The following is a 57,671-nucleotide window of genomic DNA, read 5'->3' as shown; positions in this document are numbered from 1 at the left end:
TTCTGTAACGGCTAAAGATTTCGAATATGCATGGAAACGCGTACTTGATCCGAACTTTACGCCGGCATCGCCTTATGCATATCAGCTGTATTACGTGAAAAACGCTGAAGCGTACAACCTTGGCGAAATTAAAGACGCAAATGAAGTTGGCGTAAAAGCAACTGATGATTACACGCTGGAAGTAACGCTGGAGAACCCGACGCCATACTTCCTCAGTTTGATGTCATTCCAAACCTACTTCCCGGTTCACAGCTCCGTTGAAGGTAATGCTTCTTGGGCAACGAAACCGGATACGTTGATCGGCAATGGTCCGTTCAAAGTTTCACAAATGACGAAGGGTCAAAAGATCGAGCTTGTTAAGAACGACCAATATTGGGACAAGGCTTCCATCAAACTTGAAAAAGTTCAAATGAGCATCGTCAACAGCTCTGCGACTGAGCTTTCAAGCTATCGTAACGATGAATTGGATTATGCAGGACATCCAACGGGCAACATCCCGACCGATCAACTTACGGCGATCAAGAAGGAACTGGGCGATGAATTGATGATCAAAGGCATTTCATCGACTTATTTCTATATCTTTAACACAACGGAAGAACCATTTGACAATGTAAACATCCGTAAAGCCTTCTCGATGGCGATTGACCGTCAGGCAATCGTAGAGAAAATTACGCAGGGCGGACAACTTCCTGCACACGGGTTTGTTCCTCCGGGTATCAAAGGTGAGTCCGATGAGTACCGTAAAGAGGTGCCGGATACTTACTTCGAAGAAAATCTTGAAGAAGCTAAGAAACTGCTCGAGCAAGGTATGAAGGAAAAAGGCTATACCACGTTGCCTGAAGTTACTCTGATCCATAACTCCGATGACAACCACAAGAAAATTGCGCTTGCCATCGCGGATATGTGGAAGAACAACCTCGGCGTTACTGTTAAGGTTCAAAACCAAGAGTGGGGCGTATTCCTGAAGAACCGTACGGACCTCAACTATCAAGTTGCACGTTCCGGCTGGGGAGCAGACTATAACGACCCGATGACTTATATCGACATGTGGACATCCAATGGCGGAAACAACGACACTGGATTCAAGAACGAAGAATATGACAAACTTGTGAAGGATGCCTATGCGACTAGCGATAACGCCAAGCGTATGGAGCTGATGTCCCAAGCAGAGAAAATTCTTGTTCAGGACAATCAAGTTGTGATGCCGATCTACTACTATTCCAGTGTATCCCTGGTTAAACCATGGGTGAAGAACCTTCATCTGGATTATAAAGGTGATATCGATTTCACACGTGCATATATCGAGTAGTCTTTTATAAGCATTTATGAAAGGTTGCGGTTCGGGATATATATGTGGGGCATTTTTAAACCTCATATATATCCCGATTTTTTTGTATGAACGCAAGGTTTCCAAATCTTGTGTCCGTTGGTGAAAGTTAAGGGATGCTCAATCCGCCCTGGAATTATACAATTATAGGGACGGCTTGGTTTAGAACAACTGATCAGGAGGCTAGCGAAATGCTGAGGTATGTGGCGAGTAAGTTTTTTTATATGCTTGTATCGTTGTTCATACTGATCTCAGCCACTTTTTTTCTTATGAAAGCCATACCGGGCGATCCGTTTATGGGAGAGAAAAAGCCATCGCCTGAAATTCTGGCGAGGCTGATGGAGCAGTATGATTTGGATAAACCGGTATTTCAGCAGTATACGAAATACTTGGGCAATATCATCCAGGGTGACTTTGGCTTGTCCATGAAGAAACAGGGACAATCCGTAACAGATATTATTGTTGACACGTTCGGCCCGTCACTGCGTCTGGGTCTTATCGCGATTGTGGTATCCGTCATCGTGGGCGTCCTGCTGGGGATGCTTGCGGCTTTGTATCACCGCAAGCTGATTGACAACATCGCCATGATTATCTCGGTTCTGGGCATCGCGGTACCGAGTTTTGTACTCGCGTCCTTGTTGCAATTCGTTCTCGCGGAGAAAGCAGGCATATTCAACGTCATGGGCTTTGAGGGACCGCTGGACTACGTGCTTCCGGTCATGGCGCTGTCTGCACAACCGATTGCATTTATCGCTCGTTTGACAAGATCCAGCATGCTGGAAGTTTTGCATTCGGATTATATCAAGACGGCGAAGGCCAAAGGCCTTAACTGGTTCGCGATTATGTTCCGTCATGTGATCCGTAACGGTATTCTGCCGGTCGTGACTTATGTCGGTCCAATGACAGCGAATATTATCACGGGTTCGGTCGTCATTGAACAGATTTTCGGTATCGGCGGCATAGGCAAGCAGTTTGTTGAAAGTATCACGAACCGTGATTATACCGTCATCATGGGAATTACGATTTTCTACGGCATCCTGCTGATGCTGGCTCGTTTTGTCACGGACATCGTGTATGTATTTGTGGATCCACGCATTAAATTGACCGGCGGGAAGGAGAGGTAGACATGGAGAAAGAACAGCGTATGCCTCATCCTGCGGCACTAAACTTGAAGCCTGAAGATTTTCAGAAGATTGGTCCTGATGAGAAGCAATCCGAGGTAATACAGCGTGAAAGCTTATCTTCCTGGAGAGATTCCTGGGAGAGATTGCGCAAGAACAAGCTGGCAATGACAGGCTTGATTATTATGATCCTGATTGTCATCATGGCCATCATCGGCCCGATGATCTCTAAATATGATTATGAAACGAATGATTTGATGAATACGAATATGCCGCCTTCATCAGAACATTGGTTTGGAACCGACGATCTGGGCCGCGACGTCTTTGTTCGTACCTGGATGGGAGCTCGGATATCCTTGACCGTTGGTCTTGCAGCAGCTGCGATTGACTTGATGATTGGCGTAATATATGGCGGCATCATGGGTTATTTCGGTGGCCGCGTCGATGAGTTCATGAATAAGTTTGCGGAAATTTTGTATTCCATTCCGTACCTGCTCGTTACGATCTTGCTGTTGGTTGTATTCGAACCAAGTTTAGGCACGATCATACTCGCCTTAACCATCACGGGGTGGATTAACATGTCCTGGATCGTGCGGGGCGAGATCATGCAGCTGAAGAGCAGAGAGTATGTGCTCGCTTCACGCTCGATGGGTGCGGGAACTGCCCGCCTGCTGTTCCGGCATTTGATTCCGAATGCGATGGGCCCGATCATCGTTACCTTGACCTTGTCGGTTCCAAGCGCAATCTTTGCCGAGGCTTTCCTGAGTTTCCTTGGTCTTGGCGTTCAAGCACCGGTTGCATCATGGGGCTCCATGATTAATGATGCCTTGTCCGGATGGATGTATTATCCATGGCGGATGTTGTTCCCTGCTCTATTTATCAGCTTGACGATGTTGGCATTTAACATTTTCGGTGATGGATTGCGTGACGCGCTGGATCCGAAATTGAAAAAATAGGAGGTGGGAAGGTATGGAACCGATCTTGCAGGTGAAGGACCTCAACGTATCGTTTCGTGTTCGCGGCGGTGAAGTAAAGGCAGTCCGCGGCATGAATTTTGAAGTCGGCAAGGGGGAGACGGTTGCCATCGTCGGTGAGTCCGGAAGCGGTAAAAGTGTTACCGCCCAGACCATTATGCGATTGATTCCGTCCCCGCCCTCAGAAATAAAAAAAGGAGAGGTCATTTTCCAAGGACAAGACCTTCTCAAAAAAACGAACAAACAGATGGAAGCGATTCGCGGCAAGGATATCGGGATGATCTTCCAGGATCCGATGACTTCGCTCAATCCAACCATTAAAATAGGAAAACAAATCACGGAAGTGCTGGTCAAGCACCAAGGGATGTCATTCTCGGAAGCCAAAAAACATGCCATCGAAATGCTGAAGCTGGTGGGCATCAAAAACGCGGAAGAGCGCTTCAACCAGTATCCGCATGAATTCTCCGGCGGTATGCGCCAACGCGCGATGATCGCGATCGCCCTTGCATGTAAGCCGACCCTGCTGATCGCGGATGAACCGACGACTGCCCTTGACGTTACCATTCAGGCGCAGATTATGGACGTGATGAAGGAGATGCAGGAGCGTTTGGGCACATCCATCATTCTGATCACCCATGATCTCGGCGTTGTTGCCGGCATGTGCGACCGCGTGATCGTCATGTATGCGGGCGAAGTGGTGGAAACGGGAACGAAATGGGAGATTTTCAAAAATCCGCAGCATCCTTATACCAAAGGCTTGCTTCGTTCCATGCCGCGCCTGGATCAGAAGAAGGACGAACCTCTGATTCCGATTATCGGAACACCGCCGGATCTGATTAAACCACCGTTAGGCTGCCCGTTCGCCGCCCGCTGCGACGAAGCTATGCGAATTTGTGAACGGGTGGATCCGGGCGCAACGGAATTCAGCGACACGCACATCGCGCGCTGCTGGAATCTGCACCCGATGGCGAAGGAGGCGCAGGGCTCATGAAGGATAACCATTTGATTGAGGTAAAAGGCCTGAAGAAGTATTTCAACGTTGGCAAAGGTCAAGTGCTTAAGGCGGTTGACGACCTGAATTTCTTCATTCGCGAAGGCGAAACGCTTGGTATGGTGGGTGAGTCCGGCTGCGGCAAGTCAACCGCAGGACGGACGATTCTTCGCCTCTATGAACCTACGGCCGGGAGCGTTAATTTTAACGGAACGGACATTTACAAGCTGTCCCCTGGCAAGATGAAGGCGATGCGCCGCGATATGCAGATGATTTTCCAGGATCCGTATGCCTCGCTGAATCCAAGATTCACGGTGTCGGACATTATCGGCGAAGCCTTGGATATTCACGGAATGGCAGGCAGCCGCGCCGAACGCAAGAAGCGGATTGAGGAGCTGCTGGATATGGTCGGCTTGAACAGCGACCACGCGACGCGTTACCCTCACGAATTCTCGGGCGGTCAGCGTCAACGGATCGGGATTGCCCGCGCCCTTGCGGTAAACCCTAAATTCATCATTTGTGACGAGCCGATCTCGGCGCTTGACGTTTCGATTCAGGCGCAGGTTGTCAATTTGTTGAAAGATCTGCAGGATCGGCTTGGTTTGACTTATCTCTTCATTGCGCATGACCTGTCCATGGTTAAGCATATCAGCGACCGGGTAGCGGTGATGTATTTGGGCAAAATGGTGGAGCTGGCAGACAGCGAGGAACTGTATGCGAACCCGATCCATCCGTACACGAAAACCCTGCTGTCCGCGATTCCGATTCCGGATCCTGAAATTGAGGCAAACAAAAAGCGCCTCAAGCTGGAAGACGATTCGCAGGGGCCGATTTCGGCAGCCAAAGGCGAAGACGGAACGGTTCAGCTGGACGTGAAGGATTCGGAGCTGGTCGAAGTGTCCAAAGGACACTGGGTTGCCAAAGCCTACGCTTAAGTCATCCATACCTGCTAATAGGAAGCTGCTTCAAGAATAGCCGCTGGCATCGTGCCGGCGGCTATTCTTTTCCTTTGACGCACAATGCCAACATTCGGTACAATCAAGAAAGGCAAAAAATAAAGAAACAAATTTACCTGCATGCACAATCTAGATTTGGTTGCGACGTAGAATAGGAGGCATACCTCATGAATATCGTTCCGGAACCATTATCCCTCGCTTCGCGTCTCGCCCATGATTATATTCACCATTTCGACCGGGTAAGCGGGTTCTACGGTGAAGATCACCGCGGCGAGCACGGCTATGCCGAGCGGGTACAATGGCTGGATCTTTCGGAAGACAAACGAATTCAGCGCAAGTCGCTGGCAGCATGTCTTCGGACGTATAACCAGAAACACAATGATCACCCCGCCGTACATAAATCACTTCAACTGCTGGAACAGCCCGGAACTGTTACCATGGTTGGTGGACAGCAAAGCGGTTTGTTTACCGGCCCCCTGCTTGTCATATATAAAGCCATCACCGTGATTCAGGCTGCCCGCGAAGCGGAGGAACGCTTGAATCGTCCCGTTGTGCCTGTATTTTGGATCGCCGGAGAGGACCATGACTGGGATGAAGTCAATCACACGTATTTCCTGACTCCGGATCAGCAGCTGTCCAAAATCAAGCTGGATGCCAAGGACGGGCTCAGGACATCGGTGAGTTATACCGATGTTCCTGAAGAGGACTGGTCGATGATGCTGGCAGAGCTTCAGACGCAGCTGGCGGACAGCGAATACAAGGCAGACCTGCTGAAGCTTGCGTCTCAATCGTTTGACGGCTCGGCCGGATTAAGCGAGGCATTCGCTAAACTCATCGGCTGCATGTTCGGCAAATATGGACTGATCCTCCTGGATTCCGCAGACCCGGGACTTCGGGCGCTGGAAGTACCCATATTCGAATCGCTGATTACCCGCAACGAGACACTGGGACTTTCGTACCAGCAGGCTGCAAGGGATATCGACGGACTGGGCTACGAGGTCCAGGCCGACGTATCCGAGAACGGGGCCAATCTGTTCTACTTGCATGAAGGCAGACGCCTGCTGCTGTACCGGGAAGGAGGCGTGTTCTCCGACCGCAAGGGCATCGTTTCTCTCACGGAGGAAGAATTGCTTCGGGATTTGCATCAGTTTCCTGAGCGCTTCAGCAATAACGTGCTGACCCGGCCGATCATGCAGGACTCGCTGCTCCCCGTGCTGGGGACGATACTCGGTCCCGGCGAAATCTCTTACTGGGCGATTACGCGCTATGCATTTGCCGATATGGGCTTGCAGATGCCGCTAATCATCCCGAGAATGTCTTTCTCCATTGTGGACGGCGCCGTCCACAAGCTGATGGAGAAATACGGATTGTCCTTCGAGGATGTTCAGCTTCGCTTGTCCGAGAAGCGCGAGGCTTGGCTGGCAAGCAAGGACGAACTGAATCTGGAGGAACGCTTCAGCGAAACCCGGAAACAATTCGAAGCATTATATCAACCTTTAATAGAAGATCTTGGCAAAATGCAGAGCGGACTGTTAAAATTAGGTCTAACCAATAAGGATAAAATTTTGGAGCAAATGGATTACCTGTTAAGTAAATCCCGGAATGCCCTGGAACAGCAGCATGAGGCCGCCTTGGCGCAGTGGAAGCGCATCGAGCAGACGCTGCTCCCGGATGGGAAGCCTCAGGAGCGGGTATACAACATACTGGAATACATGAATCGTTACGGATTGAATCTGGTGGATCGCCTGATGGAAATCCCATACGATGCTTCGGGCATGCACCGCGTCGTTTACGTATAATGATCAGGAATTCAAACATCAGATCCTAGGAGGCTGTTAAATGAGCTCATCATCAATACAAACCAGCAATATTGCCGACCTGAAACTGGCGCCGGAAGGTCATCTCAAAATTGATTGGGTGCAGGCGCACATGCCGGTATTGAACCGGGTACGCGAACAATTCGAGAAAGAACAACCGTTCAAAGGCTTGAAAGTGGCCATCTCGCTGCATCTGGAAGCGAAGACCGCGTATCTGGCGAAGGTCATCCAAGCCGGCGGAGCCGAAGTGACGATTACCGGCAGCAATCCGCTGTCTACGCAGGATGATGTATGCGCGGCGTTGGTGGAAGACGGAATTACGGTGTTTGCCAAGTACAACCCGGATCCGGAGGAATACAAGCAGCACCTCATCTCGACGCTGGAAACGAGACCGGATCTGATCATCGATGATGGCGGAGATCTCGTAACGATCCTTCACTCCGAGCGCACGGATCTGCTAGAAGGAGTGCGAGGCGGCGCCGAAGAGACAACGACGGGCATTCTGCGCCTGAAATCGCTGGAGAAAGAGGGCGCTCTGAAATTCCCGATGGTTGCCGTGAATGACGCGTACTGCAAATACTTATTCGATAACCGTTACGGTACGGGGCAATCGGTCTGGGACGGAATTAACCGAACGACCAACCTGGTGGTTGCAGGCAAAACGGTCGTTGTCGTCGGCTATGGCTGGTGCGGCAAAGGCGTGGCGATGCGCGCCAAGGGTCTCGGCGCCAACGTCATCGTGACCGAGATTGATCCGATCAAGGCGGTTGAGGCTTACATGGACGGCTTCCACGTTATGCCGATGCGCGAAGCGGCTAAACGGGGAGACTTTTTCGTAACCGTCACGGGCAACCGCGACGTCATTAGCGGAGAAGACTTTGATGTCATGAAGGATGGCGCCATTTTGTCCAATGCCGGGCACTTCGATGTGGAAGTCAACAAACCGGATCTGTCGGAGCGATCCCAATCGGTTCGGACGGTTCGCCGCAATATCGAAGAATACCATTTGAAGGACGGCCGTAAGATCTACTTGCTTGCAGAAGGCCGTTTGGTGAATCTGGCGGCAGGGGACGGACATCCGGCAGAAATCATGGATATGACGTTTGCGCTTCAGGCCTTGTCGCTCAAACACGTGAATGATCAGTACAAGAGCATCGGCAACCGCGTCGTGAATGTTCCGTACGAGCTGGATCAACAGGTTGCATTATATAAACTGGAAAGTCTAGGTATCCATATCGACAGCCTGAGCGCTGAGCAGAAATCCTACTTGGACAGCTGGGCCCAGCATTAAACCGCAGCAGCTTCAGATCATTTGCAGACCTCCTTTCCATCCCCCGACGGGATGAAAGGAGGTTTTTTGCGCGGTTGTTCTGAGAGAAAGTTCCAAAAAAACAAATGCAGCTCAGAAGGGATTTGATTCTTGACGCCGAATCTATTATCCTAAAGTGGTGGAAAGTGGTGCAAAGTGGGGAATCGGGGTTAAGGAGTGGAATGCCTGATGTTTATGGGGGAGTTTCAGCATAGCATCGACGATAAGGGGAGAATCATCATCCCCGCTAAATTTCGCGACCTCCTGGGCACCTCGTTTATCGTAACCCGCGGATTGGACAATTGCCTCTTTGTATACCCCAAAGAAGAATGGGCCATCATGGAGCAGAAGCTCAAATCCCTACCGCTCATGAAGTCGGATGCACGCGCATTCACCCGGTTTTTTTTCTCCGGAGCGACGGAATGTGAATGGGATAAACAGGGAAGGGTAAATTTGCCGGGCAATTTGCGCGAGTTCGCCAAGCTCGAGAAGGAATGCGTCGTCATCGGCGTATCGAGCCGCGTGGAGATCTGGAGCAAGGAGCAATGGCAGAATTACTATCAGCAGTCGGAGGAAGCGTTCAACGACATTGCTGAGAAGCTGGTAGACTTTGATTTTGACTTATGACCAGCTATGAAAATCCCGTAATCGAAATGGACAAGTTACACTAAAAATCATGTAAGAGACACAATGGAGGGCTGCAGCTTTGTTCCATCACATCACAGTGCTTAAGCAAGAAGCGACAGAAGGGCTGCGCATCAAACCAGACGGTATATATGTTGACTGTACGCTCGGGGGGGCGGGGCACAGCTCGCTCATTGCTTCCCAACTAAGTTCGGAAGGCCGGTTGATCGCTTTGGATCAAGACGACTGGGCATTGAATAACGCCCGGGAGGCCATGAAGCCTTATGCGGACCGGATCACCCTCGTTAAGACCAATTTTCGCGATTTGGAGGAGGTGCTCCGACGCGAAGTGGGGGCTGGCGAGAACGGGCAGCCGCAAGTTGACGGTATACTGTTCGATTTGGGCGTATCTTCTCCGCAATTTGATGAAGGGGAGAGAGGGTTTAGCTACAATCATGATGCCCCGCTGGATATGCGGATGGATCAATCCGCCGAGCTTACAGCAGCCAAGATTGTAAACGAATGGCCGGAACAGGAAATCGCGCGGATATTGTACCAATACGGCGAAGAGAAGTTTTCAAGGCGGATTGCCAAGGTCATCGTTGAAAGAAGGGCACAGAGTCCTATTCAGACAACCGGAGAGCTTGTCGAAATGATTAAGGAAGGGATACCGGCCGCGGCTCGAAGAACGGGCGGCCACCCGGCGAAGCGAAGCTTTCAAGCATTTCGCATCGCGGTAAACGATGAGCTGGGCGCTTTCGAGGATGCGCTTCATCAAGCCGTAAGATGTCTAGCACCGGGAGGAAGGGTCTCTGTTATTACCTTCCACTCGCTCGAAGACCGGATATGCAAGCAGATTTTTAACAGTTACATTCCCAAGTGCACGTGCCCTCCAGACTTTCCGATGTGCGTATGCGGAGGCGGCCAAGGCGATCTGAAGCTGGTAAACCGTAAACCGCTTATCCCGTCGGCGGAAGAAATTGAGAGTAATCCAAGGGCGCGTTCGGCGAAGCTGCGGATTGCGGAGAAACTGTAGAAACATCAAATCCCTGAAGAAGGAGAATCAGCCATGGCTTACACGCGCGGCAATTTAGCCGTACAGGAGAGACAGAAGGAAACGCAGCAGTCCGCTTATCTCGAGAAGACCAAAGTCGTTAAACGTCGTTCCCAGCTTCCGCAAAAAGAAAAGCTGCTGTATTTGTTGTCCGTGGTGTTCGTGGTTGCCGTCATGGGCGTCATCGGCATGAGTCATGTTCATTCCTATGACTTGAACCGGCAGATCCAGGCGACGGAGAATGAGATACTTAAAGCTAAACGAAACATCAGTCAACTTCAGGTAGAGAAGCAGACGCTGGAGATGCAGGTATTGGACAAGGCGAAAGAGCTCGGTTATGTGCCGATTGAGGACGATAACATGATCCATCTATCACCTGTCTCGGGAGCAACCGGGACACAGGATTCAGACTCGGGACAAAATGATTGAAGTGTGAGGTTTTGACCGATGATTAAAAAAATCAAACTGCGTACCGTGCTAATAGGGGGATGTATAACCCTCTTTTTTGCTTTATTGATTGGTCGGGTATTTTGGCTGCAGGTGATCGATAACGACTTCTGGAAGGAACAAGCCTTAGCGAAATGGTCCAGAACCCAGGACTTGCCGGCATCCCGCGGTACGATCATGGACCGGGACGGCGACATCCTGGCCATGGACGCCCCCGCCTTCACGGTCATAGTAAACCCTGCGGTCATCCAGGCTAACGGCCTGGAGGATGAGGTCGTTAAAGGGCTGCACGAAACCCTCGGCAAGGATGAGGATAAGCTTCGCGAAATGGTACAAGCCAAAGGCAAGGACGGGGAATACCTCAAGGGCGTGGAAGTCCGCAACGAAGGATGGAAGATCAGCCAAGAGAAGATGGAAGAGGTTAAAGCGTTCAGCCAAAGCTTGAATGATAAATTGAAGGCCGCAGGCAAAGTCCCCGATTCGGGCATCGGCTTTCAACGCGAGCAGAAACGCTTCTATCCCAAAGAGACATTGGCCGCGCATATGCTGGGTTATACCGATCGTCAAGGACAGGGGATCGGAGGCATTGAGCAGTTTTATGACGAGATGTTGAAGGGGACCGACGGATTCGCTTCTTACAAGAGCGACAAGAAGGGAGTCAAGCTGCCCAGCGAGGATGATTTATACCAGCCTGCAATAAATGGGAAAAATTTAGTACTGACGACCGACGATACAATCCAGTATTATATCGAGGAAGCGATGCGCGACACGTATAACCAATATAAACCAATCAGCATGACGGTGATCGCGGCGGATCCGAACACGATGGAAATACTGGGGATGGCCAACATGCCGACTTTTGATCCCAATACATATTCGAAGTGGAATCAAAAGAATTTTATCAACCATGCCGTGCGGTCCATCTATGAGCCGGGATCGACCTTCAAAATTGTAACCCTGGCCAGCGCAGTGCAGGAAAAGCTGTTTAACCCTGGTGATATCTATCAATCCGGATCCATCAGAGCGGGGGGAAGAACCCACCGGGACATTAACAGCGTAGGGTGGGGCCCGATCACCTACCTGGACGGCGTGAAAAAGTCGAGTAACGTTGCTTTTGTTAAACTCGGATACGAGATGCTCGGCAAGGAGCGGTTTACCAATTATATTCGGGAATTCGGTTTTACCGAGAAAACGAATATTGACCTGCCGGGGGAAATTCTCGGTACCTTGAACATGACCTATGATTCCGATATTTCAACCATGACCTACGGTTACGCCGTATCCGTAACGCCTATACAACAGATTGCGGCCATTTCCGCCGTTGCCAACGGCGGCAAGCTCATGGAGCCGCATATGGTGAAGGAGATCGAGGACCCCAACACGGGCGAGGTTCAGAAAATCGAGCCGAAAGTCGTGCGCCAGGTCATATCTCCCGAAGCCGCAAGAGAAACAGGGACTTACCTTGAGCAGGTCGTAGCCGACCAATTAAACGGCACAGGCAAGCTTGCGTATATCGACGGATACCGCGTTGCGGGCAAAACCGGTACCGCCATTAAATCCGGCGGCGGATATAAAGACCGTTCGAAACAGGTGGTTTCGTTCATCGGGTACGCACCCGTCGAAAACCCGAAGATTGCCGTGCTGGTTATTATCGACGAACCTAACGTGGAGAAGGGCGGCGGAACGCTGGCGGCACCGATTTTCAAAGAAATCGTCTCCAAGACATTGAATTATTGGGGCGTTCCCAAATCGACTGAAACTCAGGACAAAGAAAAATCGAATACGGGAACGGCGCCGAAGGATTCCCTTAAAGCACCGGACTTTACGGGAATGAAGCTCAGCGAAGTAAAGGCGAAGCTGTTGAAGGACGGAGTTGCGTTTGAGACATTGGGCAATGGAAGCACCGTGAAGGAGCAGTATCCGCCCGCAAATGCGACCATCAGCGTTGGACAGCGCATCTATCTTCTTACAGAGGACAGCCCATCGATGAAAATCCCGAATTTAGAAGGAGAATCGCTTAGGGACGCCATGGAGGTGCTCACCTTGATGAAAGTAAAGGTGAACGTTCAGGGCGAGGGTTTCGTTTCATCGCAATTGGAAGCCAAAGAGAATGGCCAGCGGATCGTGCAATTAACGCTGAAATCGGCTCAAGAGCTGATAACGGGGAGCAGCAGTACCGATGAAACCTCCTCCGATGGCAACGAAAATGCGAACGGGGAAGAAACCGGCGACAAAGAGACGGAAGGAACCCCCGATAACGAAGCAGATGCAAACGACCCTGGACAAGGCGATACAGAAGGGGAATAGCTTGTTCTAACCCGGGTTTGTCCCGAATACTCATGTGAAGAACGCATATCATGAGCTTTCGGGTTCAAACAGGGAGGGAAGCTTAGGTGAAAGTATCCAAGGTATCGCAGCGGAGAAGGCTGCTCTGGAGCCTGCTGCTGCTGCTCCTGCTGTTCTCTGCGCTGATCGTCAGACTGGCCTATGTGCAGATCGGGAAAGGCGCGGAGCTGTCGGCGAAGGCGGAGGACCTCTGGCGCCGCGACATTCCGTTCGCGGCACAACGTGGCGAAATTCTGGACCGTAACGGAACCGCATTGGTTACGAATATAACGACACCGACCATTTGGGCGATTCCTGTACAAATCAAAGATCCGGACCATACAGCCGAGACGTTGGCCGGGCTGATCAGCATGGACAAGGCCGATATCAAGAAGATCATTACGAAACGTTCGAGGTTGGAACGGATAAATCCCGGTGGACGAAAAATTACGATGGAGCTGGCTCAGGAAATTCGTGATTTGAAGCTGCCGGGTATCGTTGTTGCTGAGGATAACAAACGGTATTATCCCTACGGCGATCTCGCGGCCCATATTTTGGGGTTTACGGGAGCCTACAGCCAGGGACTCACCGGCCTGGAAGCCATGCATGACGACAAGCTGAAGGGCTTCGAAGGCGGAATATCCTATTTGTCCGATGCCGGCGGAAGAATCATGCCGGGCTCCTCGGAGAAATACGTAGAGCCCCGCGACGGTCTGAATCTGGAGCTGACGATCGATAAATCGATCCAGTCCATCATGGAGAGGGAGCTTGACCAGGCCATGGTGAAGTACCAGGCGAATGGAGCATGGTCGATTGCCATGAATCCGAAGACGGGCGAGATTTTGGCGATGGCCAGCAGGCCGGGGTACTCCCCTGCCAACTATCAGGAATTTTCAGCGGAGACATACAATCGCAACTTGCCGATCTGGATGACCTATGAGCCGGGCTCGACGTTCAAGATTATTACGCTTGCCGCTGCCCTCGAAGAGGACAAGGTCGATCTGAAGAACGACCATTTCTTCGACAGCGGGGCGGTAGAGGTCGGCGGAGCCAGGCTGCGCTGCTGGAAGAAAGGCGGCCATGGCAGTCAAACCTTCATGGAGGTTGTGCAGAACTCCTGCAACCCGGGCTTTGTGGCATTGGGCCAGAAGCTGGGCAAGGAAAGCCTGTTCCAGTATATCCGGGATTTCGGCTTTGGAGCGAAGACGGGCATCGATTTGAACGGGGAAGAGAACGGCATTCTGTTCAAGCCCGATAACGTTGGCCCTGTGGAGCTGGCCACAACGGCGTTTGGCCAAGGCGTATCGGTTACGCCGATCCAGCAGGTTGCGGCCGTGTCCGCCGCCATTAACGGCGGTAAGCTGTTCAAGCCGCACGTCGCCAAGGCTTGGGTCAATCCGGAGACGGGCGAGACGGTTGAGGAGATCAAACCGGAGCTCGTCAGACAAGTAATCTCGGAGGAAACCTCCAAGCAAGTGCGCGAGGCACTCGAAAGCGTCGTCGCCAAAGGAACCGGACGTCCGGCCTTCATCGACGGTTATCGTGTGGGAGGGAAGACCGGTACCGCCCAGAAGGTGATTAACGGCCGCTACTCGTCAACCGAGCATATCGTCTCCTTCATCGGATTCGCGCCAGCCGATGATCCGGAAATCGTGGTGTACACGGCGGTGGATAACCCGAAAGGCATACAGTTCGGCGGCGTCGTGGCAGCCCCGATCGTGCAGAATATCCTGGAGGATGCGCTGCACTATATGAACGTTCCGCCGCGCAAAGACCAGCTTGCCCGCGAATACAAGTACGGCGAGACGCCGACCGTGACCGTACCGAACCTGGTCGGTGCAACCGTTCAGGATCTGTATGAGGACTTGAATATGAACTTCATGCTGGCCAAGTCCGGAACCGGCAATACGGTGATTTCCCAGGCGCCGAAGCCGGGAAGCCGGGTGGAGCGAGGGTCCACCATTCGGATTTACATGGGTGAAGACCCGGGGGAATCCAAGCACGAACACTAAGGCATCATCCGGTCGGCAAGCGAAGGGCGGATGATGCAGATATATAGAGAGAGGGATAACAATGAACTTAAAGCAATTATCATCCGTATTGGCCGCTGCTGTTATCGAGGGATCCGGAGATGTTGAAATTACGGGGATAGAAACAGACTCCAGACAAGTAAAACCGGGGGATTTGTTCATTTGCCTGCCGGGCCATACGGTGGATGGACACCAGTTTGCAGCCCAGGCCGCCGACAAAGGCGCCGCGGCGCTGGTCGTTGAACGCAAGCTGGAGGTTGACCTCCCGCAGGTCATCGTGAAAGACAGCCGCTTCGCGATGGCGGGTTTGGCGAATGCCTTTTATCATCAGCCGAGCTCCCGCATGAAGATGATCGGCGTAACCGGTACGAACGGCAAGACAACGACAACGTATTTGATCGAGACGATCATGAACGATTTCGGGTTGAAAACCGGATTGATCGGCACGATTCAGATGAAATACGGCGGCCAGTCCTTCCCGATGCCGAGAACGACGCCCGAGGCGCTGGAGCTTCAGCGTTACTTGAACGATATGGCCAATGCAGGCACCGAGTGCTGCGTGATGGAGGTATCCTCGCATGCGCTCGAACAGGGGCGCGTGAAGGGAACGGATTTCCGGACGGCCATCTTCACGAATCTGACCCAGGACCATTTGGACTATCATCACACGATGGAAGAATACCGCGGCGCAAAAGGGTTATTTTTCTCCCGGCTGGGCAACGCTTTTGCCAAGGATGAATCCGCGCGCAAATATGCCGTCCTGAATGCGGATGACGATGCTTCGGCATATTTCGCCAAGCAGACCGCGGCGGAAGTGATTACCTACGGTTTGGGTGAAGATGCGGATGTGCGGGCGAGCAATATATCGATCACCGCGCAAGGCACCTCGTTCCATGTGGATACGTTCCGCGGCAGTGCGGACATTTCGATTCGAATGGTAGGGAAATTCAACGTATATAACGCCATGGCTGCGATCGCGGCAGCGCTCCTGGAAGGTGTGCCGCTCGAAGATATCAAGAACAGCCTGGAGTCCGTGCCCGGAGTCGATGGCCGCGTAGAGGTCGTGGATGAAGGCCAGCCGTATGCCGTGATCGTGGATTATGCCCATACGCCGGACGGACTTGAAAATGTGCTCCGCACCGTCAATGAATTCGCGGAAGGCCGGGTGCTCACCGTTTTCGGCTGCGGGGGCGACCGGGACCGGACCAAACGGCCGATCATGGGTAAAATCGCTGCGAAATACAGCGATGTTGTATTGGTAACTTCCGATAATCCCCGTACCGAGGATCCGGAGTTGATATTGAAGGATATCGAGGCCGGATTGGTTGAGGACGGTGTGGCAACCGAAAGCTACAAGCTCATCGTCGATCGCCGGAAAGCGATCGAAAAGGCTATTGAAATGGCAAGCCCGGGCGATGTAGTATTGATTGCGGGGAAAGGTCATGAGACCTATCAGCTGATTGCGGGCGAAGTGCTTGATTTTGACGACCGCATCGTAGCCAAAGACGCGATAAGGGGCAGACAATAGTGATCCATAAATCATTAAAGAGCATCGCCGACATGTGCGGCGGAACGCTCTCACGTAACCAAGATGACAACATCATCATTCAAGGAGTCGGTACCGACTCCCGAACCATACAGCCGGGCAACCTGTTTGTTCCGATTGTCGGCGAGAAGTTTGACGGGCATGAATTCGTGGAGAGCGTGCTCGCCGGCGGAGCCGGCGCGGCATTCTGGCAGAGGGATCATCAGCCGGTTCCCGCCGACCTTCCGCTCATTTTCGTGGAGGATACATTAAAGGCGCTCCAGTCGCTTGCGGCGGCCTATTTGTCCGAGAGCAGAGCCAAGGTGGTGGGCATAACCGGCAGCAACGGCAAAACCACCGTGAAGGACATGGTGTCGGCACTGCTTGAAACCACGTATAACGTTCACAAAACGCAAGGCAATTATAATAATCATATCGGGCTTCCGTTAACCGTACTGGCAATGAAGGAAGGCACCGACATTATCGTGCTTGAGATGGGTATGAGCGGACGACATGAGATCGAGCTGCTCTCGAATATAGCCCGTCCGGATTTAACCGTGATCACCAATGTCGGGGAAGCGCATTTGCTGCAGCTCGGTTCCCGGGAAGAAATCGCACGGGCCAAGCTTGAAATTATCAGCGGCATGAAGCCCGGCGGTTTGCTGATCTATCATGGGGACGAACCGCTGATCCGTCAGGTGCTTGCTGAAGAGGCAACGGTGAAGCCGGAGGGGCTGCGTACGTTTACGTTCGGAAATCAAGATACCAATGACGATTATCCGACGGGACTTATGTTCCATGCCAGAGGAATCATTTTTACTTCGAGCCGGCATGCAGGCGAAGGCTTCAGCCTGCCGCTCCTCGGCCGCCACAATGTGGTAAACGCCCTGGCAGCCATGGCCGTGGCGACCCATCTGGGCATCGGCGATGAAGCCATTCGCAGCGGGTTCGCCCGTCTGAAGCTGTCGAGCATGCGGATCGAAGCCGTAGAGACCGCGTTCGGGGTAACCGTGCTGAACGATGCCTACAATTCCAGCCCGACGGCGGTGAAGGCGGCTGTAGACGTGCTTGGCGATATGAAGGGTTACCGCCGCCGGATCGCCGTGCTCGGGGACATGCTGGAACTTGGTCAGCGGGAAGAGTCATTCCATGCCGAAATCGGAGAGTATTTATCTCCGGACAATGCGGATCTGGTATTCACCTACGGTCCGTTGTCTCTTCATACGGCGAATAAAGCGAAAGCCCGCTTCCCGGAAGGGGCCGTGCTTTCTTTTACGGATAAAGAAAAGCTGATCGAAGCCCTGCTGGAGCAGGTTACGGAGAAGGATATCGTATTGGTGAAAGCCTCGCGCGGCATGAGGCTGGAGCACGTGGTTGATGCCTTGAAGGCACTGCCGGGCAGCAACAACGGAGTGAGGGGGTGAGCTGATGGACTTTCAATTGCTGTTATTGACAATCGGTGTAGCGTTTGTGCTTGCGGTGATATCGGCTCCGCTGCTCATTCCGCTGCTGCGGCGTATGAAGTTCGGCCAGCAGGTCAGGAACGACGGTCCGCAGAGCCACTTGAAAAAAGCCGGGACGCCAACGATGGGCGGCGTCGTCATTCTTTTAGCTTTTACGCTGACTTATATTAAATTTTCGCCTGTCGATACCGATTTCTACGTGCTGATCGTAGCCACGCTCGGTTTCGGTTTGATCGGCTTTCTTGACGATTACATCAAGATCGTGTTTCGCAGATCATTAGGACTTACGGCCCGGCAGAAGCTGTTTGGACAGCTTCTGTTTTCCGGTATTATGTGCTGGCTGTTGATTTCCAACGGCCACAGCACGGCAATCAGCGTACCGGGCATGGATTGGTCCTTTGATTGGGGCCCATGGTTCTATTATCCGTTCATCGTGGTCATGATGCTTGCAATCAGCAACGCGGTCAATTTCACCGACGGATTGGACGGCCTGCTGTCCGGCGTCAGCGCGATTGCCTTTGGCGCCTATGCCATCGTCGCGATCCAGTCCACCTCGTTCGCGGCGGCGTTCTGCGCGGCTGCCATGATCGGCGCGGTGCTCGGTTTTCTGGTATTTAACGCTCATCCCGCGAAGGTGTTCATGGGTGATACGGGTTCTTTAGGCATCGGCGGTGCCATCGGCGCCATTGCCATCGTAACCAAGAGCGAGCTGCTGTTCCTGATCATTGGAGGGGTCTTCGTCATCGAGATGCTATCTGTTGTGCTTCAGGTGATCTCCTTCAAAACCCGGGGCAAACGAATATTCAAAATGAGCCCGATCCACCACCATTACGAATTGTCCGGGTGGTCGGAGTGGCGCGTTGTTTTTACATTTTGGGCCGTGGGACTGGTACTTGCGGGACTCGGACTCTATATCAACAAGGGGTTGTAACATATGAAGCAGCTAGATGTTTATCGGGATAAGCATATCGTCGTGTTGGGTCTTGCCAAAAGCGGAGTGCAGGTGGCCAAGGTGCTGCATCAAGCCGGCGCCTCCGTCATCGTGAATGATCGAAAGGAAAGAGAACAGTGTCCTGAAGCCTCGGAGCTCGAGGCTTTGGGTATTTCTGTTATTTGCGGCGGGCATCCCGATGACCTCATTCATCCCGGCGTGGCGCTCCTTGTCAAAAACCCGGGAATTCCGTATTCGGTTCCTCCTGTCCAAAAGGCGATCGAGCTTGAAATTCCGATCGTGACCGAAGTCGAAATCGCCTATCACCTCTGTGAAGCTCCCATAATCGGCATCACGGGCTCGAACGGCAAAACAACCACGACGACTTGGGTGGGCCAGCTGCTGGAAAACGCCGGCCTTTCTCCGATCGTTGCCGGCAATATCGGCACGCCCCTATCCGAGGCTGCAGCGACAGCCACCGAACATGACTGGATGGTCGTGGAGCTGAGCAGTTTTCAGCTAAAAGGAACGGAGGCGTTCCGGCCGCGCATTGCCTGTCTCCTCAACGTGACGGAAACGCATCTGGATTACCATGGCGGAATGGATGATTATGTGGCATCCAAAGCCAAGCTGTTTGCCAACCAGACTTCGGAGGATACCGCTGTGCTCAATTGGGATGATCCCGTGTGCAGAAACCTTGTCCCGTATATCAAGGCGCACATCGTGCCTTTTTCGATGAGCGAGAGCCTTCGTGAAGGGGTTCACATCACGCCGCCATATGCTCCCGGTGCCCAGGATTCGGACGACGACGATCAGGGGCGCAGAATCATTTATACAGACGGCGAAGGGTTTACCCATGAGATCATCCGTGTGGAGAACATCGGACTGCCGGGAAGATTCAATGTGGGGAACGCAATGGCGGCCTGTGCCATCGCCATAGCGGCGGGCGTTGCCCCCGATAAGCTGGAGGAAGCTTTGTCCAGCTTCCGCGGCGTTGAGCACCGCCTGGAATTTGTGGCGGAGCTTCAAGGCGTATCCTATTACAACAATTCCAAGGCAACCAACTCCAAGGCGACGCACATGGCTTTGACCTCGTTCAAGGAACCTGTCGTTTTGATCGCGGGGGGGCTTGACCGGGGATCGGATTACGAGGAGCTGATTCCATCCATGCAAGGGCGGGTGAAAGCGGTCGTGCTTCTTGGCGAAACCAGGGAGAAAATCGCGAACGCTGCCGCCAAGGCCGGATTAAAGGACATCATCCTCGTCGATAATGGGGAGGACGCCGCTTCGACATTGACCTCGGCTGTCCGGAAGGCTGCCGGGCTGGCGGAGAGCGGAGACATCGTTCTCCTGTCCCCCGCGTGCGCGAGCTGGGACATGTTTCCTTCCTATGAGACGCGAGGACGCATTTTTAAAGAGGCGGTGCATAACCTTTAAGTAGGGGGGTGGAAAAGCCCCTACTAAGGATGTACGAGGTGGCCTTTCCATGAACAAGAACCGCCAGGCGCCCGATCTGTGGCTGCTTATCTGTATTTTGGCCCTGCTGGCCATCGGAATCGTCATGGTATACAGTGCAGGCTCCGTCCTCGCTTTTCATGACTATGGCGATAAGTTTTATTTTGTGAAGCGTCAGCTGTTTTTTGCTTGTCTGGGGCTTGCTGCCATGTACTTCACATCGAGGATCGATTTTCGGGTTTGGAAGAAATACAGCAAGATTGCGCTGCTGGTCTGCTTTTTTTTGCTGATTATCGTACTAATTCCAGGCATCGGCGTTGTTCGCGGCGGAGCCAGAAGCTGGCTCGGCATCAGCTCGTTCGGCATTCAGCCCTCCGAGTTCATGAAGCTGGGCATGATTCTGTTTCTATCGCGCTGGCTTAGCAAGCAAGACTATGATATTACATCATTTACCAGGGGGCTGATGCCGCCGCTAGGTTTGATCGGACTGGCATTCGGGCTGATCATGCTCCAGCCTGATTTGGGTACGGGGGCCGTTATGCTGGGTGCTGCGATGATGATCGTATTTACGGCAGGAGCACGGATGAAGCATCTGGGCTTTCTCGCTTTAGGCGGGATAGCCGGATTCATAGGCTTGATTCTGACAGCGCCCTACCGGCTGAAGCGGATAACCGGCTTTCTCGATCCATGGTCCGATCCGCTCGGCGCAGGCTACCAGATCATCCAATCCCTCTATGCGATAGGGCCGGGCGGACTCGGCGGACTCGGACTAGGCATGAGCCGTCAGAAGTACGCTTATGTGCCCGAACCGCAGACTGATTTTATTTTTTCGATCCTGGCCGAAGAGCTGGGGTTCATCGGCGGCTTGATTGTACTGCTCTTGTTCGCCGCCTTGGTGTGGCGGGGCATGAGGGTGGCCATGACGGTCACCGACGGCTTTGGCAGTCTGCTGGCCGTAGGGATCGTAGGCATGGTCGCCATCCAGGTCGTCATCAATATCGGCGTCGTTATCGGTTTGATGCCGGTGACAGGGATTACGCTGCCGCTCATCAGTTACGGAGGCAGCTCGCTGACGCTGATGCTGACGGCGCTCGGCATTCTATTAAATATTTCCCGTTATGCGAGGTGAAGGGTATGCGTGTCGTTTTGACCGGCGGCGGAACGGGGGGGCATATTTACCCCGCCGTTGCCATAGCAAGACAATGTGAGAAGGAAGATCCGAAGACGGAGTTTTTATATATCGGAGGCGAGCGAGGCCTCGAAAGCAAGCTGGTGCCCCAAGAGAAGCTGCCGTTCGAGAGCATCGATATCACGGGGTTCCGGCGCAAGCTGTCGATGGACAACGTGAAAACGATCATGCGTTTTTTCAAAGGCGTGAAGCGATCGAAGGCCCTTCTGAAGGAGTTTAAGCCCGATGTCGTGATCGGGACGGGCGGATATGTGTGCGGCCCTGTCGTTTACGCCGCCGCCAAGCTGGGAATACCGACCATGATTCATGAGCAGAACGCGATTCCGGGCCTGACCAACCAATTCCTCAGCCGATATGCGGATACGGTTGCGGTCAGTTTTGAAGGAACGGAGTCTTCTTTTCCTAAAGCCAAAAGAACGGTATATACAGGAAATCCACGTGCGACAACGGTTTTATCCGCCAATCGTGAACGTGGATTTGCTACGCTCGGCATTCCGGTGGACAGCCAGGTCGTTCTGATCGTCGGCGGAAGCCGGGGAGCCAAGGCGATCAATAACGCGATGATCGGGATGGCGCCGTTCATTCACAAGCTGCCGAACGTCCATTTTGTATTTGTTACGGGCGAAACGTATTTCGAGAATACGCGGGAATCCATTCGGTCCCAGCTCGGCACCATGCCGAATCATCTTCATATTTTGCCCTATATTCATAATATGCCGGAAGTGCTTGCGGCTACTTCGCTGATCGTAAACCGTGCGGGAGCCTCATTCCTGGCGGAAATTACATCGCTTGGCATCCCATCCGTCCTTATACCATCACCTAACGTCACCAATAACCACCAGGAGGCGAATGCGAGGCAATTGGAGGAAGCGGGGGCATCCAGCATGATTTTGGAAAAGGACTTGACGGCTGAATCGCTGTTCCGAAAGCTTGAGGAGATCATGACCAACCGCTCTGCAAGAGAGTTGATGTCTGCGGCTTCGAAAGAGCTCGGCAAACCGGACTCGGCGGCCGTCATAACCCAAGAAATCCGCCGGTTAACCGGCAAACGCTAAAACGGCTGGGCGATTGTCACACACCTATGGAGCCTGACATAAGATACTCTATAATCGTGACACACCCATGAGGCCGGCATTACTGACAGCGGCCATCTCTTCATCCAGTTGAAGGAATGGCCTTTTGGTTTTGAAAGTCAAGGGAGGTTTATTTAAAATGCAGCAGTGGAAATCGCTACTATCAGAGGCCAATGTCGGAGCAGTGTTATGGAATGAACCGCTGGCAAAATATACGACATGGAAAATAGGCGGACCAGCCGATTGCCTGATTGTTCCTGAGAACAAGGAACAGCTCAAGGAACTGGTCACTCTTCTCCATGCCCATCACATACCTTGGACACAGCTGGGCCGCGGTTCAAACATGCTGGTTGCCGATAAAGGAATTCGGGGAGCGGTCATCAAGCTGGGCCAGGGTTTTGAGGAGCTTCGTTTTGACGGAGAGACGGTAACTGCAGGCGGCAGTCTGTCTTTTGTCAAACTTAGTGTTCTGGCCGGAAAACAAGGATTATCCGGGCTCGAATTTGCCGGAGGCATTCCTGGATCGGTCGGAGGGGCCGTCTACATGAATGCGGGTGCCCATGGGTCTGATGTGTCACGCATATTCAAGTCCGCTGACATTGTACTGGAAACAGGGGAATTGGTTACGTATGCTGCGAAAGATATGGTGTTTGATTACCGACACTCCATTCTGCATGAACGAAAAGGGATTGTGACTGAAGCGGTATTTGAGCTCCGTCAAGGAGACCGCAAGGAGATTACAGCCGTTATGGCCTCCTATAAGGACCGTCGCCGGCGTACGCAGCCACTCCAATCCGCAACGGCAGGCAGCGTATTTCGAAACCCGCCCGGCGACCATGCGGCGAGGTTGATCGAGGCTGCCGGTCTCAAGGGCCTGCGGATCGGAGGCGCGGAAGTTTCTTTACAGCATGCCAATTTCATCGAGAACACCGGTCAAGCGACAGCAGAGGACGTGCTCGCTTTGATGGAACGCATCAAGGAAACCATATCGGAGAAGAACGGAATTCAAATGGTTCCTGAGGTGTACGTTCTGGGCGAGCGGTAAACTCGGAGGTGATACATTGGACAAATTGGTGATTGAGGGCGGAAGGCCCCTATCAGGAACCATACGTATCCATGGAGCAAAAAATGCAGCTTTACCTATTCTAGCAGCAAGTCTTCTTGCAGAAGGGACTGTAAGATTAAGCAATGTCCCGCATCTGCTGGATATTGAAGTGATGCTCAGCATTCTCGGCCGTCTCGGCTCCAAATGCAAGCATGAGCTGGAGACGGTGACCGTGGATACCTCGTCGGCCAATTCGTTTCATGTCCCGGAAGATTTAATGAAGCAGATGCGATCCTCCATCTTTTTGATGGGACCTCTGCTGGCCCGTTTTGGCGAAGTGACGATCTACCAGCCCGGAGGCTGCGCGATCGGAGAACGCAAGATCGACCTCCATCTTAAAGGATTGCAGGCGCTTGGTGCGGAAATCGAGGAGAGCAACGATAAGATCCATTGCAGGGCCAGCCGTTTGATCGGAACCGATATTCATCTGGATTTTGCCAGCGTGGGGGCGACGGAGAATATCATGATGGCAGCTGCAACGGCGCTCGGCACGACGGTGCTCACCAATGCCGCGAGAGAGCCTGAAATTCAGGACCTTCAGCATTTCCTGAATAAAATGGGAGCGAACATTATCGGGGCAGGAACGGATACCATAACGATCCATGGCGTGGAGCGCCTGGAGCCTTGCGAGTATGAGATCATTCCGGACCGGATCGTAGCCGGAACTGTCATGATCGCAGCAGCGGTCACCCGCGGCAGCGTAACGCTTACAAAGACCAATCCGTCCCATTTAACTTCCCTTATACATGTGCTGAAGCGCGCCGGTGTTCAAACCAGTATATGCAATGATATAATAAATATAAGCTGCATGAGCCGTCCTAAAGCTGTGGAACGAATCGTGACTTCGCCGTATCCTTCTTTCCCGACTGATTTGCAATCCCAGGTCATGGTCTTGCTGTCCTTGGCGGACGGGTTTAGCGTGATGAAAGAGACGGTATTCGAAGGACGGTTCAAGCATGTGGAGGAACTCTCCCGCATGGGGGCGGACATTTCCACGGATCTGAACTATGCGTTCATACGCGGCGTTCAGAGAATTTACGGAGCCACCGTGGAAGCAACCGATCTTCGGGCTGGAGCGGCGCTCGTCATTGCCGGTTTGGCCGCGCAGGGAACGACCGTGGTGGAACAAGTTCACCATATTGATCGCGGTTATGATCGTATTGAAAACATGTTCCAAGGTTTAGGCGCACGGATCTATCGTCAGTCCCCGGTGCCAAAGCCGCTTGATTTAGCCAATTGAGGTCCTGAGCATCCCCTCCAGGAGGAGGGGATAACAGGTCTTTATGGAGAGAGTGGATATGTCCAAGACACATATGCCTGTCCTGAAGCAGGACAAGCCCAAACCGAAAACGGCCAAAAAAATCATATGGATTCTTTTGCTGCTGTTTGCAGCTCTGCTGACGATCCTGTTTTTCCGGTCGTCGGTCAGCCAAGTTACCGAGATTCATTTTACAGGTAATACGTTTAATACAAATGAGCAGCTTACCAAGCAAAGCGGACTCCACATCGGAGACCAGTACTTTGGCGTCGACCCCGCACTCGTGCAGGAGCGCCTGATGAAGCTGGGCACGATTAAGACGGCCGAAGTGGTCAAGAGCTTTCCCGGCGAAGTCAGTATTGTGGTGACGGAACATCCTACGGTTGCCTATGAGCTGTCCGACAGCGGCGAGCTCCAAGCGATTCTGTCGAGCGGTACCTCGGTTCCCGTCACGGCAAGCGGCATTGCCGTGGAGAAGCCGATTCTGACCAATTGGGATGCAAACGACCCCAACAAGGCCAAGCTCAGCAAAGTACTTGCCGAGATTCCGGGCAGCCTGACTTCGGACATTTCGGAGATTATGCCATCGCCAACGTTATCTTTTCCAGATCGGATCAAGATGTATACGCGTTCCAAATTCGAGGTCATTACTTCGGTTTCCTTGCTCCGTGACAAGGTAGAGTACTTGAATCAGGTTACCGAAATAGAGCGGCCGGGCGTGATTACGATGCTGGAAGCCGATTCTTACGTGCCGTTTGAAGAAGAAGTTGGAGAAGACGCCGAGGAAGGGCAATAAACCCCTACTCAGGCATAGGAATAAATGGTACAATTGAAAGTATTGACAACTTGTTTCGGCTCTTCTTTTTTGAATGACTTTTACGGCCTGTTATAGCAAATGTTGGCAGTAAAAAAAATGTTGAAAAAAGAGGGAAAGACCCGCGAGTGTTGAATAAGTAGAAATGTATTCTTTATAATCAAAATTAATTTGCTAAAAACAGGAGGTGCCAGGGCTTGAGCAACAATGACATCATTGTTAGTTTGGACATCGGTACATCCAAAGTTCGTGCTATTATTGGGGAAGTTAATAATGGAACCTTTAATATTATTGGAGTTGGATCTGCCGACTCGGAGGGAATTCGCAAAGGTGCAATTGTAGATATCGACCAGACCGTACAATCCATTCGCAGCGCTGTTGATCATGCGGAGCGTATGGTCGGTATTCAAATATCCGAAGTTTATGTCGGCATATCTGGAAATCATATCGGACTTCAATCCAGCCACGGCGTTGTGGCAGTATCGAACGAGGATCGCGAAATTGGTGAAGAGGACATTGACCGCGTGCTGAAGGCAGCGGAAGTCGTTGCGCTTCCTCCCGATCGTGAAATTATCGATGTGGTTGCTAAACAGTTTGTAGTTGACGGTTTGGAAGGAATCTCTGATCCGCGAGGAATGATCGGCGTAAGGCTGGAAGTGGAAGCGACGATTATAACTGGCGCCAAAACGGCAATACATAACCTGTTACGCTGCGTGGAGAAATCAGGTCTGAAAGTGAAGGATCTGGTGTTGATTCCGCTTGGTGCGGGACAGCTGGCCTTGTCCAAGGACGAGAAAACGATGGGGTCCGTGCTGGTCGACGTCGGAGCGGGCTCAACCACGCTGGCTGTGTTCGAGGGAGGCAGCATTGCCGCAACCTCCACGCTTCCGGTAGGCGGGGATTTCGTGACGAATGATATCGCATACGGCCTGCGAACGCTGACGGATCAAGCAGAGAAGGTTAAACTGAAGTACGGGTGCGCGCTGATCGAGAGTGCCGCACACGAAGTAACGTTCAAGGTAACGAGAATTGGAAGCAATGTGGACAAGGAGTTCACTCAAGAGGATCTGGCAGCTATCATAGAACCTCGCGTTCAGGAAATATTCCAATTAGTGCGCCAAGAAATCAAGCGCTTGGGTTACAGTGAGCTTCCTGGTGGTTATATACTTACTGGGGGCACTATGTCCATGCCTGGTGTGCTGCAGGTGGCACAAAATGAGCTGGCGACTTCCGTACGGATTGCGGTTCCCGATTTTATCGGTGTTCGTGATCCGGGATACTGCAGCGGAGTCGGCATCCTCCATAATGCAATCCGGAACGTACGCGTACGGAATACAGGAGGAAGCAACAACAGCAGCGGAAATAGCAAGAAACCGGTGAACCGCGCTAAGCAGCAAAATCCTGTCGCAGCAACTCAGGAGACCAGCCAGAAGCCGGGATTTATTGAACGCCTGAAAAAGATGTTCAGCGAGTTTATATAGCGGATTCATTCGACTGTGGACGTGCCATCCACGCACATTGAGGGGGAGATGGATTAGATGTTGGAATTTGATTTTGAAATGGAGAGCTTAGCTCAAATAAAAGTAATCGGAGTAGGCGGCGGCGGAAGCAACGCCGTTAACCGAATGATTGAAAATGGTGTGCAGGGCGTTGAATTCATTACGGTCAATACGGATGCTCAGGCACTCCACCTTGCAAAATCCGAACATAAACTGCAAATCGGGGACAAGCTCACTCGCGGTCTTGGTGCCGGCGCCAATCCTGACGTAGGCAAGAAGGCTGCGGAAGAATCCCGTGATTTGATCATGAACACCCTGAAGGGTGCCGATATGGTATTCGTTACAGCCGGTATGGGTGGCGGTACAGGTACTGGAGCTGCGCCTGTCATCGCTGAAATTGCTAAGGAGTGCGGGGCATTAACGGTTGGGGTTGTCACTCGTCCGTTTACGTTCGAAGGACGCAAGCGTGCTTCCCAAGCGGAGCTTGGCATCGAAGCATTGAAAGAGAAAGTGGACACACTGATCGTCATTCCGAATGATCGCTTGCTGGAGATCGTGGATAAGAAGACACCGATGCTGGAAGCGTTCCGAGAAGCAGATAACGTATTGCGTCAAGCCGTTCAGGGCATTTCTGATCTGATCCAAGTGCCGGGTCTGATCAACCTTGACTTTGCCGACGTGAAAACGATCATGACAGAACGCGGCTCGGCTCTGATGGGTATTGGATTGGCTACTGGTGAAAACCGTGCCTCCGAGGCTGCCCGCAAGGCGATCATGAGCCCGTTGCTTGAAACCTCAATCGAAGGTGCCCGCGGTGTGATCATGAATATTACGGGAGGAACCAATCTTTCCTTGTATGAAGTGAATGAAGCGGCCGAGATTGTAACATCTGCTTCCGATCCGGAAGTAAACATGATCTTCGGTGCGATCATTGAGGAAAGCATGAAGGATGAAATCAAGGTCACGGTTATCGCTACCGGCTTTGAGAGCAAGCCTTCTCCAATCCCGCCGGGACGTCGTCCTGCAATGCCGCAAGGGGAACAACAGCAACAACAGCAGCCGGAAACGGACAAGAGTAATGTGAATCTGAAGCCGTTTGGCAATCAGAGCAATGATCAGCTTGATATTCCTACTTTTCTTCGCAATCGTACCCGTAATAATGATTAATAACGGTAAGCCTGTGCTTCGTCATCATGATGAAGACAGGCTTATTTTTATATCCAAGCCTCGTCATCTTCCTTTTATTTCATTTACAAGGCCAACAGCTGATGCTGTCACACTTTCACGAATGAAAGCCCAATCAGCAATTACTGGGGAAATTACGGATATTCCCCGAGCCTTCCCGCCAAGATAGAGATCGCCGATAACGCTAAGAGGCTGCTCTTGGTACAGGTCTCTAAAAACTGCCCTTCATCGACAAAAAAAGTCCGAAATCCGCCCACAGGTTTAGACAGACTTTGAATTCTATTCTTCTTATACTAGTAACATCTCCCTTAGCCCAGAATTCAACAGAAGGATAACGGTAGAGGATTCTTCGACTAGGCAGGTGAACAACCTGGTTGTTTATATTGATCTCATATTTTTGGCAAACCTCGTCATTGACGCCGTTTTGCTGGCTTTGACCGCCTGGATGCGGAGAGTGAAGCCAACATGGTGGAGGCTTGCATTATCCTCTGTGATCGGCGCTCTGTATGTCGTCATGATGTTTGTCCCGCAATTGTCGTTTTTGTTTACCTTTCTCATCAAGTTTGGACTATCGTTGATCATGCTGTGGGTGGCTTTCGGCTTTGTGAGCTTGCAGAGTTATCTTCGGAATTTGGGAGCTTTTTACATGGTGAATTTTGCAGCTGCCGGAGGCATTATCGGTTTTCATTACTTGGTCCAAAATTCGGGAGAGTTGTTCAGCGGGATATGGTATACGACATCGGGCGGGCTATCCTTTGAATTGAAGGTGGGATTCTGGTTTGCGTGCATTACCTTTTTTGTAGTTGTATTCGCGTTTAAAGCCGTTCAGACCACGAAACGAAAAACCGAGAACCGGGAAGCCTTGTTGGGAGAAGTGTCCGTATGGATCGGCAGCGCCAAAATAGGCTGCGTGGGTCTGCTTGATACTGGTAACCAATTGAGCGATCCCTTGACGCGCACGCCGGTTATGGTGATGGAAGCAGAACTATGGGAAGCCTACCTGCCCCAGGGATGGAGCAAACAGCTGATGGAGGGGGAACCGGACAAATTAATCATGGGGCTGGCGGCAGAGGAATTCGAATGGCAGGACCGCCTGCGGCTTGTTCCGTATCGCGGCGTCAACCGGGGGGCTGCATTTATGCTTGCGCTGAAGCCTGACATGGTGCGAGTCGAGCTGGGGGGATTTGAATACGCGGCATCCAAGGTGCTGATTGGTCTTGACGGCGGGACGCTTTCGGGAGACAGGGCATACAGGGCCATCATCCATCCGGCGTTGACGGAAGGTGAGGGGACGCCGAAGAATGCACAACCTGCCATAACGGGCGATTCTCAGAATCATGAGGCGACCGGTCTGAAATCAGGCGAAGCCAAGACTGCAGGATAATGACAGGTGAAGCCATTTTCATAGTGTTCGAGTCTGTGACCCAACGTTCGAGCGATGGATAAGTCTTTGAAAATCTTCATGAAAATCCATCCTTTCCGGATTAGGAGCCTAAAGATGATCTTTATGAAGTCAGTTAAACCTTCGGGAAAACGCATTAGGAGGATAAGAGATGCCCGTTAAATGGAGATTAGCGTTGCAGCTGCAGTATTACCGCGTACTTTTTATGCTGGGTTTGAAGAGTCAGGAAATCTACTATATCGGAGGAAGCGAGGCGCTTCCGCCTCCGCTAACGAAAGAGGAAGAGGAGTTCTTGCTCAAAAAGCTGCCTACCGGCGATGCGGCCACCCGGGCCATGCTGATCGAACGTAATCTGCGTCTGGTCGTTTATATCGCCCGCAAATTCGAGAACACCGGCATTAACATCGAAGATTTGGTATCGATCGGTGCCATCGGTTTGATTAAGGCGGTGAATACGTTTGACCCCGAGAAAAAAATCAAGCTGGCCACGTATGCCTCGCGCTGCATTGAAAACGAAATTTTGATGTACCTGCGCCGGAATAACAAAACGCGAAGCGAGGTCTCGTTCGACGAGCCGCTGAATATCGATTGGGACGGCAATGAATTGCTCCTGTCCGACGTATTGGGCACCGAGAACGACACCATCTACCGCAACATCGAGGAGCAGGTCGACCGGAAGCTGCTGCAAAAAGCACTCGATAAATTGAGCGACCGGGAACGCATGATTATGGAGCTTCGTTTCGGCCTGCAGGACGGGGAAGAAAAGACGCAAAAAGACGTGGCAGACCTGCTTGGAATCTCGCAATCCTACATTTCCCGATTGGAGAAGAGAATCATTAAACGGCTCCGCAAAGAATTCAACAAGATGGTGTAACTGGAAATCGCAAGGAATAAAATAACCCCCCTCGGAGATAATGTACAGTAATGTTTCTCCTTGGGAGGTTAGTCATCATGACGCGAAACAAAGTTGAAATTTGTGGTGTGGATACGTCAAAACTGCCTGTTCTGACGAACGTGGAAATGAGGGAGCTGTTTCATAATCTGCAGCAGAACAATGAACGGTCGGCCCGAGAAAAATTGGTGAACGGCAACCTGAGACTGGTGCTCAGCGTCATCCAAAGGTTTAACAATCGGGGAGAGTTCGTTGATGATCTGTTTCAGGTAGGCTGCATCGGATTGATGAAGGCCATCGACAATTTTGATTTATCGCAAAATGTTAAATTTTCCACTTATGCCGTACCGATGATTATCGGAGAAATACGTCGATACTTAAGGGACAATAACCCGATTCGCGTCTCCCGATCACTGCGCGATATTGCCTACAAGGCACTTCAGGTCCGGGATCAGCTGACCAATGCGAATTCGCGCGAACCAACGATTTTTGAAATTTCCGAAGCGCTGAATGTGCCCAAGGAAGACGTTGTTTTTGCACTCGATGCCATTCAAGATCCCGTTTCGCTGTTTGAGCCGATTTATCATGACGGTGGCGATCCGATATATGTGATGGATCAAATCAGTGATGACAAGAACAAGGATGTGTCCTGGATTGAGGAAATCGCTCTCCGGGAAGCGATGCACAAGCTCGGGCAGCGCGAAAAAATGATTCTATCCATGCGGTTTTACGAAGGCAAAACCCAGATGGAAGTTGCCGATGAAATCGGTATCTCCCAAGCCCAAGTGTCGCGCTTGGAGAAGTCGGCGATCAAGCAGATGCAAAAGCACGTCAAAACTTAAGAAGCCCAGCAATCAAACGAACAGACAACGATCCCGTTTATGGGGTCGTTTTTTTCGTTTTAAATAAGCTATTTTACCCAAGCGGATCATATATTGAACAGAGGGATGCGGATTGAACAAGGATGGACGGATAACCTTCAAATACATCTAAGGTGTGATGCTCATGATACCTGATAATCAAATGGTGGGGAAAAAGATGAAAATTTCCGATTTTCAAACAAAGGATGTTATTAATATCATCGACGGCAAGCGGCTCGGGCAAATCAGCGATTTGGAGCTGGATTTGCGGCAGGGCCGGATTGAAGCGATCGTGGTGCCGAGCTACGGCAAATTCATGGGGCTGTTCGGCGGCGGAAGCGATCTGATCATACCGTGGCGGAATATCGTCAAGATCGGCTCGGACGTGGTCCTTGTCAAAATGGAGGAACTGCGGAGAACGCCGGATGATCAGGAACCGGTGGAGTATCTGGATCGTCCTGACCGTCGATCCTTCTAACCAAACGGCGGGTTCATATGTCTCCGGCGTATGTTTTCTGTTACACTGGTCATAGAGGTGAATGTTCATGGAACCGTTTGTTAGTCAAGATCGGCAGACACCGAGTCTGTTTGTGCTCGAAAAATGGGAAGGGAAGTCAGCGGCCGCACTCACGGCCGGGTTCACGGGCCGGCATGGCGGCGTGAGCCGGATACCCTATGACAGTTTGAATTTGGCCTTTCATGTCGGAGACGAGCCGGGCGACATTGTCGAGAACCGGAAGCGGGTCGCCGCGGCGCTTGGCTTTTCTCTCGAAGACTGGACGTGCGGCGAGCAGGTGCACGGCATCCGGATTGGCGTCGTTCATGATAAGGACAGGGGCAGAGGGAGCTTGGACCGGGCCTCGGCCTATCAAGATACGGACGGGCTTGTAACCGATGTTCCCGGCGTGTTGCTGACTTCCTTCTACGCCGACTGCGTGCCGCTGTATTTCTGGGACCCGGTCACGGGCGCCGTCGGTCTGGCCCACGCTGGCTGGAAGGGAACCGTGGGTGCCATAGCCGAACAAATGGTGGTCAGGATGTCTGCGGAATACGGAAGCTTGCCTCGGAACCTCCATGCAGCCATCGGTCCGTCGATCGGCGAATGCTGTTACGAGGTGGATGATCGGGTCATGGAGCGTGTCCGCGAACTCGGAATCGAAGGATTCTCAGGCGATAAAGTTACAAATTCAGCTTTTTATATCGACAAGGGACACGGGAAATACATGCTGAACTTGAAAGAAATAAACAGACACATTATGATTAAAGCAGGAATATTGGCGGAACATATCGAATGTACATCATGGTGTACAAGCTGCAATCACGATCGGTTCTTCTCCTATCGCAAAGATGGAGGGACTACGGGTCGGATGGCGAGTTGGATCGGGATGAGAAAGAGGTGAGTCGTCCCTTGAGTTTGAAGGAACGTATCGATCAAGTGGAACAGCGAATAACGGAGGCTTGCGCAAGAAGCGGCAGGGACCGGAATGATGTGAATATGATTGCGGTCACGAAATATGTCTCCTTGGATATGACGGCTTCGGTACTGGATCACGGACTTTTGCATATCGGCGAGAACCGCTGGCAGGATGCCCAGGCGAAGTGGAATGCACTCGGCAACCGCGGCACATGGCATTTCATCGGCCATCTTCAGACCAATAAGGTCCGGGATGTCATTGATAAATTTCAATATATTCATTCGCTCGACCGCTTGTCTTTGGCCCATGAGCTGGAGAAGCGGGCGGCTGCGCTGAATCTGCAGGTATCCGCCTTGATGCAGGTCAATATCTCGGGTGAGGAATCCAAGTACGGCTTGCCTCCCGAGCAAGCAGCCGAGTTTTTGAAGGAAATCAACAGTCTTTCGCACGTAAAGGTAACCGGACTCATGACCATGGCTCCATACGAATCGTCGGCGGAGCAGACGCGTCCTGTATTTCGTGGTTTAAGACAACTAAGAGATGAGCTGAACGAGCAGGCGCTTACGGCGGAGCCATTGACCGAATTGTCCATGGGCATGTCCAATGACTTTGAAGTTGCCATAGAGGAAGGGGCGACCTGGGTGCGTCTCGGCTCAATTTTAGTAGGGAAAGAGGAGGATTGACGATGGGCGTGATGAACCGGTTTATGAATTTCTTGGGACTGCAAGAGGAAGAAGAAGTTGTGGAACGCGAGGTTCTGGCCTCGCAGGAAGAGCCGGTGGAGGCAACGCCGTTTGATCATCGGAAAAACCAAAAGAGCGGCAATATCGTTAGCATTCATTCGCAGAAGAACGTTAAGGTTGTATTAGTCGAGCCTCGTTCATATGATGAAGCACAGGAGATTGCAGATCATCTGCGGTCATTCCGAACGGTTGTGGTCAACCTTCAGCGCGTGAGGAATGATCAGGCGCTGCGCATTATCGATTTTCTTAGCGGAACCGTTTATGCGCTTAGCGGCGGAATCTCGAAGGTGGGCGGGAACATCTTCCTATGCACGCCGGATACCGTTGAGATCCAAGGTTCGATCTCGGAGATTCTAGCAGACGAGCATGAATATAACAGAATGAGGTGATTTAGGCTTTGACCTACGAAATTTACAGTATCGTTGGAACGCTGTTCCAAATTTATTTTTACATGATCTTGGTCTACGTCTTAATGTCATGGCTTCCGAATGTGAGGGAAAGCTTTGTCGGAGAGCTGCTTGGCAAGCTGGTAGAGCCATACTTGGCGCCTTTCCGCCGGTTCATTCCGCCGATTATGGGCATGATCGATATTTCCCCGATTATCGCGCTGTTCGTGCTGCAGCTGGCACAGCGCGGCGTATACGCCATTCTCGGATATTTCCTCTAGCAGGTGAATGAATGATGAAACTGGACATCTACGATCATTTTCACAAGGACGAACGGGAATTTGTGGACCGGGCTTGGGAATGGGTGGTCAATGCCGGACAATATCATGAAACCAAGCTGACGGATTTCCTGGATCCCAGGCAGCGGTTCATTCTGGAATCGCTCGTGAATCGTCATCCGGACGTGCATGCCGTGTTTGATGGCGGACATGCTGATGCCGAACGCGTGCGGGCGATGATTGCTCCGGATTACCGGGCGCTTGAAGGCGAGGATCTGAAGATGAAGGTGCTCAGCATCTCTTCCGGAGATCAGAAGTTTCTGGAGCTGGAGCATGGCGATTATATGGGGTCGATACTGGGTCTGGGCATTAAGAGATCCAAGATCGGTGATATCCATGTACTTGCGGACGGCTGCCATGCGGTCGTTGCCGACGATATCAGCGCCTTCCTGCATCTGAATCTCAGCCAGGTCCACCGGGTGCATGTCATGACGGATCTGCTGCCGCTGGACAAGCTTCAGGTGGCCCGCACGAATTTCGAGGCGATGGACATTACGGTATCTTCCATGAGACTGGACGGAATCGCCAGCGATGCCTACCGAATCAGCCGCACAAAAATCGTCGTGCCGATCAAGGCCGGCCGGTGCCGCGTCAACTGGAAAGTGGAAGAGGATCCCTCCACGAATTTAAAAGAAGGCGATGTCGTCTCCATCCAAGGATTTGGACGTTTTAAAGTACTGGAGACGGGCGGCCTGACGAAAAAAGGGCGGTACCGTATCAAGGTTGGGAAATATGCTTGACCTTTGAAGGAATTGCCGTTTTTTTGTCGAAACCATACAGGGAACATTCAAAATGACAATGGATTTGCCGATAAATCGTAAATGACCGCTATTGTCTTCACGGACGGGTGGTTTGGCTAACACAGCGGACGGACCGTCCTGTAAGGCCCATATATTTAGGAGGTGCACACCATGCCATTGACACCGCTTGATATACATAACAAGGAATTCGCCCGTCGAATTCGCGGTTATGATGAGGACGAGGTCAACGAGTTTTTGGATCAGATTATTAAGGATTATGAAAGTGTGATCCGGGAGAATAAAGAATTAGGCAACCAGCTGATGGCGATGCAAGAAAGACTGGATCATTTTTCGAATATTGAGGAAACCTTATCGAAGACCATCATTGTCGCCCAGGAGGCGGCGGATGAGCTGAAGAACAACGCGAAGAAGGAAGCTCAGCTGATCATTAAGGAATCCGAGAAGAATGCGGACCGGATCATTAACGATGCGCTCGGGAAATCCCGCAAAATCGCGCTGGAGGTTGAAGAGCTGAAGAAGCAGGCCTCCATCTACCGCACCCGTTTCCGCTCCTTGGTAGAGGCTCAGCTGGAGCTTCTGAAGCAGGAAGGCTGGGAGACGCTGGAGAACCGCGAACCGAGTCTGGAGCCGAAAGAGGTATACTAGGCGGGTATCCGGTTGACTTTTTCCGCGAAGTCGTCTATAACTAATAACATATTGTTGATTCATACCGTAATTCGTTGATGGGAATAGTACGCGAAGGATCTGTCCCCCAGAGAGCCGGCAGTTGCTGAAAGCCCGGCGTTCAGGCCTAGCAGAAGATCATCCCGGAGAAGTGAAGCTGAAGCGCTGTGACCGCGTGCGTAAGCTAAGCCGTCTGCCGAACGTTATATCGGACCTTGCCTTACGAACAGGCATGGACATTGAGGTGTCGTTTGAGCAGGCTTCCATTAGAAGTCGGCCGGGCGAAATTAGGGTGGTAACGCGAGAACAGGTTCTCGTCCCTTGGGGGACGGGGCCTTTTTTATGTTCACAGAACATTTACGAAAAAGGGCGAGTTCAAAAAGATCGGTTTTCAGCACCGAAGCCTATGCTTCCGCTGTGCGTTTTTTCAAAACGCTTCAGTTGGATGAAGCTAGGGAGTGAGGAGCGGAGCGTACGTAGTTTGTACGTGAGCACCTGAAATGTTTCCGCAGGAAACATACTTCGAAAGCATCTGCTTAGGCCCGGCTGAATTCAAGATTCGATGCCGAATTGCTTCTTGATTCACTTCGTGTTAGATATAGAATTTATGAGTTATCAGTGGAACTGATGAAATTCTATATCGCAAGAAAACCTACCTATGCATCGCGGTCGCTCATCTTTGAAGTGGCCTCGATAGAGGTTTTCTTATCAAAATCGGACTTTTTGAACAACCTCGAAAAAGGGCGAAAGGAAGATCTGCATGAACAGAGTAGACGTCAAGGAGAAGGCGCGGGTAAGAGAGCTGCGCATCTTGAACAAATGGAACGAGGAGAACACGTTCAAGAAATCAATCGAGCTGCGGGCCGGCAAGCCGAATTATGTATTTTACGAAGGTCCGCCGACCGCGAACGGCGCGCCTCATATCGGTCACGTGCTCGGCCGCGTCATCAAGGATTTTGTAGGCCGCTACCAGACGATGAAGGGCTATCATGTCGTTCGTAAAGCGGGCTGGGATACGCACGGGCTTCCGGTTGAGCTGGGCGTAGAGAAGCAGCTGGGCATCTCCGGCAAGCAGGAAATCGAGAATTATGGCGTGGAGGCTTTTATCAAAAAGTGTAAAGCCAGCGTATTTGAATATGAGCATAAATGGCGCGAGCTGACCGAAGCGATTGCGTATTGGACCGATCTGGATCATCCGTACATCACGCTTGAGAACAACTACATCGAGAGCGTATGGAACATTTTGGCGACGATTCATGACAAGGGCCTTCTGTACCGCGGCCACCGCGTAAGCCCGTACTGCCCTTGCTGTCAGACGACACTGAGCTCCCACGAAGTGGCACAGGGGTATGAGGATGTTAAAGACCTGAGCGCAACGGCGAAGTTTAAGCTGCATGACAGCGGAGAGTATGTGCTGGCATGGACGACGACGCCTTGGACGCTGCCATCCCACGTGGCGCTCGCCGTGAATCCGGATATGGATTACGCGCGCGTCGAGCAGGAGGACGGCATCTATATCGTGGCTAAAAATTTGGTAGAGGATGTCATGAAAGGCGACTTTACCGTTCTATCGACGCTGAAAGGCTCCGAGCTGGTCGGCAAGACTTACGACCCTCCGTTCCCTTATGTAAAAGCGGAAAAATCGAACATCGTTGTCGGCGCATCCTTTGTTACCGATGCAAGCGGTACGGGGATTGTGCACATGGCTCCTGCGCACGGCGAAGACGACTACCGCGTATGCCGCGAGAATGGCATCAGCTTCGTGAGCGTCGTGAACGGCCACGGCCGTTATACCGATGAAGTGACGGATTTTGCCGGACGCTTCGTCAAGGATTGCGATCTGGACATCGTGAAGGCATTGTCCGAAAAAGGACTTCTGTACAGCAAGGAGAAATACGAGCACAGTTACCCATTCTGCTGGCGCTGTAAATCCCCGCTGCTCTATTATGCGATGGAGAGCTGGTTTATCGAAACGACGGCGGTTAAGGATCAGCTGATCGCCAACAACAACGAGGTGACCTGGTATCCGGGCCATGTACGCGAGGGACGCTTCGGCAAATTCCTTGAAGACCTGGTCGACTGGAATATCAGCCGGAACCGTTACTGGGGAACGCCGCTTAACGTATGGGTCTGCGATTCTTGCGAAGGGCAGTTCTCGCCGCACAGCATTGCGGAGCTTCGGGCCAACGCCGTAGGCGAGGTAGCGGAGGATCTGGAGCTGCACAAGCCTTATGTGGATGAAGTGAAAGTGAAATGCCCGCATTGTGAAGGCGGCGTAATGGAGCGAACCTCGGAAGTTATCGACGTATGGTTTGACAGCGGGTCGATGCCGTATGCGCAATACCATTATCCATTCGAGGACAAGGAGAAGTTCGAACAGCAGTATCCTGCCGATATGATCTGCGAAGGGATCGACCAGACGCGCGGATGGTTCTACAGCTTGCTGGCCGTATCGACCCTCTTCACCGGTAAAGCGCCTTATAAAGCGGTCATGGCCACGGGCCATATTCTCGATGAGAACGGACAGAAGATGTCCAAATCCAAGGGCAACGTCATCGATCCTTGGGAAATCATCGAGGAGTACGGCACGGATGCGTTCCGTTGGGCCCTGCTCGCCGACAGTGCGCCATGGAACAGCAAACGTTTCTCGAAAGGAATCGTCGGCGAAGCCAAATCCAAGGTTGTGGACACGCTGGTGAACACCCATGCGTTCCTGACATTGTATGCCGGCATCGACGGCTATGATCCGAAGGAGCATGACTTCAAGGGATCGGACCACAAGCTGGACCGCTGGATTCTCTCCCGCTTGAACAGCTTGATTCAAGTGGTTGACAAGGGATTGGCCGTCAATGATTTCCTTAACGCGGCCAAGGCGATCGAAGCTTATGTGGATGAGCTGAGCAACTGGTATATCCGTCGTTCGCGCGATCGTTTCTGGGGCAGCGGACTCGGTGAAGATAAGCTGGCCGCTTACGGGACGCTTACGCACGTGCTGTTGACGCTATCCAAGCTGATGGCACCATTCACGCCGATGCTGTCCGAAGATATCTTCGTCAACCTGGGCGGCGGCGAGAGCGTGCATCTGGCCGACTTCCCGCAAGCCGACGAAGCGTTGATCGACAAAGCGCTCGAGCAGGACATGGAGACGGCAAGACAGATCGTAGAGCTTGCGCGGAACGTCCGCAACGAGACAGGAATCAAGACGCGTCAGCCGCTGTCCAACCTCATCGTATCCATGGATCGCGAGTTCGATCTCGCGGGGTATGAAGACATCATCAAGGAAGAGATCAACGTCAAAGCGATTGAGGTGGAGACCAGCGACAGCGGATTCGTTGATTTCACGCTGAAAATGAACCTGAAGGTCGCAGGCAAGAAATACGGTAAAAATATCGGCTTCCTGCAAGGTTTCCTAAAGGGAATGAGCAGTGACGAGACCCGCAAGGTGGTCCAATCGGGCGGCGTGAACGTAACTTCACCGGAAGGCGAAGAATTGCAGATCACGTCCGAAGAGCTGCTGGTAGAGAAGAAGGCGAAGGAAGGCTTTGCATCCGCTTCGGGTTACGGGTTAACCGTTGCGCTCAATACGGATATCACGCCGGAGCTGGAGCAGGAAGGCTGGGTTCGCGAAGTGGTGCGTGCCGTGCAGGATACGCGCAAGAAGCTGGACCTCCCGATCGAGAAGCGGGTGAACTTGACTCTCGATACGGATGATGAGCTTCAAGCTGCGATCACGGCATTTGAAGATGTGCTGCGAGAAAACGTACTGGTTAACGATTTGCAATACGGACAAAGCGAAGGCATGGAGCGGGTTGAGCTTGGCGGCAAAACCATTGGCATCCATATCGCCTGAGAATCGTTGATATTATTAAACCACCGCCATTTCATGGCGGTGGTTTTTTGCTGTCCCCAATAAGCACCGGCTTTGTTCGGAGGACTCCGTGCGAATGAGATGCTTCCAACAGATGCATAATAATCAGCGAATTCTCATGCATGTTATGTATGGTTTCAAGCAGGAAGAAAGCGGATCCTGATCTGTTTTTTCCAGAGTCTGCCTAGTATAGTGGCAAGGGGGCGGTGAATATGGCAGAGAAGCCGGAAAATGCGTTATCAACCGAAAAGAATAAATCGCTTGTGGAAGCAGAGCGGGACCAATTGGGCGCCATACACCGCATGACCACGGACATCGCGCAGCAGCTGGAGAAGGCCCGGATCGCGGAATACACCCAGCTGTTGAACCGCCCCTGGAAATTGATATGGACCAATCTGCTGGCCGGGTCGGCACGCGGCGTGGGAATCGCGATCGGGTTTACTTTTTTTGCGGCAACCATCATATATGCCCTTCAGGCCCTTGGCGCGCTGAATTTGCCTATTATCGGCGATTACATCGCGGATATTGTCCGGATTGTCCAGCGGCAGCTTGAACTGACGTAATGGATTATGTAATGCCCGGCAGCCGCTGCAAGTCATATGCTGCCAGGTAAGACGCTTAATCAGCTGAATGATTCATCATCCGGGTCGCCATTGGGGTCAAGGAGATAGCTTCCTTCGCCCCGGTTTAGGTAATCGACATATTGGGGACTGCGTACGATAAACACTTCCGAGCCATCGATATTGGTGGCAACGAAGTTTTCGTACACCTCCACGAACCCGCCTTGATCGTCGCCATTCTCGATATCCATTTCGTTATAGCTGTCCATTTCGTTTCCTTCCGCCAAAGCCGGGGAATTGGAGTTCCCCCAGCTCTCAACGATCTGCCAGGCGTCCTCGCCGTCAAATGCAGCATATTCGTGCTCATCCATACTGGATTTTCCGAAAGCGGGAGCTAGAACGTCCTCCTCGACCGGACGGTCGCGGGACACGCGCTCCCGAGGCGTATGTTCTACGCAATATTGCGTATCCGGGATAACCTCCAACCGCTCGTACGGAATGGGCTGGCCGCAGGTAAGGCACACGCCGTAACGGCCATGATGAATGGCTTCCAGCGAAAAAATAACCCGCTGCAGCTCCTGATCCACCCTGTCCTGAAGCGCGAGGTCTTTTCCTCTTTCAAACACTTCGGTTCCCACATCGCCAGGGTGATTATCAATATGGGACAGCTCGCCGGTCATATCTCGCTCCGATTCTCCCAGCCCGTGTTGGTCGTTATTGACCATGCGCCGTTCAAGTTCAACCTTTCGATCCATCAGCTTTTGTTGCAAATTATGAAGTTGCTCCTGAGTGAGATGCGACATGTCAGGCTCCTTTCATGGTCCCGAAGTTGACCTTCTTGGTTCATAGGTATAGAGTGCACCCATCGATAAGGTTTTACTGACGGAAAATGTTCTCGCCGCTGGACAGGAATGGACGGTTTCTGAGCCGCTGTGCTACAATAAGACGAGTTACGGACCGATCAGCGAAGATGTTCGCCTGATTGGAGAAGACAAGAACGGAGTGACATAAACAAGTGGTATATTATTTGATTGCATTTGTTTTATTTCTTATCGATCAGGGAACCAAGTACTTGATTGCTACCAAGCTCGAGCTTTATGAACAGATACCGGTCATCGGGGATTTCTTCCTGATCACGTCCAGCCGGAACCGGGGAGCCGCGTTCGGCATACTCCAGGACCAGTTATGGTTCTTCATCATTGTGACAATAATCGTTGTGGGCGGAATCGTCTGGTACCTGCGGAAGGTATCAAAAGAAGGACGCAAGCTGCTGCCGACCGCGCTTGCGCTTGTACTTGGAGGGGCACTCGGAAACTTCATCGATCGATTGATAATGGGAGAGGTCGTCGATTTCCTGCAGTTTAATTTTGGCAGCTACACCTTCCCGATCTTCAATATTGCCGATTCTTGCATCGTGATCGGCGTGGGATTGATCATATTGGACACGCTTCTGGAAGGAAGACGCGAGAAGATGCAGACAACAAGTGAAGTTTCAGGCACAGAAGGGACTGAATGATGGTGCAAGACGGTAAGGATACAGATACGGATTGGACAGATGAGAACGGTCAGGAAACGGAAGCCATCGAATGGACGGTGGATGCCGACGCTGCCAAAACCCGTATCGATAAATACATAACGGAAAATCTTGGGGAAGATGTGTCGCGTTCCCAAGTGCAGTTATGGATTGCGGACGGACATGTGAGCGTGAACGATGGCCCAATCAAGTCGAATTACAAAGTGAGTCAGGGTGACCGCATCGTGCTGAAGGTTCCCGAGCCATCGGCCGTCGAGATCATTCCCGAGGACATTCCGCTTGAGATCGCGTTTGAAGACGGGGACGTGATTGTCGTAAACAAGCCGAGAGGAATGGTCGTCCATCCGGCTCCGGGACATTCGTCCGGCACGCTAGTGAATGCATTGATGTTTCACTGCAAGGATTTGTCGGGAATCAATGGAGAGCTTCGCCCCGGCATCGTCCATCGGATCGATAAGGATACTACGGGCCTGATCATGGCCGCGAAGAATGATAAAGCCCATGCTTCGCTGGCCGCCCAGTTGAAGGAGCACAGCGTGAACCGCCGTTATTTGGCGTTGGTGCACGGCAATATCAGCCATGATCAGGGAACCATTGACGCACCGATCGGCCGGGACGCCCAGGATCGCAAACTGTATACCGTCACGGACCGGAACAGCAAACATGCGGTTACGCATTTTACCGTGGTGGAACGGTTCGGAGATTACAGTCTCCTCGAGCTGAAGCTGGAGACGGGTCGTACCCATCAAATTCGCGTGCACATGAAATATATCGGGCATCCTCTCGTAGGGGATCCCGTTTACGGCAAGAGCAAGGGGATCAAATTGAACGGACAAGCGCTTCATGCGGCCGTATTGGGTTTTGTCCATCCTTCGACCGGGGATTATAAGGAGTTTTCGGCACCGATGCCGAGCGATATGAATGAGCTGTTGACGATTTTAAGGGGCCGCTAGCGGTCCCTTTTCGCATGTATAAGCATGGGTCCCGCAAAGTACTCGGAGCAAGCATCGAAGCATAGGCTCCACGTTGTGGGGCTATTTTCCTTGCCATTTCATCCAGGAATATGTTATAGTGGCGATAACTTTGATGAAGGAGGTGAGCAGGATGAATATCGAGATGGTTAACAACCGTATTAGCCAGCTGCCTATAGCTATGGCTGGCATTGTTCATGCATTTCCCTACAACGGGAGAGGTCTGTCCAATTTTAATGATACGGTTTGTACCATCGCGAGAAGTCACCTGCCTGCCTGCACGGATTAAGCCTATTTAGGCTTACGATTCTTAAGGGTCCGCGGAGCTTGCTCTGTGGGCCCTTTTTGCGTTTGCAGTCCGGTTCTTCTCCCTAATTCATGCGCTCGAACAGAGTTTTGGTATTGTTCGCAGCATACAGGAGGAACCAAGAATGAATATGATCAATGTACAGAAACTGACGCAATACCACGGTGCTCATCTGGTACTGGACCAGATATCGTTTGAAATACAGGAAGGCGAGAAGGTCGCGCTTATCGGAAGGAACGGCAGCGGAAAGTCGACGCTGATGCGCCTGCTTGCGGGTTTGGATCAGCCGAACGAAGGGCAGCTGGCCATCAAGAAGGGGGCAAAAATCGGATATTTGGAGCAGATTCCGAGCCATATGGATACCTGGACGGTGCTGGATGTACTGGCACAGGGGTTGCGTCACTTGAAGGATCACCGGGCGGAAATGACGGAGCTTGAAGAAAAAATGAGTGACCCGGACATCGCCGGAAATGCAGAGCTGCTCGATCGAGTGCTGCGGAAATATGCAGCGCTTCAGGAACGGTTTGAAACAGAGGGCGGCTATGAGCTGGAAGCGAGCATCGACAAAATCGCTACCGGGCTGCAAATACCCAAAAGTGAATACGGACTGGCTTTTGGTTCGTTGTCGGGCGGAGAAAAGACCCGCGTCGTGCTGGCATCGCAGCTGATCGTACAGCCGGATCTGCTCCTGCTTGATGAACCGACCAACCATCTGGATTTGGCACGCACGGAATGGTTGGAGGAATTCTTACGCGAGTATCCGGGTACCTGCGTCATTATCTCCCACGACCGATATTTTCTGGACCGGGTCGTGTCCAAAACGATTGAGCTTGAAGATGGCGAAGCTTTCACTGCCTATGGTGGCTACACTGCGTTCATGAAAGATAAGGAAGAGCGTTTGCTGCAGCAGTTCGCCGAATACCAGGAGCAGCAGAAAGTAATCAAGAAAATGAAGGAATCCATCAAGCAGCTTGAAGAGTTCGGCCGGATTGGCGGCAATGAGAAGTTCTTCAAACGCGCAGCTTCCATGCGGCGAGCGCTGGAACGGATGGAGAAGGTCAAGCGACCCGTGCTGGATCGAAGACAGGCCGATTTCGAGCTTCATCCTCAGGATCGTTCCGGCCGCCGCGTGGCATACTTTGAACAAGTTGAGGTTCGCTATGGGAATCAGGCGGTGCTGGGAGGGGCTTCCGGTCTTATCGAATTCGGCGAAAAAATTGCGCTGATGGGTCCGAACGGCAGCGGAAAAACGACGCTGTTCAAAGTGCTGGTGGGCGAGCTTATGCCCGACTCCGGGTCCCTTGAATGGGGCGCGCGAGTCGACGTGGGATATCTGGCCCAGCAGGAGGAGCCGAAAAATCCGAAGGAAACGGTGCTCCAATATTTTCGGGAGAACGCCGGGGTTGAAGAGGGAGAGGCCCGGGGGATTTTGGCAAGATATCTGTTCTATGGCGCGGCCGTGTTCCGATCGGTGGGCCAGCTGTCAGGCGGTGAATGGACACGATTGAGGCTGGCGCTCCTAATCCATCAAAAGCCGAACCTGCTGCTCCTGGATGAACCTACGAACCATCTGGATATTGCTTCCCGGGAGGCCTTGGAGGATGCGCTGCAGGGGTATCAGGGGACCGTTCTTGCCATTTCCCACGACCGTTATTTCGTAAACCAAGTGTCAGGCAAGGTGTGGGATTTGAACCAAGGGACGCTGACCGTCTTTCATGGAAATTATGATGATTTCCGGGCCAAGAAAGACCAGCTTGAAGCCGCATTGCAGTCAAGAGAACTCTCAGCTGGTACGAATGCCGTTTCTTTACCAAGGGGGACGCCGCCGTCCAAAGCCAACGAAAAGCCCGGCCAGAAATTCGAACGCAACCATCCTGATCGCTCTGCCGCGGAAAGATCCAAATGGCTGGAAGAGGAGATCGCCCGTTTGGAGACCCGCATCCGGCAGCTGGACGGTTGGCTTGAAACGGAAGGCTCGATAAGCGGCAATTCGGACATGTCGCTGCTCGAAGAGCGTTGGAACGAGCGGGAGTCGCTGGCAGCAAGCCGCGACGAGCTCCTAGCGGAATGGCTGGAGCTGTCTTAACCGACTTCGTGCAGGGAGGCCATGGTGTGTATCAGCTCCGACTCAACCTAAAAAGTACAAATCATCTGATATATAATGCATGGCTCCAGTCGTGATTTTCCTGCATATTTAGGATGTGTAACAAAGCTAGAGTAGGAGATGAATACAAATCATGAGCATGGATAAATATCAGGAAACGTACATTCAACAGAGCTTTGCCGATCGGATTGGCGGTGCTAATTACGGTAAAGATACGGCCATTTATAAATTCGAGAAGATCAAGAGAGCAAAGGCGGCTGCGAAGCAGGAGCATCCTGATACCGAATTGATCGATATGGGTGTTGGCGAGCCGGATGAGATGGCGGATGCAGGCATCGTGGCAAAGCTGGCGGAAGAGGCGGCGAAGCGGGAAAACCGCGGATATGCGGATAACGGGATTCCGGAGTTCAAGGAAGCGGCTGTTCGCTATTTGAGCAATGTATTCGGCGTCGAAGGCATTGATGCGTCCACGGAAGTGCTGCACTCCATCGGCTCCAAGCCGGCGCTGGCCATGCTGCCGTCCTGCTTCATCAACCCGGGCGACATCACGATCATGACGGTTCCCGGATATCCTGTGCTCGGAACGCATACCAAGTATTTAGGCGGCGAAGTCTACAATGTGGAGCTGAAAAAAGAGAATGCATTTCTGCCGGATCTCGGCTCGATCCCCGAGGACATTGCCCGCCGTGCCAAACTGCTCTACCTGAACTATCCGAACAACCCGACGGGGGCCAGCGCAACGGCCGAATTTTTCGCGGAGGTTGTCGAGTGGGCCCGCAAATATGGCGTGGTGGTTGTTCATGACGCACCTTATGCTGCGCTCACTTACGATGGTTTGAAGCCGCTGAGCTTCCTGTCCGTTCCTGGAGCGAAGGATGTCGGCGTGGAGCTTCACTCCCTGTCCAAATCCTACAACATGACGGGGTGGCGCATTGGCTTCATCGCCGGCAACCCGCTGGTGGTTAAAGCGTTTGGCGACGTGAAGGACAACAACGATTCCGGACAATTCATCGCCATCCAAAAGGCTGCCGCTTACGGTCTGGATCATCCGGAAATTACGGAGAAGATCGCCGAGAAGTATTCCCGCCGCCACAACATGCTGGTCGACGTGCTGAACGGACTCGGTTTTACGGCGGAGAAGCCCAAAGGCTCCTTCTTCCTGTATGTGGAGGCTCCGAAAGGCGTCAAAGGCGGACGCCGTTTTGAATCCGGGGAAGACTTCTCCCAGTACCTGATTCGCGAGAAATTGATCTCCACCGTTCCTTGGGATGATGCAGGACACTTCGTTCGTTTCTCCGTTACCTTCATTGCCGACGGCGAGGAGGAAGAGAAACGCGTCATTTCCGAAATTCGCAGAAGACTCAGCGATGTGGAATTCGAGTTTTAATTCAAGGCTATGAACATGCTTGGAACGCGACAACGTTCGACATGATTGCTGTTGACATCTCTTGTAGGGTCTGTCATAATGGGATCAATCGAATAGCACCTTTAAATCAGTCCCGTGAGGCTGGCAAGGTAACGTGAACCGAGGTTCATTAACAGGAGGCATGGCTCTGTCTGCGGATAGATGCTGCGCTTTCCACACCATCTCTATGAGATCAACTCCTTGTCCAGCCGGGCAAGGAGTTTTTTTGTGTGGAATGAATCCACGGATCGTCAGGAACGATAAAGGGCTAATCAAACGTTTAGAAGGAGGACAAGAGGATGAGCAACGAACAGCATGTGATTATGGACGAGACGGCCATCCGCCGCGCGCTAACGAGAATTGCCCATGAAATATTGGAAAAAAATAAAGGGATCGAGGATTGCGTATTGGTCGGGATTCGCACGCGCGGGGTGTTTCTGGCCCAGAGAATCGCGGAGCGAATGAACGAGATCGAAGGTACTCCGATTCCTTGGGGAGAGATCGACGTGACCTCTTACCGCGATGACCGGGACAGCAATGGAGCCGCTGCGGAACGGGGTGAGGGAGCGAAGCACAGCCTAGCGCACCTGAACATCCATGACAAGAAGGTTATTTTGTTTGATGACGTGCTGTACACCGGCCGGACGATTCGGGCAGCAATGGACGCCCTGATGGACTGCGGACGGCCTAGAATGATACAGCTTGCGGTTTTGGCAGACCGGGGGCATCGCGAGCTGCCGATCCGGCCGGATTATATCGGAAAGAACGTTCCTACCTCCAAACAAGAGGAAATTACGGTGGCATTAACCGAAATCGACGGCAAGGACGAAGTGACCATTAGCCAAAGAGAGGAACGATAATCATGACAACAGCCATTTCATTGAAAGAACGCAGCCTCTTAGGTTTGAAGGATATTAGCAGAGACGAAATCGGATCCATCCTGAATCGGGCAGCATATTGGGAAGCGCAGTCCGAGAAAGTGGTGCCGGTACTTCAATCGAAATTTGCGGTTAATATGTTCTTCGAGAACAGCACCAGAACGAGATTCTCGTTTGAAATGGCTGAGAAAAGACTCGGTGCCGAGGTCATGAACTTTGCGGCGGCAGCATCCAGCGTCGAGAAAGGCGAGTCGATCTACGATACCGTCAGAACGCTGGAATCCATGGGAATCGACGCGGGCGTCATCCGGCTGAAGCCAGCCAACGTGCTGCAGGAGCTGGCGGAGCGGATCTCGATTCCGCTGGTCAATGCGGGCGACGGCAACAATGAGCATCCCACGCAGGCGCTGCTTGATCTATACACGATGAAGAAAAGCTTCGGCGAGCTTAAGGGATTAACGGTGTCCATCATCGGGGACATCAAGCACAGCCGGGTTGCTCGTTCGGATCTGTGGGCCCTGCAGAAGTTCGGAGCCCATGTGCAGTTCTGCGCGCCGGAAACGATGCAGGCTCCGGAGCTGGCTCAGTATGCGCCTTACGTATCGATGGAAAAGGCGCTCAAGGCCGATGTGGTGATGATGCTGAGAGTACAGCTGGAACGCCATAACGAAGGGGTGTTCAAATCCAGCGCGGAGTACCGGGAGCAGTACGGCTTGACGGAAGAGCGGGCGGCCAAGCTGTCGGGGCACACCATGATTATGCATCCGGCACCGGTGAACCGCAACGTTGAAATCGACGACGCGGTCGTGGAAAGCCCGAGATCGATGATATTCAAGCAGATGGCGAACGGAGTGCCCATTCGCATGGCGGTCATGGAACGGGCGATGGTCTGATTCGAACATGCGGAATACGGTTTACAGAATGAATAAATATTAATAAATATACACAAACATGAATTTTTATTATACAATATACAAAGAAGCGAACGGTGCTTCTGCTGCGGAGGGGAACCAAGATGCAAATGCAAGTGATAAAGAATGCCAAAGTGATCAATGAACAAGGACAGCTCGAAGATAAACATATCGTCATTGCAGACGGATTGATTCAGTCGGTTGCGAGCGATATCGCAGCCTTGCCGGAACCGGGCGATCACGTTCAGATCATCGATGCCGAGGGCAAGCTGGTCACGCCGGGATTCATCGATATGCATGTGCACTTGAGAGAGCCGGGTTATGAGCACAAGGAAACCATCGAGAGCGGCAGCCGCTCGGCAGTCAAAGGCGGTTTCACCACCATCGCCTGCATGCCGAACACAAGACCGGTGACCGATACGCCGGAAACGGTGAAGCTCGTGCTGGATAAGGCCAGCGAGGCGAATCTTGCGAAGGTGCTGCCATATGCAGCCATTACGAAGAACGAGCTGGGCCGCGAACTGACGGACTTTGAGGCCTTGAAGGCCGCGGGTGCGATCGGATTTACGGACGACGGCGTCGGTGTGCAGAACGCACAGATGATGAAAGATGCCATGAATAAAGCGAAAGCGCTGGGCATGCCGGTCATTGCGCACTGCGAGGATGACTCGCTGGTAAAAGGAGCTTGCGTGACCGAGGGCAAATTCGCTCAGCAGCACGGCCTGAAAGGAATACCGAACGAGTCGGAAGCGATCCATGTCGGGCGCGACATTCTGCTGACCGAAGCCACCGGCGTGCATTACCATGTATGCCATGTGAGCACGGAGCAGTCCGTAAGATTGATCCGCCAGGCAAAAGCGATCGGCATCTCGGTAACGGCCGAGGTATGCCCGCATCATCTGGTTCTCTCCGACGAAGACATTCCCGGCCTTGATGCAAACTGGAAGATGAACCCGCCGCTGCGCACACCGCGTGATGTGGAGGCTTGTATAGAAGGTCTGCTGGATGGAACGCTTGATATGATCGTAACGGATCATGCACCGCATAGCGCGGAAGAGAAAGCAAAAGGCATGGAGCTGGCTCCCTTCGGCATCGTGGGATTCGAAACGGCGTTCCCGCTGCTCTACACCAAGTTTGTCGCCACAGGAAAATGGGATCTCGCCCTGCTCGTAAAACGGATGACAAGCGATCCGGCAAGAGTATTCGGTCTTGCAACGGGTGTGCTGGAAGCCGGTAAAGCAGCGGACCTGACCATGATCGATCTCGAAGCGGAGAAAGAAGTGAACCCGGAAGAGTTCGCAACAAAAGGCCGGAACACGCCATTTACAGGCTGGAAGCTGAAAGGCTGGCCCGTGATGACTTGGGTGGACGGCGAAGTGAAATGGTCCGAACAAAACGGATTCTAAGTAACAAATAGGCAAAAGACTTATAAAATAAATTACACATAGATGACAGGAGTGATCGGGATGCAGGCAAGATTGTTACTGGAGGACGGAACGCTGTTCAGCGGAAAATCCTTCGGCGCGGATGCTGAAATGACCGGAGAGGTTGTTTTCAATACAGGGATTACAGGATATCAAGAGGTGCTGAGCGACCCGTCCTACTGCGGACAGATCGTAACCATGACGTACCCTTTGATCGGCAACTACGGCATCACGCGGGATGACTTTGAATCCATTCGGCCGTTCGTTCACGGATTCGTCGTTCGTCGTCATGAGCCTGTTCCCAGCAACTGGCGTGCAGAATACAGCGTTGACAGCCTGTTGAAGGAATACGGAATTCCGGGGATCAGCGAGATCGATACGCGGATGTTAACCCGTATCATCCGTCATTACGGTACGATGAAGGGCATTCTAACCACTTCCAACAAACCGGTGGAAGAGCTTAAGGAGATGCTCGGGGATACGACGATCGCTGAACTCCGCAACCAGGTGGCAAAAACCTCAACGCCGCAAATGTTTACGAGTCCAGGTTCAAAGGAACGGATCGTTCTGGTCGACTTCGGTGCAAAAAGCGGGATTCTGCGCGAATTGACGTCCCGCGGGTGTGACGTCATGGTCGTTCCGCATGACACGACGGCCGATGAAATCCGCAGACTTCATCCGGACGGCATTCAGTTGTCCAACGGCCCTGGGGACCCGAAAGACGTGCCTTACGCCGTCAACATGGTCAAAGAACTGCTCGGCGAATATCCGATCTTCGGCATCTGCCTTGGCCACCAATTGTTTGCGCTGGCTGCGGGCGCGGACACCGAGAAGCTGAAATTCGGACACCGCGGCGGAAACCATCCGGTAAAAGAGCTTGCCAGCGGACGCTGCTACATCACTTCCCAAAACCACGGATACACCGTAAACGAAGAATCCGTCAAAGGGACGGATCTGGAAGTTACGCATATCAACAACAACGATAAAACGATCGAAGGCTTGAAGCACTCGAAATTCCCGGCCTTCTCGGTGCAATACCATCCTGAAGCTGCCCCTGGTCCGCACGACAGCAGCTATCTGTTCGATCAATTCCTTGAAATGATAAGAGACCATAAACAGAATGAAATCCGGAAACCGCGCCAGGCGGTTCTGGCCGCAGCCGTGAAAGGAGCTCAATAATATGCCTAAACATGATACATTGAAAAAAATTCTCGTCATCGGCTCCGGTCCGATCGTCATCGGGCAAGCAGCGGAATTCGACTACGCTGGAACCCAAGCCTGCCAGGCACTGAAAGAAGAAGGCATGGAGGTCGTGCTGATCAACAGTAACCCGGCGACCATCATGACCGACACCAACATGGCGGATAAAGTGTATATCGAGCCGATCACGCTGGACTTCGTTACCCAGATCATCCGTCAAGAGCGTCCGGACGGACTGCTCCCGACGCTTGGAGGACAAACGGGACTGAACATGGCGGTTGAGCTTGCCCGCGCCGGAATTCTGGAGCAGGAAAACGTCAAACTGCTCGGAACGCAGCTGGAATCGATCGAAAAAGCCGAAGACCGCGACTTGTTCCGCGAGCTGATGCGCGAATTGGATCAGCCCGTGCCGGAGAGCACGATCGTAACGACCCTGGAAGAGGCGCTTGAGTTCGCGAATGAGATCGGTTATCCGGTGATCGTGCGTCCGGCCTACACGCTTGGCGGCACCGGCGGCGGCATTTGCGCAACCGAAGAGGAGCTGCGCGAAACGGTTAGCTCCGGACTGCGCTACAGCCCGATCACGCAGTGCCTGATCGAGAAGAGCATTGCGGGAATGAAAGAAGTCGAGTACGAGGTTATGCGCGACGCCAACGATAACTGCATCGTGGTATGTAACATGGAGAACTTCGATCCGGTCGGCGTTCATACCGGCGACAGCATCGTCGTGGCGCCAAGCCAAACGCTGTCTGACCGCGAATATCAAATGCTCAGATCCGCATCGCTGAAAATCATCCGCGCCCTGAACATCGAAGGCGGATGCAACGTGCAGTTCGCGCTGGATCCGAACAGCTATCAATATTACGTCATCGAGGTAAACCCACGGGTCAGCCGCTCATCCGCGCTGGCTTCCAAAGCAACGGGCTACCCGATCGCGAAGATGGCAGCAAAAATCGCGATGGGTTACACCCTGGACGAGATCGTTAACCCGGTAACGGGCCAGACGTATGCTTGCTTCGAGCCTACGCTGGATTACATCGTCAGCAAAATTCCGCGCTGGCCGTTCGACAAGTTCATCCATGCCAACCGGAAGCTGGGCACCCAGATGAAGGCAACCGGCGAAGTGATGGCAATCGGCCGCACCTTCGAAGAATCGATCCATAAAGCGGTCCGCTCCCTGGAAATCGGCGTGCACCGTCTATACCTGAAAGGCGCGAACGAGCTGAGCGATGAAGTGCTCCAGCAGCGCCTGATCAAAGCGGACGATGAGCGGATGTTCCTGATCGCGGAAGCGTTCCGCCGGGGCTATGATCTGCAGCAGATTCAGGACCTGACGAAGATCGACTGGTGGTTCCTGGACAAAATCGAACGCCTGATCAAGTATGAAGACCATATTCGCAGCGAAGCGTCGCTGACTTACGAAACGCTGTACGAAGCGAAGCGTCTCGGCTTTACGGATCGTGCCATCGCCGAGCTCCGCGCAGAAGGCAAGGCCAGCACGCACACGACCGAGGAGTCGATCGGATTCCTCCGCCGCGAGCACGGATTGCGTCCGGTTTACAAAATGGTGGATACCTGCGCAGCGGAGTTTGAAGCAACGACGCCGTACTACTACTCCACCTACGAAACGGAGAATGAAGTCATCGAATCCGCGAAGGAGAAAGTCATCGTGCTCGGCTCCGGTCCGATCCGGATCGGTCAAGGGATCGAATTCGACTACTCCACGGTGCATGCCGTATGGGCCATCCAGAAGGCGGGATATGAAGCGGTTATCATCAACAACAACCCGGAGACCGTATCCACCGACTTTAATACGTCGGACCGTCTCTACTTCGAACCTCTGTTCTTCGAAGATGTCATGAATGTCATCGAGCAGGAGAAGCCGATCGGCGTCATCGTGCAGTTCGGCGGGCAGACGGCGATCAACCTCGCGGAGCCGCTCAGCAAAGCGGGTGTGAAGATTCTGGGCACAAGCCTGGAGAGCATTGACGAAGCCGAGGACCGCAAGAAATTCGAAGCGCTTCTGTCCCGATTGGAGATCGCCCAACCGAAAGGTAAAACCGTAACGTCGGTCGATGATGCCGTAGAAACGGCACAATCGCTGGGCTACCCCGTGCTCGTAAGACCTTCGTATGTACTGGGTGGACGCGCCATGGAGATTGTATACTCCGACAGCGAGCTTCTGAGCTACATGAAAGAGGCGGTTAAGATCAACCCGGATCACCCGGTTCTGATCGACCGTTACATGCTGGGCAAAGAAGTGGAGGTTGACGCGATCTGCGATGGCGAGACTGTGCTGATTCCGGGCATTATGGAGCATGTAGAGCGCGCAGGGGTTCACTCCGGCGACTCGATTGCGGTATATCCGCCACAATACTTGTCCCAGGACCTGAAGGACAAGATTGTCGAAATTACGATCAAGATTGCCAAAGAGCTTAATACACGCGGACTTGTCAACATCCAGTTCGTCATCTATAAAAACGAAGTGTACGTAATCGAAGTGAATCCGCGTTCTTCCCGGACGGTGCCGTTCCTGAGCAAGGTGACGGGCATTCCGATGGCGAACCTGGCTACGCAGGCCATTATGGGCGGCAAGCTGAAGGATCTCGGATACGAGGAAGGCATGTGGCCGGAAAGCGAGCATGTATCGGTTAAAGTGCCGGTCTTCTCCTTCGCGAAGCTTCGCCGCGTGGAGCCGACCCTCGGACCTGAAATGAAATCGACCGGCGAGGTTATGGGCCGCGACGTGAAGTATGCCAAGGCACTGTACAAAGGCCTCATCGGTGCAGGCATGAAGATTCCTTCAACGGGCGCGATCATCGCCACCATAGCGGATAAAGACAAAGCCGAAGCGGCTGCGCTGCTGAAGGGCTTCCATAAGCTGGGATATAAAATCATCGCAACCGGCGGTACGGCGGCAGCGCTCAAAGAAGCGGGTCTTGACGTGACGACCATCAACAAGCTGTCCGAAGGCACGCCGAACATTCTCGATATGATCCGCACAGGCGAAGCGAACTTTGTCTTCAACACATTGACCAAAGGCAAAACGCCGCAGCGCGACGGATTCCGAATCCGCCGTGAAGCGGTAGAGAATGGCGTTGTATGCATGACCTCGCTCGATACGGTTCGCGAGCTTCTGACGATGCTGGAGACCATCAACTTCTCCTCTGAAGCGATGCCGGTTTAAAATCGAGAAGGAGGGGTAAAGATGAACGCCAGCTACAATGAAATGGCGGGCCGCCTGATGGTGGCCCTGGATTACCCGGATGCCGAGCGTGCACAAGCATTGGTACGTCAGCTGGAGGGCATCCCGTGTTATATGAAGGTCGGCATGCAGCTGTTCTATGCGGCCGGTCCTGACTTTGTGAAAGAATTGAAAGCGAAAGGCTATTCCGTGTTCCTGGATGTGAAGATGCATGATATTCCGAATACGGTCAAAGGCGGCTCGCACAGCGTAACGCGGCTGGGCGTGGACATGTTTAATGTCCATGCCGGCGGCGGCGCGCTCATGATGCAGGCGGCAAAAGCCGGGGCGGAAGCCGCAGTGGCGGACACCCCGGGTCTTGCCATGCCTACGATCATTGCGGTAACGCAGTTGACCAGCACGAATCAGGATGTCATGAATAACGAAATCGGCATTCCCGGCCAGGTGGAGGATACCGTCGTGCGTTATGCTGAGTTGGCCCGGCAGTCGGGACTTCACGGCGTCGTGGCATCCTCCCTGGAAGTGGAAGCCATTCGATCCGCCTGCGGCAAGGATTTCAAAACCGTCATTCCGGGTATCCGCCCTGCCGGTGCGGATATCGGTGACCAAGCGCGGGTGCTTACACCTGGGGAAGCGATCCGCAAGGGAAGTCATTACCTGGTTGTCGGCCGCCCGATCACCGAGTCCCATAACCCGAGACAAGCTGCAGAACAGATTATTGAGGAGATGATTCAAGCATGAGTAACATCGCGAATATTCCGCATCAGATCGCATCTTATTTGCTTAAGATCGAGGCCGTTTCCCTAAGACCTCATCAGCCGTTTACATGGACGTCGGGCATCAAGTCACCGATCTACTGCGACAATCGCCTGACCATGTCCTATCCCGACATTCGCGATTACATTGCTGAATCGTTCGCGGCCGTCATTCGGGAGCAGTATCCGGAAGCCGAGGCCATTGCCGGAACGGCCACCGCAGGGATCCCGCACGCGGCCTTCGTATCCCAGAAGATGAACCTGCCGATGTCCTATATTCGGGACAAAGCCAAAGGCCACGGCAAGGAAAACCTGATCGAAGGTTTGATCAAGCCCGGCCAGAAGGTCGTTGTCATCGAGGATCTGATCTCCACGGGCGGCAGCTCCCTGAAGGCGGCGCAAGCGGTCAAGGACGCAGGAGCAGAGCCGCTCGCGGTGCTCGCCATATTCAGCTATCAGTTGGATAAAGCGGTACAAGCCTTCGCCGAAGCGGGAATTCCGCTGCAGAGCCTGTCCAATTACGGTGCACTCATTGATGTAGCGTTATCGGAGAACCGGATTCAAGCAGAGGACGTGGAGCTCCTACAATCCTGGAGATCGAATCCAACCTCCTTTGGCGTATAGATATTCTTCATCCTCAGGCCGCCGTCTCTGTGAACTGACACAGAGGCGGCTTTTTTTGGTTCCCTGAAACAAGATAACGTAATATCGGCCGCGGGTTGACAGTCGAAGGACGGATCGTTACATTAGGACTGTAAGCGGCTGATTTAGCCATAGACATCCTGAAGCCGAATAGAAGGGATCTAATCTACCGATGAACGCAAAAAAAGAAGCGGTGCTTGAGGCCGGAAAGCGGTTGTTTCTGGAGCATGGGATTGTGAGAACCAGCATGGAGCAGATTGCCGAAGCTGTCCCCGTTTCCAAGATGACGATTTATAACTATTATCAGAGCAAAGAGGGCTTACTGGATCATGTGGTGGATCGCATGGTCGAGGAGATGATGGCGATCTATCGCGGGATCATGGAGCAGGCCAAAGATCCGCTGGAGGCCTTAACCGTGTTCTACAGGGATCAGGAGAAGTTTTCGGGGCTCGTCTCGCAGCAATTTGTGTCGGATCTGGCCAAGTTTCCGGAACAGATGGACAAGCTGCTTCAGTTCAATCAGAAATACGTTGTCCCGGAATTCGAAATGCTGATTTTTAAAGGCCAGCAGCTCGGACAGATCCGCAAAGACATTTCCCCGCAGGTACTGGTCGCGTTTTTGACTTTTATCAATGAATTTACGGCGCGAACGGAATGGTACCATGGTCTGGGCAGCCTGAATGCGGTCAGCGAACAACTGATGACGATTCTATATCACGGCATTATCCGGAAGGATGAGCCGCTTAATCCAACATAACCGCTCAAACATTCCAGAGGTGATTGCCAAAGCCCGGGAATGTTTTTTTATATTTTGCCGCTTGGTGGTTTGGGAGCCGTCTGATTTGGGTATATGTTCCTATAAATTTAGGGCCAGGATTTGGTAGAGGGGAAGGATACGTCTCACCTATAATAGTAATGATAACTTCGAAAACAAACACAAAATAGGCGGGACTGACCGTAAGGAGGAGAGATCTTTGGAAATTCCGTCCAGGATCCAACTGACCGGCAAGCAATTCTTTGTATTAACCGGCATTGTCGGTGCGCGGGCTGTCATCGGGTTGGAGGACCCTTTTCGCGGAACGCTCACGGAAGAGATGCCTGTTGAAGTAGCCAAGATTGAGCAGGAACTGCTGGAGAAGGGTTTGATTCAAACGGCCGATAACGAGCCGGTTCTTGTGCAGGAGCTCCTGGAATACATAGAAGTATGCAGCCGGACCTTGTTAACGATTCATATGAGGGTGGCCGGTTCGGAGGAAACGTCGAAGGAGTGCTTCATTTATTACAGTTCCGGCCTTGTCGTGAAGGCGGATATCGAAATCGGTCCAGGCGGTGAAAGGCTTTATGTGCTGGAAGAGCTCGGAACCCCTTCGGAGGCTTGGCTGAAGATCATCGGTTACCTGCAGCTGGAGGACCGAAAAAATCGCGATACAGGCTCACTGGCCTTGCCTAAGGGCTGGTTCCAGCAATGGATGAACGCCGAGCAAGGGGAGCAGGAGCCTCGGAAGCACCTGCTTGCTCAAGGCTATCCGGAATCGGTCGTTAATGACTTGGCTGATTGCGTCATTCATCCGGAGAGATATGCCACCTTCACGGCATATTATTGTCCGGATCTCAACTGCCGGATTCAGGGAATCGAGCTGTTACGAGGAGCGCAATCCAATTGGCTGATTCGCAACGAAGGCGAACAGGACCAAATATGGGGCGCTACGGTAACCGAGATCATCCGGGAACTCGGCGCGGTCATCGAGCGTATTAAGTGAGAGATGTTGCATCCTGATCCCGCATACTGTAATTTTTGCCTTCTCGATCAATGACATGGAGGATTGTTAGCTATGACCAAAATACGTGTGGTACCTGAAATGCTGAACCAGCAGGGCGCAGCTGTATCTGATATTGCACGGGAAATCCAAGCGCTTCAGGAGCGGATGCAGCAGCGCATCCAGAGCATGTCCTGGGAATCGCGCCATCGCGCCCA

General features: G+C 52.5%; 51 protein-coding genes (2 of these 51 cut by a window edge). 50 read left to right on the top strand and 1 reads right to left on the bottom strand.

Going from position 1 to position 57,671, the window contains the following annotated elements:
* The 35 genes from JNUCC32_RS16370 to JNUCC32_RS16200 form a co-directional block, all read left to right on the top strand.
* A protein-coding gene (locus JNUCC32_RS16370; RefSeq protein WP_096773065.1) for a peptide ABC transporter substrate-binding protein crosses the window boundary here: on the top strand, positions 1 to 1,309 show its 3' portion. 356 nt of this gene lie to the left of the window's left edge; only the last 1,309 of its 1,665 coding nucleotides appear in the window; its start codon lies off the left edge, out of view; the stop codon is at positions 1,307 to 1,309.
* 209 nt (positions 1,310 to 1,518) lie between these two features.
* Positions 1,519 to 2,451, top strand: coding sequence for an ABC transporter permease (locus tag JNUCC32_RS16365; protein ID WP_009590847.1), 933 nt, complete (start codon positions 1,519 to 1,521; stop codon positions 2,449 to 2,451).
* Positions 2,452 to 2,453: 2 nt separating this feature from the next.
* Positions 2,454 to 3,404, top strand: coding sequence for an ABC transporter permease (locus JNUCC32_RS16360; RefSeq protein WP_009590830.1), 951 nt, complete (start codon positions 2,454 to 2,456; stop codon positions 3,402 to 3,404).
* 13 nt (positions 3,405 to 3,417) lie between these two features.
* A complete protein-coding gene (locus tag JNUCC32_RS16355) occupies positions 3,418 to 4,413 on the top strand; it encodes an ABC transporter ATP-binding protein (protein ID WP_192569220.1) in 996 nt (331 codons plus the stop codon).
* Positions 4,410 to 5,348, top strand: coding sequence for an ABC transporter ATP-binding protein (locus tag JNUCC32_RS16350; RefSeq protein ID WP_009590843.1), 939 nt, complete (start codon positions 4,410 to 4,412; stop codon positions 5,346 to 5,348). Before JNUCC32_RS16355 ends, JNUCC32_RS16350 begins: the two co-directional genes overlap by 4 nt.
* A 188-nt stretch (positions 5,349 to 5,536) precedes the next feature.
* On the top strand, positions 5,537 to 7,168 hold the full coding sequence (bshC, locus tag JNUCC32_RS16345; protein WP_192569219.1) for a bacillithiol biosynthesis cysteine-adding enzyme BshC: 1,632 nt from the start codon (positions 5,537 to 5,539) through the stop codon (positions 7,166 to 7,168).
* Positions 7,169 to 7,208: 40 nt separating this feature from the next.
* Positions 7,209 to 8,477 carry an adenosylhomocysteinase gene (locus tag JNUCC32_RS16340; protein ID WP_192569218.1) on the top strand — a complete coding sequence of 423 codons (1,269 nt, stop codon included), beginning with the start codon at positions 7,209 to 7,211 and terminating at the stop codon, positions 8,475 to 8,477.
* Between the two features lie 207 nt (positions 8,478 to 8,684).
* On the top strand, positions 8,685 to 9,122 hold the full coding sequence (gene mraZ, locus JNUCC32_RS16335) for a division/cell wall cluster transcriptional repressor MraZ (protein WP_192569217.1): 438 nt from the start codon (positions 8,685 to 8,687) through the stop codon (positions 9,120 to 9,122).
* 79 nt (positions 9,123 to 9,201) lie between these two features.
* A complete protein-coding gene (rsmH, locus tag JNUCC32_RS16330; protein ID WP_036666015.1) occupies positions 9,202 to 10,155 on the top strand; it encodes a 16S rRNA (cytosine(1402)-N(4))-methyltransferase RsmH in 954 nt (317 codons plus the stop codon).
* Between the two features lie 33 nt (positions 10,156 to 10,188).
* Complete coding sequence (locus tag JNUCC32_RS16325; protein ID WP_192569216.1) at positions 10,189 to 10,602, top strand: cell division protein FtsL; 414 nt, start codon at positions 10,189 to 10,191, stop codon at positions 10,600 to 10,602.
* 18 nt (positions 10,603 to 10,620) lie between these two features.
* The gene (locus JNUCC32_RS16320) at positions 10,621 to 12,927 is read left to right on the top strand and encodes a penicillin-binding transpeptidase domain-containing protein (RefSeq protein ID WP_192569215.1); all 2,307 of its coding nucleotides are present in this window, start codon (positions 10,621 to 10,623) and stop codon (positions 12,925 to 12,927) included.
* Between the two features lie 86 nt (positions 12,928 to 13,013).
* A complete protein-coding gene (locus JNUCC32_RS16315; protein ID WP_192569214.1) occupies positions 13,014 to 14,957 on the top strand; it encodes a stage V sporulation protein D in 1,944 nt (647 codons plus the stop codon).
* A gap of 61 nt (positions 14,958 to 15,018) precedes the next feature.
* The gene (locus JNUCC32_RS16310; protein WP_096773070.1) at positions 15,019 to 16,503 is read left to right on the top strand and encodes a UDP-N-acetylmuramoyl-L-alanyl-D-glutamate--2,6-diaminopimelate ligase; all 1,485 of its coding nucleotides are present in this window, start codon (positions 15,019 to 15,021) and stop codon (positions 16,501 to 16,503) included.
* Complete coding sequence (locus JNUCC32_RS16305; RefSeq protein ID WP_096773071.1) at positions 16,503 to 17,924, top strand: UDP-N-acetylmuramoyl-tripeptide--D-alanyl-D-alanine ligase; 1,422 nt, start codon at positions 16,503 to 16,505, stop codon at positions 17,922 to 17,924. Before JNUCC32_RS16310 ends, JNUCC32_RS16305 begins: the two co-directional genes overlap by 1 nt.
* 4 nt (positions 17,925 to 17,928) lie before the next feature.
* On the top strand, positions 17,929 to 18,894 hold the full coding sequence (mraY, locus tag JNUCC32_RS16300) for a phospho-N-acetylmuramoyl-pentapeptide-transferase (RefSeq protein ID WP_009590845.1): 966 nt from the start codon (positions 17,929 to 17,931) through the stop codon (positions 18,892 to 18,894).
* Positions 18,895 to 18,897: 3 nt separating this feature from the next.
* On the top strand, positions 18,898 to 20,331 hold the full coding sequence (gene murD / locus JNUCC32_RS16295) for a UDP-N-acetylmuramoyl-L-alanine--D-glutamate ligase (RefSeq protein WP_096773072.1): 1,434 nt from the start codon (positions 18,898 to 18,900) through the stop codon (positions 20,329 to 20,331).
* A 49-nt stretch (positions 20,332 to 20,380) separates the two neighbouring features.
* Positions 20,381 to 21,478, top strand: coding sequence for a stage V sporulation protein E (gene spoVE / locus JNUCC32_RS16290; protein WP_009589659.1), 1,098 nt, complete (start codon positions 20,381 to 20,383; stop codon positions 21,476 to 21,478).
* Between the two features lie 5 nt (positions 21,479 to 21,483).
* Positions 21,484 to 22,593 carry an undecaprenyldiphospho-muramoylpentapeptide beta-N-acetylglucosaminyltransferase gene (gene murG, locus JNUCC32_RS16285; RefSeq protein WP_192569213.1) on the top strand — a complete coding sequence of 370 codons (1,110 nt, stop codon included), beginning with the start codon at positions 21,484 to 21,486 and terminating at the stop codon, positions 22,591 to 22,593.
* Positions 22,594 to 22,750: 157 nt separating this feature from the next.
* On the top strand, positions 22,751 to 23,656 hold the full coding sequence (murB, locus tag JNUCC32_RS16280; protein WP_192569212.1) for a UDP-N-acetylmuramate dehydrogenase: 906 nt from the start codon (positions 22,751 to 22,753) through the stop codon (positions 23,654 to 23,656).
* A gap of 16 nt (positions 23,657 to 23,672) precedes the next feature.
* Positions 23,673 to 24,956, top strand: a complete 1,284-nt coding sequence (gene murA / locus JNUCC32_RS16275) for a UDP-N-acetylglucosamine 1-carboxyvinyltransferase (RefSeq protein WP_009589613.1) — start codon at positions 23,673 to 23,675, stop codon at positions 24,954 to 24,956.
* Between the two features lie 58 nt (positions 24,957 to 25,014).
* Positions 25,015 to 25,770: a cell division protein FtsQ/DivIB gene (locus tag JNUCC32_RS16270; RefSeq protein ID WP_192569211.1), complete on the top strand. Its 756-nt coding sequence runs from the start codon at positions 25,015 to 25,017 to the stop codon at positions 25,768 to 25,770.
* A 215-nt stretch (positions 25,771 to 25,985) separates the two neighbouring features.
* Complete coding sequence (gene ftsA, locus JNUCC32_RS16265; RefSeq protein ID WP_009589690.1) at positions 25,986 to 27,269, top strand: cell division protein FtsA; 1,284 nt, start codon at positions 25,986 to 25,988, stop codon at positions 27,267 to 27,269.
* Between the two features lie 57 nt (positions 27,270 to 27,326).
* Positions 27,327 to 28,454, top strand: a complete 1,128-nt coding sequence (gene ftsZ, locus JNUCC32_RS16260) for a cell division protein FtsZ (protein WP_009589569.1) — start codon at positions 27,327 to 27,329, stop codon at positions 28,452 to 28,454.
* 388 nt (positions 28,455 to 28,842) lie between these two features.
* Positions 28,843 to 29,856 carry a sigma-E processing peptidase SpoIIGA gene (gene spoIIGA, locus JNUCC32_RS16255; protein ID WP_228469002.1) on the top strand — a complete coding sequence of 338 codons (1,014 nt, stop codon included), beginning with the start codon at positions 28,843 to 28,845 and terminating at the stop codon, positions 29,854 to 29,856.
* 169 nt (positions 29,857 to 30,025) lie between these two features.
* Complete coding sequence (gene sigE, locus JNUCC32_RS16250) at positions 30,026 to 30,748, top strand: RNA polymerase sporulation sigma factor SigE (RefSeq protein WP_009589674.1); 723 nt, start codon at positions 30,026 to 30,028, stop codon at positions 30,746 to 30,748.
* 77 nt (positions 30,749 to 30,825) lie between these two features.
* Positions 30,826 to 31,608 carry an RNA polymerase sporulation sigma factor SigG gene (gene sigG, locus JNUCC32_RS16245; RefSeq protein WP_006209087.1) on the top strand — a complete coding sequence of 261 codons (783 nt, stop codon included), beginning with the start codon at positions 30,826 to 30,828 and terminating at the stop codon, positions 31,606 to 31,608.
* A 163-nt stretch (positions 31,609 to 31,771) separates the two neighbouring features.
* Positions 31,772 to 32,104, top strand: coding sequence for a YlmC/YmxH family sporulation protein (locus JNUCC32_RS16240; protein ID WP_009589579.1), 333 nt, complete (start codon positions 31,772 to 31,774; stop codon positions 32,102 to 32,104).
* A 67-nt stretch (positions 32,105 to 32,171) separates the two neighbouring features.
* On the top strand, positions 32,172 to 33,026 hold the full coding sequence (gene pgeF / locus JNUCC32_RS16235) for a peptidoglycan editing factor PgeF (protein WP_192569210.1): 855 nt from the start codon (positions 32,172 to 32,174) through the stop codon (positions 33,024 to 33,026).
* Between the two features lie 8 nt (positions 33,027 to 33,034).
* Positions 33,035 to 33,724, top strand: coding sequence for a YggS family pyridoxal phosphate-dependent enzyme (locus JNUCC32_RS16230; protein WP_041621955.1), 690 nt, complete (start codon positions 33,035 to 33,037; stop codon positions 33,722 to 33,724).
* A 2-nt stretch (positions 33,725 to 33,726) separates the two neighbouring features.
* Positions 33,727 to 34,173: a cell division protein SepF gene (locus tag JNUCC32_RS16225; protein WP_009589651.1), complete on the top strand. Its 447-nt coding sequence runs from the start codon at positions 33,727 to 33,729 to the stop codon at positions 34,171 to 34,173.
* Positions 34,174 to 34,181: 8 nt separating this feature from the next.
* Positions 34,182 to 34,451: a YggT family protein gene (locus tag JNUCC32_RS16220; protein WP_090913083.1), complete on the top strand. Its 270-nt coding sequence runs from the start codon at positions 34,182 to 34,184 to the stop codon at positions 34,449 to 34,451.
* Positions 34,452 to 34,462: 11 nt separating this feature from the next.
* The gene (locus JNUCC32_RS16215; protein WP_096773077.1) at positions 34,463 to 35,248 is read left to right on the top strand and encodes a YlmH family RNA-binding protein; all 786 of its coding nucleotides are present in this window, start codon (positions 34,463 to 34,465) and stop codon (positions 35,246 to 35,248) included.
* A 171-nt stretch (positions 35,249 to 35,419) separates the two neighbouring features.
* A complete protein-coding gene (locus JNUCC32_RS16210; RefSeq protein WP_090913079.1) occupies positions 35,420 to 35,914 on the top strand; it encodes a DivIVA domain-containing protein in 495 nt (164 codons plus the stop codon).
* A gap of 778 nt (positions 35,915 to 36,692) precedes the next feature.
* Positions 36,693 to 39,782, top strand: coding sequence for an isoleucine--tRNA ligase (gene ileS, locus JNUCC32_RS16205; RefSeq protein WP_192569209.1), 3,090 nt, complete (start codon positions 36,693 to 36,695; stop codon positions 39,780 to 39,782).
* A 230-nt stretch (positions 39,783 to 40,012) separates the two neighbouring features.
* Entirely contained in the window at positions 40,013 to 40,363 is a 351-nt protein-coding gene (locus JNUCC32_RS16200) for a DUF5665 domain-containing protein (RefSeq protein WP_015734246.1), read from the top strand.
* A gap of 59 nt (positions 40,364 to 40,422) precedes the next feature.
* Here JNUCC32_RS16200 and JNUCC32_RS16195 read toward each other — a convergent pair whose 3' ends face one another.
* The gene (locus tag JNUCC32_RS16195) at positions 40,423 to 41,163 is read right to left on the bottom strand and encodes a TraR/DksA C4-type zinc finger protein (protein WP_036665987.1); all 741 of its coding nucleotides are present in this window, start codon (positions 41,161 to 41,163) and stop codon (positions 40,423 to 40,425) included.
* A 212-nt stretch (positions 41,164 to 41,375) separates the two neighbouring features.
* Here JNUCC32_RS16195 and lspA point away from each other — a divergent pair, with 212 nt between their 5' ends.
* From lspA to JNUCC32_RS16120, 15 genes are all read left to right on the top strand, one after another.
* Positions 41,376 to 41,876, top strand: a complete 501-nt coding sequence (gene lspA, locus JNUCC32_RS16190) for a signal peptidase II (protein WP_096773081.1) — start codon at positions 41,376 to 41,378, stop codon at positions 41,874 to 41,876.
* The gene (locus JNUCC32_RS16185) at positions 41,876 to 42,847 is read left to right on the top strand and encodes an RluA family pseudouridine synthase (protein WP_192572680.1); all 972 of its coding nucleotides are present in this window, start codon (positions 41,876 to 41,878) and stop codon (positions 42,845 to 42,847) included. The genes lspA and JNUCC32_RS16185 overlap by 1 nt, the downstream gene beginning before the upstream one ends.
* Positions 42,848 to 42,998: 151 nt before the next feature.
* Positions 42,999 to 43,154: a hypothetical protein gene (locus JNUCC32_RS16180; RefSeq protein ID WP_192569208.1), complete on the top strand. Its 156-nt coding sequence runs from the start codon at positions 42,999 to 43,001 to the stop codon at positions 43,152 to 43,154.
* A gap of 142 nt (positions 43,155 to 43,296) precedes the next feature.
* Entirely contained in the window at positions 43,297 to 45,258 is a 1,962-nt protein-coding gene (gene abc-f / locus JNUCC32_RS16175) for a ribosomal protection-like ABC-F family protein (RefSeq protein WP_192569207.1), read from the top strand.
* A 151-nt stretch (positions 45,259 to 45,409) separates the two neighbouring features.
* Positions 45,410 to 46,663, top strand: a complete 1,254-nt coding sequence (locus JNUCC32_RS16170; protein ID WP_015734252.1) for an LL-diaminopimelate aminotransferase — start codon at positions 45,410 to 45,412, stop codon at positions 46,661 to 46,663.
* Positions 46,664 to 46,980: 317 nt separating this feature from the next.
* A complete protein-coding gene (pyrR, locus tag JNUCC32_RS16165; RefSeq protein WP_096773084.1) occupies positions 46,981 to 47,541 on the top strand; it encodes a bifunctional pyr operon transcriptional regulator/uracil phosphoribosyltransferase PyrR in 561 nt (186 codons plus the stop codon).
* Entirely contained in the window at positions 47,541 to 48,452 is a 912-nt protein-coding gene (locus JNUCC32_RS16160) for an aspartate carbamoyltransferase catalytic subunit (protein WP_323373763.1), read from the top strand. Before pyrR ends, JNUCC32_RS16160 begins: the two co-directional genes overlap by 1 nt.
* Before the next feature lie 122 nt (positions 48,453 to 48,574).
* Positions 48,575 to 49,876, top strand: coding sequence for a dihydroorotase (locus JNUCC32_RS16155; RefSeq protein WP_009589657.1), 1,302 nt, complete (start codon positions 48,575 to 48,577; stop codon positions 49,874 to 49,876).
* A 60-nt stretch (positions 49,877 to 49,936) separates the two neighbouring features.
* Complete coding sequence (gene carA / locus JNUCC32_RS16150; protein ID WP_009589632.1) at positions 49,937 to 51,073, top strand: glutamine-hydrolyzing carbamoyl-phosphate synthase small subunit; 1,137 nt, start codon at positions 49,937 to 49,939, stop codon at positions 51,071 to 51,073.
* Position 51,074: 1 nt separating this feature from the next.
* Positions 51,075 to 54,281 carry a carbamoyl-phosphate synthase large subunit gene (carB, locus tag JNUCC32_RS16145; RefSeq protein ID WP_096773087.1) on the top strand — a complete coding sequence of 1,069 codons (3,207 nt, stop codon included), beginning with the start codon at positions 51,075 to 51,077 and terminating at the stop codon, positions 54,279 to 54,281.
* A 21-nt stretch (positions 54,282 to 54,302) separates the two neighbouring features.
* On the top strand, positions 54,303 to 55,040 hold the full coding sequence (pyrF, locus tag JNUCC32_RS16140; protein WP_009589605.1) for an orotidine-5'-phosphate decarboxylase: 738 nt from the start codon (positions 54,303 to 54,305) through the stop codon (positions 55,038 to 55,040).
* Complete coding sequence (gene pyrE / locus JNUCC32_RS16135; protein ID WP_192569205.1) at positions 55,037 to 55,678, top strand: orotate phosphoribosyltransferase; 642 nt, start codon at positions 55,037 to 55,039, stop codon at positions 55,676 to 55,678. Before pyrF ends, pyrE begins: the two co-directional genes overlap by 4 nt.
* A 190-nt stretch (positions 55,679 to 55,868) precedes the next feature.
* Positions 55,869 to 56,453 carry a TetR/AcrR family transcriptional regulator gene (locus tag JNUCC32_RS16130; protein WP_192569204.1) on the top strand — a complete coding sequence of 195 codons (585 nt, stop codon included), beginning with the start codon at positions 55,869 to 55,871 and terminating at the stop codon, positions 56,451 to 56,453.
* Between the two features lie 217 nt (positions 56,454 to 56,670).
* Positions 56,671 to 57,456, top strand: a complete 786-nt coding sequence (locus JNUCC32_RS16125) for a hypothetical protein (RefSeq protein WP_192569203.1) — start codon at positions 56,671 to 56,673, stop codon at positions 57,454 to 57,456.
* 72 nt (positions 57,457 to 57,528) lie between these two features.
* Positions 57,529 to 57,671, top strand: partial view of a WXG100 family type VII secretion target gene (locus JNUCC32_RS16120; RefSeq protein ID WP_192569202.1) — the 5' portion only. It continues 931 nt past the right edge of the window; 143 of the gene's 1,074 nt are visible here — the first part of the coding sequence; the start codon lies at positions 57,529 to 57,531; its stop codon lies beyond the right edge, outside the window.

Origin of the sequence: Paenibacillus sp. JNUCC32, from assembly GCF_014863545.1 — a bacterium.
Classification (GTDB): Bacteria; Bacillota; Bacilli; order Paenibacillales; family Paenibacillaceae; genus Paenibacillus_AQ; species Paenibacillus_AQ lautus_A.
Note: the sequence above shows the minus strand (reverse complement) of the source record. Positions and strands in the feature narration are given on the sequence as shown.

Excerpts from the sequence above, each read along its gene's own strand:
- JNUCC32_RS16225 (WP_009589651.1), top strand. The coding sequence starts at position 33,727 with ATGGGCGTGATGAACCGGTTTATGAATTTCTTGGGACTGCAAGAGGAA.
- JNUCC32_RS16310 (WP_096773070.1), top strand. The coding sequence starts at position 15,019 with ATGAACTTAAAGCAATTATCATCCGTATTGGCCGCTGCTGTTATCGAG.
- ileS (WP_192569209.1), top strand. The coding sequence starts at position 36,693 with ATGAACAGAGTAGACGTCAAGGAGAAGGCGCGGGTAAGAGAGCTGCGC.
- sigG (WP_006209087.1), top strand. The coding sequence starts at position 30,826 with ATGACGCGAAACAAAGTTGAAATTTGTGGTGTGGATACGTCAAAACTG.
- JNUCC32_RS16210 (WP_090913079.1), top strand. The coding sequence starts at position 35,420 with ATGCCATTGACACCGCTTGATATACATAACAAGGAATTCGCCCGTCGA.
- pyrR (WP_096773084.1), top strand. The coding sequence starts at position 46,981 with ATGAGCAACGAACAGCATGTGATTATGGACGAGACGGCCATCCGCCGC.
- JNUCC32_RS16155 (WP_009589657.1), top strand. The coding sequence starts at position 48,575 with ATGCAAATGCAAGTGATAAAGAATGCCAAAGTGATCAATGAACAAGGA.
- JNUCC32_RS16320 (WP_192569215.1), top strand. The coding sequence starts at position 10,621 with ATGATTAAAAAAATCAAACTGCGTACCGTGCTAATAGGGGGATGTATA.
- pgeF (WP_192569210.1), top strand. The coding sequence starts at position 32,172 with ATGGAACCGTTTGTTAGTCAAGATCGGCAGACACCGAGTCTGTTTGTG.
- JNUCC32_RS16355 (WP_192569220.1), top strand. The coding sequence starts at position 3,418 with ATGGAACCGATCTTGCAGGTGAAGGACCTCAACGTATCGTTTCGTGTT.
- spoVE (WP_009589659.1), top strand. The coding sequence starts at position 20,381 with ATGAACAAGAACCGCCAGGCGCCCGATCTGTGGCTGCTTATCTGTATT.
- murD (WP_096773072.1), top strand. The coding sequence starts at position 18,898 with ATGAAGCAGCTAGATGTTTATCGGGATAAGCATATCGTCGTGTTGGGT.
- JNUCC32_RS16340 (WP_192569218.1), top strand. The coding sequence starts at position 7,209 with ATGAGCTCATCATCAATACAAACCAGCAATATTGCCGACCTGAAACTG.
- JNUCC32_RS16195 (WP_036665987.1), bottom strand. The coding sequence starts at position 41,163 with ATGTCGCATCTCACTCAGGAGCAACTTCATAATTTGCAACAAAAGCTG.
- JNUCC32_RS16200 (WP_015734246.1), top strand. The coding sequence starts at position 40,013 with ATGGCAGAGAAGCCGGAAAATGCGTTATCAACCGAAAAGAATAAATCG.
- JNUCC32_RS16130 (WP_192569204.1), top strand. The coding sequence starts at position 55,869 with ATGAACGCAAAAAAAGAAGCGGTGCTTGAGGCCGGAAAGCGGTTGTTT.
- JNUCC32_RS16215 (WP_096773077.1), top strand. The coding sequence starts at position 34,463 with ATGATGAAACTGGACATCTACGATCATTTTCACAAGGACGAACGGGAA.
- JNUCC32_RS16325 (WP_192569216.1), top strand. The coding sequence starts at position 10,189 with ATGGCTTACACGCGCGGCAATTTAGCCGTACAGGAGAGACAGAAGGAA.
- JNUCC32_RS16350 (WP_009590843.1), top strand. The coding sequence starts at position 4,410 with ATGAAGGATAACCATTTGATTGAGGTAAAAGGCCTGAAGAAGTATTTC.
- JNUCC32_RS16180 (WP_192569208.1), top strand. The coding sequence starts at position 42,999 with ATGAATATCGAGATGGTTAACAACCGTATTAGCCAGCTGCCTATAGCT.
- mraZ (WP_192569217.1), top strand. The coding sequence starts at position 8,685 with ATGTTTATGGGGGAGTTTCAGCATAGCATCGACGATAAGGGGAGAATC.
- pyrE (WP_192569205.1), top strand. The coding sequence starts at position 55,037 with ATGAGTAACATCGCGAATATTCCGCATCAGATCGCATCTTATTTGCTT.
- sigE (WP_009589674.1), top strand. The coding sequence starts at position 30,026 with ATGCCCGTTAAATGGAGATTAGCGTTGCAGCTGCAGTATTACCGCGTA.
- JNUCC32_RS16270 (WP_192569211.1), top strand. The coding sequence starts at position 25,015 with ATGTCCAAGACACATATGCCTGTCCTGAAGCAGGACAAGCCCAAACCG.
- JNUCC32_RS16365 (WP_009590847.1), top strand. The coding sequence starts at position 1,519 with ATGCTGAGGTATGTGGCGAGTAAGTTTTTTTATATGCTTGTATCGTTG.
- carB (WP_096773087.1), top strand. The coding sequence starts at position 51,075 with ATGCCTAAACATGATACATTGAAAAAAATTCTCGTCATCGGCTCCGGT.
- ftsZ (WP_009589569.1), top strand. The coding sequence starts at position 27,327 with ATGTTGGAATTTGATTTTGAAATGGAGAGCTTAGCTCAAATAAAAGTA.
- mraY (WP_009590845.1), top strand. The coding sequence starts at position 17,929 with ATGGACTTTCAATTGCTGTTATTGACAATCGGTGTAGCGTTTGTGCTT.
- JNUCC32_RS16170 (WP_015734252.1), top strand. The coding sequence starts at position 45,410 with ATGAGCATGGATAAATATCAGGAAACGTACATTCAACAGAGCTTTGCC.
- JNUCC32_RS16240 (WP_009589579.1), top strand. The coding sequence starts at position 31,772 with ATGATACCTGATAATCAAATGGTGGGGAAAAAGATGAAAATTTCCGAT.
- bshC (WP_192569219.1), top strand. The coding sequence starts at position 5,537 with ATGAATATCGTTCCGGAACCATTATCCCTCGCTTCGCGTCTCGCCCAT.
- pyrF (WP_009589605.1), top strand. The coding sequence starts at position 54,303 with ATGAACGCCAGCTACAATGAAATGGCGGGCCGCCTGATGGTGGCCCTG.
- abc-f (WP_192569207.1), top strand. The coding sequence starts at position 43,297 with ATGAATATGATCAATGTACAGAAACTGACGCAATACCACGGTGCTCAT.
- JNUCC32_RS16185 (WP_192572680.1), top strand. The coding sequence starts at position 41,876 with ATGGTGCAAGACGGTAAGGATACAGATACGGATTGGACAGATGAGAAC.
- carA (WP_009589632.1), top strand. The coding sequence starts at position 49,937 with ATGCAGGCAAGATTGTTACTGGAGGACGGAACGCTGTTCAGCGGAAAA.
- murG (WP_192569213.1), top strand. The coding sequence starts at position 21,484 with ATGCGTGTCGTTTTGACCGGCGGCGGAACGGGGGGGCATATTTACCCC.
- murB (WP_192569212.1), top strand. The coding sequence starts at position 22,751 with ATGCAGCAGTGGAAATCGCTACTATCAGAGGCCAATGTCGGAGCAGTG.
- JNUCC32_RS16360 (WP_009590830.1), top strand. The coding sequence starts at position 2,454 with ATGGAGAAAGAACAGCGTATGCCTCATCCTGCGGCACTAAACTTGAAG.